General features: G+C 35.4%; 31 protein-coding genes and 1 CRISPR repeat array. Of the genes, 22 read left to right on the top strand and 9 right to left on the bottom strand.

Going from position 1 to position 54279, the window contains the following annotated elements; translation table 11 throughout:
* The first annotated feature begins 1016 nt into the window (after positions 1–1016).
* The 5 genes from rpoB (at position 1017) to D1003_RS08200 (ending at position 12908) form a co-directional block, all read left to right on the top strand.
* The gene (rpoB, locus tag D1003_RS08220; protein ID WP_153936422.1) at positions 1017–4844 is read left to right on the top strand and encodes a DNA-directed RNA polymerase subunit beta; all 3828 of its coding nucleotides are present in this window, start codon (positions 1017–1019) and stop codon (positions 4842–4844) included.
* Between the two features lie 82 nt (positions 4845–4926).
* The gene (rpoC, locus tag D1003_RS08215) at positions 4927–9195 is read left to right on the top strand and encodes a DNA-directed RNA polymerase subunit beta' (RefSeq protein ID WP_153936421.1); all 4269 of its coding nucleotides are present in this window, start codon (positions 4927–4929) and stop codon (positions 9193–9195) included.
* Between the two features lie 84 nt (positions 9196–9279).
* Entirely contained in the window at positions 9280–9588 is a 309-nt protein-coding gene (locus tag D1003_RS08210) for a DUF3467 domain-containing protein (protein ID WP_004916801.1), read from the top strand.
* An 86-nt stretch (positions 9589–9674) separates the two neighbouring features.
* Positions 9675–12458: a T9SS type A sorting domain-containing protein gene (locus D1003_RS08205; RefSeq protein ID WP_153936420.1), complete on the top strand. Its 2784-nt coding sequence runs from the start codon at positions 9675–9677 to the stop codon at positions 12456–12458.
* Positions 12459–12461: 3 nt separating this feature from the next.
* Complete coding sequence (locus D1003_RS08200) at positions 12462–12908, top strand: hypothetical protein (RefSeq protein ID WP_152908193.1); 447 nt, start codon at positions 12462–12464, stop codon at positions 12906–12908.
* A 90-nt stretch (positions 12909–12998) separates the two neighbouring features.
* On the opposite strand, the gene D1003_RS11105 is transcribed toward D1003_RS08200, so the two are convergent.
* Positions 12999–13139, bottom strand: a complete 141-nt coding sequence (locus tag D1003_RS11105; protein ID WP_221410925.1) for a transposase — start codon at positions 13137–13139, stop codon at positions 12999–13001.
* Between the two features lie 735 nt (positions 13140–13874).
* Between D1003_RS11105 and D1003_RS08190 the strand changes: the two genes are divergently transcribed.
* On the top strand, positions 13875–14249 hold the full coding sequence (locus D1003_RS08190; protein ID WP_153936419.1) for a hypothetical protein: 375 nt from the start codon (positions 13875–13877) through the stop codon (positions 14247–14249).
* A 262-nt stretch (positions 14250–14511) separates the two neighbouring features.
* Entirely contained in the window at positions 14512–15537 is a 1026-nt protein-coding gene (locus D1003_RS08185; protein WP_153936418.1) for a hypothetical protein, read from the top strand.
* A gap of 228 nt (positions 15538–15765) precedes the next feature.
* On the opposite strand, the gene D1003_RS08180 is transcribed toward D1003_RS08185, so the two are convergent.
* From D1003_RS08180 to cas9, 4 genes are all read right to left on the bottom strand, one after another.
* Positions 15766–16632 carry a glycoside hydrolase family 25 protein gene (locus D1003_RS08180; RefSeq protein ID WP_153936417.1) on the bottom strand — a complete coding sequence of 289 codons (867 nt, stop codon included), beginning with the start codon at positions 16630–16632 and terminating at the stop codon, positions 15766–15768.
* Between the two features lie 498 nt (positions 16633–17130).
* Positions 17131–18772: a CRISPR direct-repeat array (repeat unit 46 nt; unit sequence GTTGTGAATTGCTTTCAAAATTACTATCTTTGTGATAGTTCGCAAC).
* A 108-nt stretch (positions 18773–18880) separates the two neighbouring features.
* Positions 18881–19219 (bottom strand): CRISPR-associated endonuclease Cas2, encoded by a 339-nt coding sequence (gene cas2, locus D1003_RS08175; protein ID WP_004918211.1) that lies wholly within the window; start codon positions 19217–19219, stop codon positions 18881–18883.
* Positions 19209–20108, bottom strand: a complete 900-nt coding sequence (cas1, locus tag D1003_RS08170; protein ID WP_153936416.1) for a type II CRISPR-associated endonuclease Cas1 — start codon at positions 20106–20108, stop codon at positions 19209–19211. Before cas1 ends, cas2 begins: the two co-directional genes overlap by 11 nt.
* Positions 20109–20120: 12 nt before the next feature.
* Complete coding sequence (gene cas9 / locus D1003_RS08165; RefSeq protein WP_153936415.1) at positions 20121–24323, bottom strand: type II CRISPR RNA-guided endonuclease Cas9; 4203 nt, start codon at positions 24321–24323, stop codon at positions 20121–20123.
* Positions 24324–24575: 252 nt separating this feature from the next.
* On the opposite strand from cas9, the gene D1003_RS08160 reads away from it, so the two are divergent.
* On the top strand, positions 24576–25511 hold the full coding sequence (locus tag D1003_RS08160; RefSeq protein WP_153936414.1) for a nitronate monooxygenase family protein: 936 nt from the start codon (positions 24576–24578) through the stop codon (positions 25509–25511).
* 226 nt (positions 25512–25737) lie between these two features.
* On the opposite strand, the gene D1003_RS08155 is transcribed toward D1003_RS08160, so the two are convergent.
* On the bottom strand, positions 25738–27147 hold the full coding sequence (locus D1003_RS08155) for a DUF5689 domain-containing protein (RefSeq protein ID WP_153936413.1): 1410 nt from the start codon (positions 27145–27147) through the stop codon (positions 25738–25740).
* 31 nt (positions 27148–27178) lie between these two features.
* Positions 27179–29986, bottom strand: a complete 2808-nt coding sequence (locus D1003_RS08150) for a carboxypeptidase-like regulatory domain-containing protein (RefSeq protein WP_153936412.1) — start codon at positions 29984–29986, stop codon at positions 27179–27181.
* 247 nt (positions 29987–30233) lie between these two features.
* Here D1003_RS08150 and D1003_RS08145 point away from each other — a divergent pair, with 247 nt between their 5' ends.
* From D1003_RS08145 to yidC, 11 genes are all read left to right on the top strand, one after another.
* Positions 30234–31427, top strand: a complete 1194-nt coding sequence (locus D1003_RS08145) for an endonuclease/exonuclease/phosphatase family protein (protein ID WP_153936411.1) — start codon at positions 30234–30236, stop codon at positions 31425–31427.
* A 106-nt stretch (positions 31428–31533) separates the two neighbouring features.
* Positions 31534–33162, top strand: coding sequence for an acyl-CoA carboxylase subunit beta (locus D1003_RS08140; protein WP_153936410.1), 1629 nt, complete (start codon positions 31534–31536; stop codon positions 33160–33162).
* Entirely contained in the window at positions 33162–33599 is a 438-nt protein-coding gene (locus D1003_RS08135) for a hypothetical protein (RefSeq protein ID WP_153936409.1), read from the top strand. Before D1003_RS08140 ends, D1003_RS08135 begins: the two co-directional genes overlap by 1 nt.
* Before the next feature lie 96 nt (positions 33600–33695).
* Positions 33696–35426 carry a ComEC/Rec2 family competence protein gene (locus D1003_RS08130; RefSeq protein ID WP_311709983.1) on the top strand — a complete coding sequence of 577 codons (1731 nt, stop codon included), beginning with the start codon at positions 33696–33698 and terminating at the stop codon, positions 35424–35426.
* Positions 35427–35586: 160 nt separating this feature from the next.
* On the top strand, positions 35587–36255 hold the full coding sequence (locus D1003_RS08125) for a succinate dehydrogenase cytochrome b subunit (RefSeq protein WP_013446918.1): 669 nt from the start codon (positions 35587–35589) through the stop codon (positions 36253–36255).
* Between the two features lie 62 nt (positions 36256–36317).
* Positions 36318–38330 (top strand): fumarate reductase/succinate dehydrogenase flavoprotein subunit, encoded by a 2013-nt coding sequence (locus D1003_RS08120; RefSeq protein ID WP_014938048.1) that lies wholly within the window; start codon positions 36318–36320, stop codon positions 38328–38330.
* Positions 38331–38353: 23 nt separating this feature from the next.
* A complete protein-coding gene (locus D1003_RS08115) occupies positions 38354–39124 on the top strand; it encodes a succinate dehydrogenase/fumarate reductase iron-sulfur subunit (RefSeq protein WP_004918231.1) in 771 nt (256 codons plus the stop codon).
* A gap of 84 nt (positions 39125–39208) precedes the next feature.
* Positions 39209–40291 (top strand): DNA polymerase IV, encoded by a 1083-nt coding sequence (gene dinB / locus D1003_RS08110; protein WP_079208501.1) that lies wholly within the window; start codon positions 39209–39211, stop codon positions 40289–40291.
* Between the two features lie 96 nt (positions 40292–40387).
* The gene (recA, locus tag D1003_RS08105) at positions 40388–41419 is read left to right on the top strand and encodes a recombinase RecA (RefSeq protein ID WP_052911811.1); all 1032 of its coding nucleotides are present in this window, start codon (positions 40388–40390) and stop codon (positions 41417–41419) included.
* A 141-nt stretch (positions 41420–41560) separates the two neighbouring features.
* Entirely contained in the window at positions 41561–43177 is a 1617-nt protein-coding gene (locus D1003_RS08100; protein WP_153936408.1) for a CTP synthase, read from the top strand.
* Positions 43178–43260: 83 nt separating this feature from the next.
* Entirely contained in the window at positions 43261–45051 is a 1791-nt protein-coding gene (yidC, locus tag D1003_RS08095) for a membrane protein insertase YidC (RefSeq protein WP_153936407.1), read from the top strand.
* A 103-nt stretch (positions 45052–45154) separates the two neighbouring features.
* Here yidC and D1003_RS08090 read toward each other — a convergent pair whose 3' ends face one another.
* Positions 45155–45739 carry a ribonuclease HII gene (locus tag D1003_RS08090; RefSeq protein ID WP_153936406.1) on the bottom strand — a complete coding sequence of 195 codons (585 nt, stop codon included), beginning with the start codon at positions 45737–45739 and terminating at the stop codon, positions 45155–45157.
* Between the two features lie 131 nt (positions 45740–45870).
* Between D1003_RS08090 and D1003_RS08085 the strand changes: the two genes are divergently transcribed.
* The 3 genes from D1003_RS08085 (at position 45871) to argS (ending at position 52192) form a co-directional block, all read left to right on the top strand.
* Positions 45871–48831: a SusC/RagA family TonB-linked outer membrane protein gene (locus D1003_RS08085; protein WP_153936405.1), complete on the top strand. Its 2961-nt coding sequence runs from the start codon at positions 45871–45873 to the stop codon at positions 48829–48831.
* A 13-nt stretch (positions 48832–48844) separates the two neighbouring features.
* On the top strand, positions 48845–50359 hold the full coding sequence (locus tag D1003_RS08080; RefSeq protein WP_153936404.1) for a SusD/RagB family nutrient-binding outer membrane lipoprotein: 1515 nt from the start codon (positions 48845–48847) through the stop codon (positions 50357–50359).
* A gap of 69 nt (positions 50360–50428) precedes the next feature.
* Complete coding sequence (gene argS, locus D1003_RS08075; protein ID WP_153936403.1) at positions 50429–52192, top strand: arginine--tRNA ligase; 1764 nt, start codon at positions 50429–50431, stop codon at positions 52190–52192.
* A gap of 53 nt (positions 52193–52245) precedes the next feature.
* Here argS and mtaB read toward each other — a convergent pair whose 3' ends face one another.
* Positions 52246–53592 carry a tRNA (N(6)-L-threonylcarbamoyladenosine(37)-C(2))-methylthiotransferase MtaB gene (gene mtaB / locus D1003_RS08070; RefSeq protein ID WP_153936402.1) on the bottom strand — a complete coding sequence of 449 codons (1347 nt, stop codon included), beginning with the start codon at positions 53590–53592 and terminating at the stop codon, positions 52246–52248.
* Positions 53593–54279 lie beyond the last annotated feature (687 nt).

Raw genomic sequence — 54279 nt, 5'->3', positions numbered from 1 at the left:
CTCCACCGGCAACTCCTGGTTGCCCTTTCTGAATCACTTTGTACTTGATTGGCATAAAGATTTAGTTTTTAGATGTTAGATATTAGATGTTAGTTGTTAAATTGTTCAGTCGTTAGATTGTTAATTGTTAAATGGTTGGTGGCTATTAGAGGTTGGAGGTTCAGCGGTTCAAAGTTCAAGGATTCAAAGTTTAAAGTTCTGGGAGCGTAGTTCAATAGCTCCGATGATTCCTTGAATATTTGAACTTTAAACCTTAAACTAAAGCTCTTTGAACTCATAAGAAAACGCCTTTCCCCTCTAAACACACACAAAACGAGAGGAAAGGCTAAGGCAGAAAGAAAGTGAAAACTCTCTTTCTGAACGCTAAAAGCACCCAACAAGAACAACCAAGTTGTAAGACAAAACAATGGTGCTTTTAGCAAATATTGATGAAAACTAAATTTAAAATGATATAAACGAAAAAAGCCCCCAACAGAAATTGGAGGAACATTATTTATAATTAACGATAAAAATCTAGATAAAAAGTAGTATAATACGCGTACGCACGCAACTATTCTTCTGTGTGTTTACAAAATTATTTGGAACAGCCAAATAATTTTGCAACTTTTTTACATTTTTTTGTATGTGGTTGATAGTGTATTGCATAAAGATGGGACAAATGTATAAGCTATTTTTTAGATATGCAAATTTTATAAGGTGATAATTTAGTGGGTAGAAGGTTTGTGAGGTTTAATAAAAAAATATATCTTTGCAGTTCATTTTGAGTGATATACACTTCTGAAATATAAAATAAGAATACAAAACTCTTATCCTTAGGGATTTAGGGTTTTGTTCTGTTGTGTTTCAAAGGGTTATCTATCTAATGAGAAAATTGAAAATATTTTGCACTACGCCGTGAAAAGATATACCGGAGTTGCAGTTAGAAAGTTTTTTAGGAAATAATGCCTAAATAGCTTTCTGATATTTTTAAAAAGAGTAACAAAATATTTTTAAACCAACAATCTTCTAAAAGTTTTATGAGTAAATCAAAGACGACACAAAAAGCTCAGGGAAATCAAAGAATTAATTTCTCGTCGGCTAAAGGAAGAGTGGAGACGCCAGACTTTTTGGATATCCAAATTCAATCCTTTAAGGAGTTCTTTCAGCTAGACACACTTCCGGAGCAGAGAGTGAACGAAGGACTTTACAAAACCTTCCAAGAAAATTTCCCAATTACAGATTCTAGAAACCAGTTTGTACTAGAGTTTTTAGATTACTTAGTAGATTCTCCTCGCTATTCTATAGATGAGTGTGTAGAGAGAGGGCTTACTTATTCTGTGCCATTAAAGGCAAGACTAAAATTATACTGTACAGACCCAGAGTACGATGATTTCCAAACGGTAATCCAAGATGTATATCTAGGTACAGTACCTTATATGACGCCTAGTGGTTCATTTATCATCAATGGTGCAGAGCGTGTGGTAGTAACACAGTTACATAGATCTCCAGGGGTATTCTTCGGGCAGACTTACCACGCTAATGGTACTAAATTATACTATTCTAGAATTATCCCATTTAAAGGGTCTTGGATGGAATTTACTACGGATATCAACAGCGTAATGTACGCTTATATAGACCGTAAGAAAAAATTACCATTAACCACTTTACTTAGAGCTATCGGTTACGAATCTGATAAAGAAATTCTTCAGATATTTGACTTGGCGGAAGAGGTTAAAGTGTCTAAAGCGGCTCTTAAAAAAGTAGAAGGTAGAACTTTAGCTGCTAGAGTTCTTAATACTTGGTTTGAAGATTTCGTAGATGAAGATACAGGTGAGGTAGTTTCTGTAGAAAGAAACGAGATTATCCTAGATAGAGAAACTGTTCTTGAAAAAGAACATTTAGATTTGATTTTGGAGGCTGGTGTTAAAACCATTCTAATCCATAATGAAAACACTAAGGAGTTCTCTATCATTCAAAATACATTACAAAAAGACCCTACCAACTCAGAAAAAGAAGCGGTAGAGTACATCTATCGTCAGTTGAGAAATGCAGATCCACCTGATGAAGAAACTGCAAGAGGAATTATAGAAAAGCTATTCTTCTCGGAGCAGAGATATTCTTTAGGAGAGGTAGGTCGTTATAGATTGAACAAAAAACTAGGTCTTAGCGTAGACGAAAGTGTAGAAGTACTTACTAAAGAGGACATCATTAGTATTGTAAAACACTTAATAGAGTTGGCTAACTCTAAAGCAGAGGTAGATGATATAGACCACCTTTCTAACAGAAGAATTAGAACCGTAGGGGAGCAGTTGGCAGGTCAGTTTGGAGTAGGTCTTTCTAGAATTGCAAGAACAATTCGTGAGAGAATGAATGTTCGTGATAACGAATTGTTTAGCCCAACAGATTTAGTTAACGCTAAAACATTAACATCGGTAATCAACTCGTTCTTTGGAACTAACCAGCTTTCTCAGTTTATGGATCAAACTAATCCACTTTCTGAGATTACACATAAGAGAAGATTATCAGCTTTAGGACCTGGTGGTCTTTCTAGAGAAAGAGCAGGTTTTGAGGTTCGAGATGTTCACCATACACACTACGGAAGAATTTGTCCAATCGAGACGCCAGAAGGACCGAACATTGGTTTGATTTCTTCGTTAGGTATTTATGCTAAAATCAATAATTTAGGTTTCATAGAAACGCCTTATCGTAAGGTAGAAAATGGTAAAGTAGATTTAGATGCGGCACCTATTTATCTTAATGCAGAAGATGAGGAGGCTAAAATTATTGCTCAAGCGAATGTGGAGCTTGCTGATGATGGTAAGTTTGAAACAGAGAGAATTATTGCTCGTTTAGATGGAGATTACCCAGTGGTAGAACCAGAGCAAGTAGATTTAATAGATGTAGCTCCTAACCAGATTTCTGGTATTTCGGCATCGCTTATTCCTTTCCTAGAGCACGATGATGCTAACCGTGCCTTGATGGGATCTAACATGATGCGTCAGGCAGTACCATTATTAAAACCTCAAGCACCTATCGTAGGTACAGGTCTAGAGAAGCAAGTGGCTAGAGACTCTAGAATTTTAATCAATGCTGAAGGAACAGGTGTTGTAGAATATGTAGATGCGGAGAGAATTGTTATAAAATACGATAGAACTGAAGATGAAGATATTGTAAGCTTCGAATCAGCTACTAAAACTTATCATTTAACTAAGTTCAGAAAAACTAACCAATCTACTACTATTACTCTTAAACCTATTGTAAGAGTAGGAGATACAGTAGAAAAAGGACAAGTACTTTGTGATGGTTACGCAACAGAAAACGGAGAGTTAGCATTAGGTAGAAACTTAGTGGTGGCGTTTATGCCTTGGAAAGGGTATAACTTTGAGGATGCGATTGTAATCAACGAAAAAGTAGTTCGTGAGGACTGGTTTACTTCTATCCACGTAGATGAGTATTCATTAGAGGTAAGAGATACCAAACTAGGTATGGAGGAGCTTACATCAGATATTCCGAATATCTCTGAAGATGCTACAAAAGACCTAGATGAAAACGGTATGATAAGAATCGGAGCAGAGGTAAAACCTGGTGATATTCTTATCGGTAAAATCACGCCTAAAGGAGAGTCTGATCCTACTCCAGAAGAGAAGTTATTAAGAGCTATCTTCGGTGATAAAGCAGGAGATGTAAAAGATGCTTCTTTAAAGGCAGATTCTTCATTAAGAGGGGTAGTGATAGACAAAAAGCTATTCTCTAGAAACATCAAGGATAAGAAGAAGAGAACAGAAGAGAAAATCAAGCTAGAAGAAATAGAAAACCAATATAAGACTAAGTTCAACGAGCTTAGAGCGGTTCTTTTAGATAAATTAAACACTATTGTTAATGGTAAAACATCTCAAGGAGTTAAAAACGACTTAGGAGAAGAAATCATTGGTAAAGGTGCTAAGTTCTCTATGAAACTACTTCAGTCAGTAGAAGATTATGTAAATGTAAGCGGTTCTGACTGGACAGTAGATGCAGATAAAAACGAGTTAATTAAGCAATTAATTCACAACTATAAGATTAAGTACAACGATTTACAAGGAGTTAAAAACCGTGAGAAGTACGCTATTTCAATCGGAGACGAGCTTCCTTCAGGAATCATTAAGTTGGCTAAAGTTTACATCGCTAAGAAGAGAAAGCTAAATGTAGGAGATAAGATGGCAGGGCGTCACGGTAACAAAGGTATCGTATCTAGAATCGTTCGTGAGGAAGATATGCCTTTCTTAGAAGACGGTACGCCGGTTGACATCGTTCTTAACCCACTAGGGGTACCTTCTCGTATGAACATTGGTCAGATTTACGAAACGGTACTTGGTTGGGCAGGTAAGCAATTAGGCTTGAAGTTCGCAACGCCTATCTTTGATGGTGCTAAACTAGACCAAATTACAGAGTACACCGAAAAAGCAGGGCTACCTATCTACGGAAACACTTATCTGTATGATGGTGGTACAGGGGAGAGATTTACTCAACCAGCAACTGTGGGTGTGATTTATATGTTGAAACTTGGTCACATGGTAGATGATAAGATGCATGCTCGTTCTATTGGTCCTTACTCTCTCATCACGCAGCAGCCATTAGGAGGTAAAGCTCAGTTTGGTGGTCAGCGTTTCGGAGAGATGGAGGTTTGGGCACTAGAAGCATTCGGTGCGTCTAACATCTTGAGAGAAATCCTAACAGTGAAGTCAGATGATGTGATTGGTAGAGCTAAAACTTACGAAGCTATTGCGAAAGGAGAGGCAATGCCAGAGCCTGGTATTCCAGAATCCTTCAATGTATTGCTTCACGAGTTACAAGGTTTAGGATTAGATGTAAGGTTAGAGGAATAATAGACACGAGATATGAGATACAAGATAAAAGAATACCATCTTCTCTTGGTTCTCGGTTCTCTTAATCTTTAAAAGAAACAAAATGTCAAATAAAAATAAAACAAGTAGATTTAATAAAATCTCGATAGGTTTAGCTTCACCAGAGTCTATTTTACAAGATTCAAGAGGGGAAGTATTAAAACCAGAAACCATTAACTATAGAACGCACAAACCTGAAAGAGACGGGCTTTTCTGTGAGAAAATATTCGGTCCTGTAAAGGATTACGAGTGTGCTTGTGGAAAATATAAGCGTATCCGTTATAAAGGGATTGTCTGCGACCGATGCGGTGTAGAAGTAACGGAGAAAAAAGTGCGTAGAGAGCGTATAGGGCACATCAACTTGGTAGTTCCTGTGGCTCATATTTGGTACTTCCGTTCGTTACCAAACAAGATAGGTTATCTTTTAGGATTACCATCTAAGAAGTTAGATATGATTATCTACTACGAAAGATATGTGGTAATTCAGCAAGGTATCGCTAAAAAATTAGACGGTTCTGATTTCGAGGAAATGGAATTCTTAACCGAGGAAGAATATCTAGATATTTTAGATACACTTCCTGCGGAAAATCAATACTTAGATGACTCTGACCCTAATAAGTTTATCGCTAAAATGGGAGCAGAGGCTGTGGAAGAATTATTAAAGAGAATAGATTTAGATGCTCTTTCTTATGATTTAAGACACAAAGCTCACAACGAAACATCTAAGCAAAGAAGAACAGAAGCACTTAAAAGATTATCAGTAGTAGAAGCTCTTAGAGATGCTAATACGAGAATGATTAACCGCCCAGAGTGGATGGTAATGCGTGTGCTTCCTGTAATACCACCAGAGTTAAGACCATTAGTACCACTAGATGGTGGACGTTTTGCGACATCAGACCTTAACGACCTTTACAGAAGAGTAATTATCAGAAACAACCGTCTTAAGAGACTTCTAGAAATTAAAGCTCCTGAAGTTATCTTAAGAAATGAGAAGCGTATGCTTCAAGAAGCGGTAGATTCTTTATTTGATAATACAAGAAAATCTTCTGCGGTTAAATCTGAGTCTAACAGACCATTGAAATCTCTTTCTGATTCATTAAAAGGTAAGCAAGGGCGTTTCCGTCAGAACCTACTTGGTAAAAGGGTAGACTACTCTGCTCGTTCGGTAATTGTGGTAGGTCCTACTTTACAACTACACGAGTGTGGTATCCCTAAAGATATGGCGGCAGAGCTTTATAAGCCATTCATTATTAGAAAACTAATTGAAAGAGGTATCGTAAAAACGGTAAAATCTGCGAAGAGAATTATAGATAGAAAAGAACCTGTGGTGTATGATATTCTAGAAAATGTAATGAAAGGTCACCCAGTACTTCTTAACCGTGCCCCTACGCTTCACCGTTTAGGTATTCAGGCGTTCCAGCCTAAAATGATTGAAGGTAAAGCGATACAACTACACCCATTGGTAACTACGGCATTCAACGCCGACTTTGATGGTGACCAGATGGCGGTGCACTTACCTTTAGGTCCAGAAGCTATTTTAGAGGCTCAACTTTTAATGTTAGGTTCTCAGAATATCTTGAACCCTGCTAATGGTTCTCCAATTACGGTACCTTCTCAGGACATGGTACTTGGGCTTTACTTTATGACTAAAGAAGCTCACTCTACGGAGGATTATAAAGTGAAGGGAGAAGGTTTAACTTTCTACTCTCCAGAGGAAGCAGAAATTGCATACAACGAAGGACAAGTAACGCTTAATGCTAAAGTTAAATGTAAACTCCCTGTAAAAAATGAAAACGGAGAGTTGGTAACTAAACTGATTGAAACTACTGTTGGTAGAATTTTATTCAATCAGATAGTACCTGAGCAGATAGGATTCATCAATGAACTTTTAACGAAAAAATCGTTAAGAAATGTAATTGGTAGAATCTTAGCAGAAACTGATTTCCCAACTACAGTTCAGTTCTTGGATAGAATGAAAGACCTAGGATACTCTAATGCATTCAAAGGAGGTCTATCGTTCAGCTTAGCTGATATTGTGGTGCCAGAAGAGAAGAAACAAATGATAGCTTCGGCGGTAGAAAGTGTAGATGATATTAAGGCTAACTATAATATGGGGCTTATCACTGATACTGAGCGTTATAACCAAGTAATTGATGTTTGGACAAATACGAACGCTAACCTTACCGAAATGATTATGCAGAGAATGAAGACCGACCAAGGTGGTTTCAACTCTGTATATATGATGCTAGATTCTGGTGCGAGGGGTTCTAAAGAGCAGATTCGTCAGTTATCAGGTATGCGTGGTCTAATGGCAAAACCTCAAAAAGCAGGTTCAGTAGGTGCAGAGATTATCGAAAACCCTATTGTAGCTAACTTTAAAGAGGGACTTTCTATCCTTGAATACTTTATCTCTACTCACGGTGCTCGTAAAGGTCTTGCGGATACGGCTCTTAAAACGGCGGATGCTGGTTACTTAACAAGAAGGTTGGTAGATGTGGCTCAAGACGTTATCATTACTGAAGACGATTGTGGTACATTAAGAGGTGTAGAAGTAACGCCACTTAAAAAGAATGACGAGATAGTAGAGAGATTATCTGAAAGAATTTTAGGTAGAATTTCTTTACATGATATATATGACCCAGAAACAGACGAGTTAATCGTAGAAGCTGATGTTCTTATAGATGAAGAATTAGCTAAGAAGATAGAAGAGGCTGGTATAGAGTCTGTGGAGGTTCGTTCACCTTTAACTTGTGAATCTAAGAGAGGTATCTGTGCTAAATGTTACGGTAGAAACTTAGCAACAGGTAAGATGATTCATATGGGAGAAGCTGTGGGTGTTATTGCAGCACAGTCTATTGGGGAACCTGGTACGCAGCTTACCTTGAGAACCTTCCACCAAGGGGGAACGGCAGGTAACGTTTCCGAAAATCCGTCTATCGTAGCTAAGAGAGATGGTATCGTAGAAATGGACGAAATCAGAACGGTAACTTCTGAAGATGAAGAAGGTAACCAAGCTGAAATCGTGGTGTCTCGTTCTACCGAATTCCGTTTGGTAGCAGATAATGCTAGCAGAACGCCTATTATGGTGGCGAACTTACCTTACGGTTCAATACTTTCTGTAAAGCCAGGGGATAAAGTGAAGAAAGGAGACCTTATCGCAAGATGGGATCCGTATAACGCGGTAATCATTGCCGAAACTTCTGGTAAGGTAGAGTATGAAGATATTATCAAAGGAGTGTCTTTCCAATTAGAAATTGACGAACAGACAGGCTTTGAAGAAAAGGTAATCTCTGAATCTAGAAACAAAAAGGCGGTACCTACCCTTAGAGTGGTAGATTCTAAAGGAGTAGAGCAAAAATCTTACAACTTACCTGTGGGAGCTCACTTGATGGTAAATGATGGAGAGAAGATTAAAGCTGGTAAGATTTTAATTAAAATCCCAAGAAAATCTGCAAAAGCAGGGGATATTACGGGAGGTCTTCCTAGAGTAACGGAACTTTTCGAAGCTAGAAATCCTTCTAATCCTGCGGTAGTAACCGAAATTGACGGGGTAGTATCTTACGGAAAAATAAAGAGAGGTAACCGTGAGCTTATCGTAGAGTCTAAATCTGGAGAAATTAAGAAATACTTGGTGAAGTTATCTAACCAAATCTTAGTTCAAGAAAATGACTTCGTAAGAGCAGGGTCTCCGTTGTCAGATGGTTCTGTAACGCCTAATGATATTTTAGCAATTAAAGGTCCTACAGCGGTACAAGAATATCTGGTAAACGAAATCCAAGAGGTATACCGTCTACAAGGGGTAAAAATTGATGATAAGCACTTTGAAATCATCGTTCGCCAAATGATGACGAAAGTAGAAATTGTAGATGGTGGAGATACTCAGTTCTTAGAAGGTAGTCTAGAACATAAGCAAGACTTTATCGAAGAGAACGAGAGAGTATTTGGTATGAAGGTAGTTACCGACCCGGGAGACTCTCAAGTGCTTAAAGCAGGTCAAATGATTACAGCGAGAGAATTAAGAGATGAAAACTCTAAGCTTAAGAGAGAAGACTTAAAACTGGTAGAAGTTCGTGAAGCACTTACAGCTACAGCGCACCCAGTTTTACAGGGTATCACAAGAGCGGCTCTACAAACTAAGTCATTTATGTCTGCGGCATCTTTCCAAGAAACTACTAAGGTGCTTAACGAAGCAGCGGTATCAGGTAAAGTAGATGAATTGAATGGTCTTAAAGAAAATGTAATTGTAGGACACAGAATTCCTGCAGGAACAGGTCTTAAAGATTATCAGAACTTTATTGTAGGTTCTAATAAAGAATTTGAAGATTTAAATTAATTTGAAGAAAAAATTGTTTGAAAGGTAGAAGATATTTGTTATCTTTATACCTTTCAAACTAAATAATAACTAAATAATAATTTTATGGACAACAATCAAAACCAAGATCCAAACAACATTAACATTGAACTTAACGAAATGGTAGCAGCTGGTGTATATGCTAACTTAGCTTTGGTAAACCACTCTCCATCTGAGTTTGTTTTAGACTTCATTCAGTTAATGCCAGGTGTTCAACAAGCTAAAGTAAGATCTAGAGTGATTTTAGCACCATTACACGCTAAGAGAGTTCTAAATGCTTTACAGCAAAATATTGCTAACTATGAGCAGCAGTTTGGAGAAATCAAAGAGGTTGAACCTTTTGTATTAGGTGGGAACAATACGCCTCAAGCGTAATATGCTAAATTAATTTGTATGAAAAAGTCTCACCTTCTTAAGAGGTGAGACTTTTTTGTATAAAATAATATAAAAAAATAAATTTTATGAAAAAATATCTACTCGTAATAGGTTCTTTTGTGGTTTTGATGACCAACGCACAAGAGTTAAGTGTGATAAAGAAAAGGAAAGCACTACAGGAGAATCTGAATAAGTTTAATAAGGAAACTCAAAAATTTCATAGTTTGTTGAATTCTTATGGGCAAGTTCCGCCCAATAAATATTTTGAGCAAGACCATAAGCTTACTATGAATCCGCTATCTGGAGAAGTAAATAGAGAACAGCTTAAAAAAGTATGGCAAGAACTGAAAAAAGGAAAGTTTAGAGCTAAACAAGAGATAGGATTGCTTAGTTCGTCTAGGAATTTGGAAACACTGTCCTCTTCTGTTAATAATAAACTTTGGACAGAAAGGGGACCTTATGAAGTGGGAGGGAGAACGAGAGCTATAATGTTTGATCCCAACGATGCTACGGGTAAGAAAGTTTTTGCTGGAGGAGTATCGGGAGGTTTATGGGTAAATAATGATATTACTGATCCAAATTCTGAGTGGACGCCTGTAAATGATTTTTGGGAAAATACTTCGGTGGTATGTATGGCCTTTGACCCTAATGATACCCATACTTTTTATGTAGGTACAGGAGAATCTTGTACTTATGATAATGTAGGTTCTGGAATTTGGAAAACAACAGATGGAGGGCAAACTTGGACTAATATATTTACTAAACCTGTATCCTATTTAGAAGATGTTAGAAGAGGTAATTTTTATATCAATGATATTAAAGTGAGAAATAATAATGGCATTTCAGAGGTTTATGTAGGCGTGAGTGGAGGATATAATGAAGGCTTTCAGGGGCTTTATGATGCTGGTTTATACAAGTCTGTAGATGGAGGACAAAATTTCTCAAAAGTAAGTAGTTTGATTGCGGGAAATAATGTAGGGTATTCTATTCAGCAAATTGAGATTGCTGTGGATAACTCCGTATGGGTTTCTACTAGACAGTCTATGTTTGGTAATATTTTATCTGGGGGAAAAGTTTTCAAGTCTGGAGATGGTATCAATTTTACTAATATTTATGATGCTTCTTTGCCTAACTCTAGGGTAAACTTTGCTTTATCAAGACAAGATGCCAATAAAGCGTATGTTTTAATGCAAGGAGGTGGAGACACAGAGCCTGTAAGAATACTTAAAACAATAGACGGAGGTACAACATGGGTTTCTACTAATGATACTAATGCTACTGTAACTTTACCTGTCGACCCTGATACTGGGATAGCCGCGAATGATTTTACGGGAGGTCAATCTTTTTATGATTTGATAATAGCAACAGATCCAGATAATGATGAGGTGGTTTATACGGGAGGAATTAACATTCATAAATCTACCGATGGAGCTGCAACATGGAATACACTCACGAAGTGGCATTCTTCTATTGCATTAGATAAAGTTACGATGCATGCAGATCAACATGCTATAGTATTTAATCCTGCTAATAGTTCACAAATTCTATTTGGTAATGATGGAGGTATTTACTTTGCTTCAGATAAAAATGCGATTGGGGCTAGCACAGGGATAGAAACGAGAAATAAAAGGTATAATGTAACTCAGTTTTATGATGCGGCTATAAATCCAGTTGCTAATCCAGCTAATGAAGAGATTATAGCAGGAGCGCAAGATAATGGGACACAATTATTAGATGGAGCTCCATTAGCTAATAATTTTTACGATGCTCACGAATATACTGGTGGTGATGGAGGTCAGGTGGCTTATGATGACGAAAATCAGTATATCATTAATGGATATATTAACAACAACCATTATCTTCGTTCTTACCCAACTAATAAGTTTGTTTATTTACTATCAACAGAAACAAAAAGAGAAACAACGGGACACTTTATAAATGAAATAGGATTGGATAAAAACCTAGATATATTTTATTCTTACAATACAGGGCTTAAACTTCATAGGGTGAGTGGTCTTAAATCTAATCCTCTTAAACTGGTAGAAGGGGGCGTAACAGTAGGAACTCCTGCTTCTGGAGAAGAGGTAAGTAAAATAGCAGTATCTCCGTATACTACAACATCTACCAAGTTGTTTGTGGGGTCAAATATTGGTAATTTGTATAAGGTAGTAAATGCAAATACAACTAAGCCTACTTCAACCAAATTGGTAACCCCTTTTGTGGGAAGTATATCAGATATAGAATTTGGTACTTCTGAGGATAATATAATTGTAACTATACCTAATTATGGTTCAGATGTAAGTAAAGTTTACTATACTACCGACGGAGGTAAAACATGGCTCAATAAACATGGCAATCTACCAGATATGCCTGTTAGATGTGCGTTTATGAACCCAGAAAACATCAATGAAGTTCTATTGGGTACAGAGTTAGGTATTTGGGGAACAACTAATTTCCAATCAGCTACACCTACTTGGGTACAATATTCTAATGGACTAGGAAATGTAAGAGTTACTAATATAGATTATCGTCCTTCTACCAAAACGTTACTAGCTTCTACTTATGGTAGGGGAGTATTTACATCTGTTAATGAAGATGTTGGGTTGAGTGCAAAGGAAACAAATACATTAAAAAATAATACAAGAGTTTATCCAAATCCATCTCGTGGAGAGCTTCATTTGCAATTTAATGAGCAGGAATATCATAATGTTAAAGTTTTAATATATGATGGCTCCGGTAGATTAGTATATACTCAAAACGGTGTGAAAAATGGAGAAGCGTTTTATGTAAATCTTCCGAAGGGCGTTTATGTACTTAGTGCAGAAAATCAAGGGAAGGTATTCTACACTTCAACACTAATCATTAAGTAAGATATGAAATATTTATTAAGATTTTCTTTATTACTGATGCTTTATTTTTGTAAATCACAGGAGAATAAATCTGTTAATATGAAGATAATATCTGCGGAAAAATCTTTGTGGTTTGGAGGAGTAAAAGGCGTGAGAGGCGAGCGTTATAAAGTTGTTTTATCTAGTTCACAAAAGCTAAATGTAGATTATTTTTGGTTTGAAATAGGAGGTGTTTTAATACCAACTAGAGTTAAATATTTAGAAAAAGGAGATGCTAATAGGTATTTGTTGGAAGCCAGCCATACCTATCCTAGAACCGAAATGATTTATCCTAATAAGGAAATTAGTGAAACTAATAAGGAAAATTTTAATAAATATTATATTGTATATAAAGATAGAAGATTAGACAGAGAAATTTATAAGATGGAAATAAAATCATTTGTAAATACTTCTTCTAATTTCTACCCCTAAAAATAGTATTTAAACTAATCTTAATTTCGGGTTAAGAAAAGTTAAAATAATCGACCGTCATTTACTTTTTGTAAGTAATTGACGGTTTTTTTAGGGGAAGAAATAATATGTTACAATCCCTGCAATAAGATTAGTTATGAAGTTTGTCCCAGAACAATGTCTTGAATGTTCAGATTGGCAGATGTTTTTCAGTTCGTTGTTTACTATTTCTATTACGGACCTTTTGTGCAAAATAATTTTGTCGGACAACTCATCAAAGAATTCTTCATGTTATTTCTTATGCTTGTAATGAGCTGAATTTCGTCTACAAAAAGAATTTCTGGGAGATGTATCCTTTGTCGCCGAAGATTTTACCAAATATTTGCTTGAGGAAGTTCTCATTTTTTAAGAGGCTCTCTGTTATCTACATTGGCTTGGGTAGTGCAGAAGTTTAGGATATCGCTATAGCAAAGGTTTTAGCAAACATCGTAAAAGTGGTTTTCCTGATTTGTATATTTTTTTTAACGAACGAATAAAAATTGCTCAGGTATCAAAGTTAGCATTGCTTAGTCCCTATTCACTGCGTCGGCCTCGCGTAAAATTTCCATCGGGCAGGAAATTTTACGCGAGGCTGACGGAAAAATCACGCGAGGCCGACGGAAAAAATTTGGGAGAAAAATAAAAAACTGTTATTTTCGGACAAGTGTAATTATAAAAGGTACTAATGGTATATTTTATATTTATTTAGATGGAAACGCAGGAGAAGAACAACTTGTTAAGAAATTATTAGATAAAAAATCAAGCGAAGGTGGTGTAGGAACTTTTGATAACTTTGAGGCTATATATTTTAAGAAAGATAATACAAAATAAAGATATGAAAACACCAACTTTACTACTTATCCCAATTTTATTTTTGTTCAGTAGCCTTTATGGGCAAAACGATGACGAAAAAATAAATACGATGGAAGAAACACAAATGCTATAAGAATGAAAATAAATAATACTCAAAAAGGTTTATACTTTTTTCTGACATTGTTACTCGTTGTAATCATATATTTTATTTATAACTTTACTCGTCCCATTATTATATTTCATACCTCTAATAAAGAAATAGGTTATTTAGGGAAAATAGTAACTTTAGATGGAAATATTCATAAATTGTATGTACAAAATCATATTTCACAATACAAGTTACCCCATATTTGGGATTGGGATAATGAAGATGAAGTTGCAATATTTACATATAATTATAACGATTTATTGACTAAAAAAGATATTGATTTTTGGAAATTAGAAATTTACTTAGATGAAAAAGGAAAATATAAAAAACATACCAAAATAAGATATTTTTGGTTAAAGTAAAGCTATTATAGTTATTCAGTATAGAGAATTATTAAAATAACAAATGGTAAACCTAACGAAGGTCCTATAAGTGGTAGAGGAGAACCACCTGCCTATTTACCTATTTATTTCTATATAGATGGAGATACTGGAGAAGTTATGCCTGATGGTGAGTTTGATAGGCGAGAAAATTCTGCCTACAAAACTTACAATGGTAAGAAATATAGCTATTAAGAATGGAAAATATTTGAAAAGAAATAATACCGAGAATATATAAAAAACGATGATGAAAAACCTAATCGTATATTTTTGTTTGTGTTGCTTTTGTTTAGGATGTGGACAGAATACTAAATCGCCCTCGTCTTACGAGTATTCTATGAACTTACCCCACCCAGAAATCAACAGTAACAACTTTGTAGAGGAATTAAACAAAGCGGTAAAACGCTATGATAAGGAACCACTTTATTATTTGCGTTTTAGCAAGAGCCATTGTTTTATAGAAATACTTATAAATGATGAATATGTTTATTTAGGCTATTCTATAAGTAATTTGGTAACTCCTCTTAAAGTTAGCCGAGCAATATTAAAGAGTGGTAAGCAAAAGCTTACTTATCGTTTATACCCAGTGGGTGATGCATACAAAAGAGAATATGAAGGTTTTGATGAGGAATTTACGACACTTACCGATCAGACAGCATTTTCTGTATCGGTAATAGAGATAGACAATAGGAGTGCTAAGGATTTTGACGATGAGATATTGATAGCTAAACATCATACTCCTACTGATGAAAAGGGCAATTTTATTGCATCTGGCAAACCTTATTACGAAGGGAGTTTTACCTTTACGGCAAATGTTCCTTATGAAATCAATACTTTGGATACAGCCAAAGATCTTAGTAAATTAGATAAAGAAGAACTGGAGAAAAAAGCCTTAGAGTGGAATAAAATGGTACAAAAGATTTATGAAACTAAGGATAAAGATGCGTTGGCAAGAATTTATTTTGAGGAAGAAAAAAGGAATAGTATAGCATACTATGCCACTTCTGAAGATAATCAAGAGCTTTGGGATGAGTATTTAGATGTTTTAGAAAGAAAAAATAGAATGTATAAGGAGATGAAAGATTATAAAATGTCCTATTTTTCTAATAATAGATTAGTTAGTTTGCTACATAATACGCCAGATATAAGATATGTAAATGGAGGTATATTAACTTACTTTTATACGGATGAAGATGGAGATGAACGATATGATATGGATAAACTTTATCTGTATATGCCCAAAGATTCAGAAGATTTATTTCCCTTTTAAAAAATGCTGATGAAAAACCTAATCGTATATTTTTGTTTGTGTTGCTTTTGTTTAGGATGTGGACAGAATACTAAATCGCCCTCGTCTTACAAAAAGTAAACAACACGACGGTCAATTATTTTTGAATATTGCTTAATCCGAGTTCAGGTTATTTATTATTGGCTAAAGGTTCAGATTTCTATAAATCCAAGTCTAGTTTTTTTAACTTGTACACTTTATGGGAAAGAGTCAATCTAATTGCAATTTATTAAATTCCCAAGAATTTCCATTAAAAATATTGAGGTCTACTTTTACATTAATGCCTTTTACAATACCTTTTTCTGTAAACTGCCAAAACAACCAACTATCCTCTTCCGAAGGCACTAAAACATGGTTGTAATTAGCTAACCATAGGGGATAACCTTCAAAATCACCTCTTAAATAATCTTTATAAAAATGGTAGTAAGTATAGATAATAGGTTTAGTTCCGTAGGTATCTTCCACTATTTTTAGCCAAGTCTTTATATCTTCTTTGTACTGTTTTATAGATTTTTTTCTAGGTATTTTTTCTATATCTAGCACGGGACGAAGGTCGCCTTTTTCCAACTTCACTTGGTTTAAAAAATTATTAGCTTGTAAAACAGGATCTTCATCTGGACGATAAAAATGATAAGCTCCTCTTGTATAATTGTATTTTTTTGTTTGAGTCCAAAAGTAATCAAAATGTTTGTCTTTAGAACGATTTCCCATAGTTGCCCTTAGAACAATGAAATCAATATTTATGGCATCATTTGCAATACTTAGGCTATCCCATTCTATATCTTCTTTTTTTTGATAATGAGATATATCTATACCAAATATTTTATCCTGATATTCGGTAATAATGGTATTTATTCTTCTAGTTTCTGAAATGGAATTTTCTAGTTTTTTATGCTGGTGTTTTTTGAAGTACATGGCATAGTAAAAGAAAATTTTATTTTTAATATAAATACCTGTACCAACTAAAGCTATAGATATTACAAATAGTAACAACCATTTGTAAATCTTTTTTTTATTTCTTTTTTTGCTTATGTTGTTTTTTTTTCTAACTCTAGAGTTGTATCTTCGTTTCGACATAACACTTACAAAGCTAAGTATAAATTTATTATAATTTACTGTTGTACATTTTAATTTTAGAAATACTAACTTTAAATTATTGATATTGCGATTGAAATATTCTTTATTGATGAATAGCACAATAGTTAAAAAGTGGTTATTTTAGCCTTTGAAATTCTCAAATGTCTTAGTATAATTTCTTCTAATTAAACTGGTCATAGAGTTGCGAGATGAAGGGAAACTTCTTCTACTGTTCCTTAGATAAATGAAATTGAGGCTTGTAATGCTTTGGGTTTAGTCTTTCAGGTGCTTCTAGTGCTATCCTTGTGTAATTGAACAAATCTATTTGGATTTCTGGGGATAAACCTTTGTCGCCAAGAGTGGTGCAATCGGATAACTGCCTCTAGATATCTTTTAACTTCGGATAAACTTATTGCTTTTAGTTGTGAATTGCTTTCAATTTTTACTATCTTTGTGATAGTTCGCAACGAATATGGGTGTAGGATTAACGAGCTTTTTGTTGTGAATTGCTTTCAAAATTACTATCTTTGTGATAGTTCGCAACAGGTATTTATATCTGTCTTTTTTTTGTTTAGTTGTGAATTGCTTTCAAAATTACTATCTTTGTGATAGTTCGCAACGTTACCAATATTCCCTGTAAGATTCATTTTGTTGTGAATTGCTTTCAAAATTACTATCTTTGTGATAGTTCGCAACAATTTACACACTGATTTTCCATAATATTGTGTTGTGAATTGCTTTCAAAATTACTATCTTTGTGATAGTTCGCAACAAGCTATAAAAACAATTCACTCTCTTTGTTGTTGTGAATTGCTTTCAAAATTACTATCTTTGTGATAGTTCGCAACCCTTGCCTATACCTTCGCACCTTGTGGGCTGTTGTGAATTGCTTTCAAAATTACTATCTTTGTGATAGTTCGCAACGATAAAACAATTTGAAAAAATAGAAAATAAGTTGTGAATTGCTTTCAAAATTACTATCTTTGTGATAGTTCGCAACCTCCAGATAAATTGCTTCTTTCTCTTTGGTGTTGTGAATTGCTTTCAAAATTACTATCTTTGTGATAGTTCGCAACTCCATAAATCAAGTTCTGGAAAATGAACGGGTTGTGAATTGCTTTCAAAATTACTATCTTTGTGATAGTTCGCAACCGAAATGTTATAGTTATGAAAAATCTTAAAGTTGTGAATTGCTTTCAAAATTACTATCTTTGTGATAGTTCGCAACAAAGATACTTTGTCATTGAAAAATCGTGTGGTTGTGAATTGCTTTCAAAATTACTATCTTTGTGATAGTTCGCAACTCTTTTTGATTACTCTTCCTCATTTTATAAGTTGTGAATTGCTTTCAAAATTACTATCTTTGTGATAGTTCGCAACTTTGAATCCCATCTTTTCAGTTGGGCGAAAGTTGTGAATTGCTTTCAAAATTACTATCTTTGTGATAGTTCGCAACAGGAACAATAGCGTTAGAAATCGCTTTGATGTTGTGAATTGCTTTCAAAATTACTATCTTTGTGATAGTTCGCAACTAGTGATGATTTGTTAAAAAATGACGGTTCGTTGTGAATTGCTTTCAAAATTACTATCTTTGTGATAGTTCGCAACCCGATTTAGCGAAATAACTCCGAAGCAACTGTTGTGAATTGCTTTCAAAATTACTATCTTTGTGATAGTTCGCAACTTAACGCCTGAACTTCGGAAGCGGAACACTGTTGTGAATTGCTTTCAAAATTACTATCTTTGTGATAGTTCGCAACAATTACAATCTTTTCCTTCAAAATTTTTAAGTTGTGAATTGCTTTCAAAATTACTATCTTTGTGATAGTTCGCAACAGAAGACATTTTGTCCTCCGTAGGGCTTTCGTTGTGAATTGCTTTCAAAATTACTATCTTTGTGATAGTTCGCAACTTTCTTAGAAAAATGGTCTGATGTTTTCCAGTTGTGAATTGCTTTCAAAATTACTATCTTTGTGATAGTTCGCAACGTTGGCTGGAATGAGATATAAACAATGAATGTTGTGAATTGCTTTCAAAATTACTATCTTTGTGATAGTTCGCAACAATAGTAAGGTTTACCATTAAAATCACTTTGTTGTGAATTGCTTTCAAAATTACTATCTTTGTGATAGTTCGCAACCTCAAAAAATAAACCCGTTGTTTTTCAATGGGTTTTGCTTTTTATTAGGATTAGATTTTTCACTATTTCTTGTCTATTTTTACTTTAGTAAATCCTTTTTTTCTGTTTCTAAAAAAGTTCTAATTGCTGATAGGTTGGTTTGGGTTCTTCTTTAGCTCTCGCAAAGAAAATTTCTATATCTCCAAACTGTTTATCTGTAATACTCATGATAGCCACCTTACCGTGTTTGGGAAGTATTGATTTTACTCTTTTGATGTGTACTTCTGCATTTTCACGACTTGGACAATGCCTTATGTAAATGGAAAATTGGAAAAGGCTAAAGCCATCGTCCTCCAAGCGTTTTCTAAAAAGTTGAGCTGCTTTCCGCATCGCTTTAGTTTCTGTTGGTAAATCATATAGCACCATAACCCACATAACTCTATAAGCATTAAAACGATTAAACTTCATAAAACTCAGGTACAGCTATTTGTCTTTTTTCTCCGGTATAACATTTATAAACAGAAACTACACTCATTTTTACAGCTACGATTAAAGGTCTTAGCTTATTTTCAATTCTCACATCTAAAGTCGCTATATTTAGCATAAATGCTTTAAAATCTTTGGTTAACTCTTCACTTTCAGGGTGATTTTCTAACCATTCCATTACCAAAAAATCTACAAACGGACGGTAAGGTTCCATTAAATCGTCTGCCAAGCAGTAAGGATTATATTTATTCTTATGAAAAATCCCCAATACAGGCAACAGCCCCGTTTCTACTATCGCTCTTGCCACAATGCTTCTCAGCACCGCATAACCAAAGTTAAAAAATTGATTAGGCGATTCGCCAAATCGTTCTCTTAAAAAATCAGGGGCAATCAAATATTTCCAATAATGTTGTGCCGCGATCCCCTCCATATTAGTAGTATCTCCACTTTTCACTTGTTCTTTGTACTCCAGCATAGGTTCGTAGTAGTTCCCTAAACGCTTTAAAACTTCTGATTGGTTATTGATTTTACTCTCAACAACTTGTTTCCAAAGGTTTTTCTTTAAAGGTTCGCTGGCTTCAAGCTGATATTTCACCCGTTCAGAATATTCGGAGTGCCCATACAAAGGTAACATTATGCCGTGAGGTAAATGATGAGCATCACAACTGATAACCACCACATTATTTCCCATCAACCATTGAATGAGCTGATGAGAAATCGTGATTTGAAAATGGTCGAGCATCAATAGTCCCAAATCTTCAACAGGAATACTCCCTTTTTCTACCTTTGTCTCCGGACAAATGATTTTCATTTGCTGGTCTTTTAACTTGAGGTAGGCAGGATTGCCAATATAGATAGAACGGTAAAGCATAATCCATTATTTTTAATATTCTCCCACTTGAACTATTTTTCCTATATGGTTAATACGAACTTTTTTGATGTTTTTCAGAGGTTCTGTACTTCTAATAGATTTATATGCTATATCATTTAATTCTTTTACCTCTTGAACATTGGTCTCTAAATGATGTCGAAACATATAATTTTTTGTCGCTAATTTCTGAACTCTAAACAAATATTGACTAATTTTTTTAACATTATTCTCATCTAATAAATCAATCTCATTTATATCAAAATCATCATTAGGAAAAACAAACATTTCATTTTGTTTCATGGTAAATAAAAACTTCCATCCTAAATCTTCATTTAATCCTTTATCAACAACAGGTAAGCCTTGATTTGCTCTTGCTACTGCTTCATAAAGCGACACTACTTTTTCTTGCAGTTTACCTTTTTCATCCTCATAAATAGCGACATGATGATTATTCCCCGTACTCACAAAATCCGCAGGTATAGGGTTTCCGTTATCGTCCAAAATTTCCCTGCCTAAATGGTCTTTTTGATGGTGTAGAGCTTCGGCGTTACTTACTCCTGTAATGGTTACTCGCTTGATGCAAATTCCTTTTTCCTTGTTGAGCCATATCGGATTTTTATCCAAATCTGAAAAGGCTTCTTTTGCATTACCTCCAAAATCTTTTTTGCGTTGCTCTAAAATAGCTTTTATTTTTTCATCCACCACCTTTTCAATCTTTAAATCAGGAGTAATGTCTTTTCTAATCGTAAAAATTTCCTCAAAACACAACACTTCTTTCAAAGGTTCACCATTTTTAAGTAATGGCATTTTTTTGAGTGTTTTTGTATCAAAAGCAACTGCTGGGTTGTTGTCAAATTGAGCTAAATGACGAAGCACCAATTCTTTTTCCTGTACATTGATAATAAGTTGAGCCTGTTCTAAACTAAAATTTTTATTGATTTTAGTAGACTTATTCATCGGTCTTTTGGACTTTCCATAAACTGTTTCTTTATGTAATTGTCCTCGTGGCGTTAGTTGTTCTTTGGTATTGTGGCCTGACTTTTTCTTGGTTTTATTGATGTTTTTGGTGTAAACCTTATTTTTATTTTTAATCGAAACCAAAATGGTTTCTATATGCTTTTTGGCTTCCTCTCTAAAGTTAGGCATTGGTGGAATAAATTTTCGGTTTTTATTCACCACTTCCGTAATGGTATTTTTAAGTCCGTATAACTTACTCAATTCCAAATCTACCTCATCGCCCTTTAATGAATGTATCGTGTTTAGATTATTAAGATACTGCACATGACTTTTTGTGGTAAAAGCCACCGTTAGTGCATCCATTGCGTGGTGTCTATGGTCGTTTCGTTTTGTCCAATCGGTAATTACTTCTACTTTTTTTGTTTTTTCTTGCCCAATATCATAACGCTCCTCTATCTCTGTCAGTCCTAAAGCCTTATATTTAGGAAAATTCAATTCTTTCATCACATTGATTAAATCCCAATCTTCACGCAGTCTATCGGTAATACTTCCAGAGGTAACATTCACATCCTTAAACACTTGATATAACATCGCCTTTGCTTTTTTAGCAATGTATTGGCTATTACGCAAATCTCTTTCAATAAATCCATCGGGCAGATTTTTTTGAGCCATCAAGAGTTTATTTCTTTTGCCTTTGGAAATAGTTCCTTTGGCGTTATTATAAAGCGTTTCTACCCGCTGGATATAATCGTCAAGTGTTGCATTATAATCACTTTCTATAAAATCATAAGCCGTTCGGTCTGCTTTTTTAAGATTGGTTTCCCTAAAAGCTAAAGTTTTATTAGAGAAAGAATCATCAAATAATAATGCCTTCGGAATAATGTGTTCTATATCTATTTTTGATGAAAATAAATCTTCCTTTTTAATTTGTTTACCAGTAAAAACATCTTTATAGGCTAAAGGTGCTAACTCTTCCCATAAACGATAACGAACCACATCGCTTTTAGTAGGGTTAGAAATACCAAATTCTTTAGTAATGCGTTTTTTAATATCTTCATTTCTTCGTGTGGCTTCGTTGATGCCTTTGGTCATTTCAGCTCGTTCCTCTGCACTTTTTTTCAGTTCTCTGGCTAATTCAATACGCACTTCATCGGGTTTGCCATAGGTTTCAATCACTTGATTAACTACATTAATCATTTGGTTAAGTATTTTTTCCACCACAGGATTGCGTAAGCTGTTTTTAGGTAAAAGTTCTAATTTATCCAACAATTCTCTATTATCATTTTCTTCTTTAGTCAAACTATTAGAATGATTATACCCTGCTAATGCACAGGCTTCTGAATAATCGTTTCCGTCTATAAGATACGGAATGATTTTACGCATCGCTTTGGTTGATAAATTTCCGTAATCATCTTGCAAGGACACATTCGCTATCCATTTGGCATATTCGGGAGTAAAACCAAATTTTTCACAAAGTTTCTTTTTTAAACTGACTGCAGAGTTCCCGTAAATGATTTGGTCTTCTTCGTTGATTTTATCATCTTCCTCGGCAGAATACAACAAATGCCACAATTGATAAGAGGCTTGATTTTCAAATTCTTTTCCGTCTAACTCTGCATTAAAATCTAAAATATTAGCCTGAATACCTATTTGTGGAAATACTGCTTTTAATTCCTCCTTAATCTCTTGAGCTGATTTTTTAGTCCAATCACCATAGCCCTCATTCTCTGCAATTTGCTGATAGATATTGAATAAAGCGGCATTGGTTCGGTTGCCTTCCAAACCTTCTGAAAAATTCGTTTTGTATTCTTTATCTTTTAAACCTAAAATTTGTAACATCTCTTTTTGTGAGAGATTTCCTCTTAAGTTTAATTCTTCAAACAATAATTTTCGCTCATCATCACTTAAAGTCTCTGTTTCCTTTTTATTCTTTGAAGCTCCCTCACTAATTTTTGTTACCTCTAAATTATTGATATTCTGCCATATTTTAAATTCTTGAAATAGCGGAGAAGATTTAGGAGCAACACGCCTACCTACCGTTTGCCTTTTGGGTAGTTGGGTGGTTTTATTGAGAATAACATTGCCATTTTCGTCTTTTCGTTCTATTTCCCAACTTTCAAACTGGCAGAAACTCAATAAACCTTTTTGAGATTTTAATTTTCGTTGATAAAAAATGACCACATCACGAATTTGCTCCTTTAAGGCAAGTGTTAATTGTGGGTGAAATTGAGCTTGTATTTCCCAAATTTGCTCAAATTCATCTAAATAATCTTGACGATAGAAAACTTGGTTCTTTAGTGAAGTATGCGGATTTTTCTGTATTTGTTTCCAAAGGTTTTCGCCTACGGTTTCTTTATTAAAATACAATTCCTTGCTTCTATCTGAAATCGCCCCTAAATACCCACTGGATTTATTTAAGTCGCTATTGATTTCCTGTAAAACAATCGCTAACAACTCCAAATCTAATTTTCGAGCTAAACCTTCTGCACGCAGTTGGTATTTTTTTAGTTTCAAATCAGCACCTTTTTCAGAAAGCTTAATTCCTTCAATAGCAAAAGGTTCTTTACAAATAGCCCAGGTTTGACTTTTATTTTTTCCTTTCAACTCTTTATACAATTCATCTAAAAGAACCTGAGAGTAAAACTGCTTTTGATATTTCCAAATGCTGTCAAATTCCGCTTGCAAATCCGAGCGATAGAAATCAGGCACATATTTTTTACCTTTTGATAGCAATTCATAGGCGTACTGCCCTGGCGTTAAGTTTTCGTCATACAACTTTTTAGCTACTGCCATACCATCAACCGCTTGTCCTTCTTCTTCATTATTTACTTTTCTACTGCTTCTGTAGCCTCTCTTTTTGTTAATCGCTAAAAATACACGGGCTAAATCTTCTAATTCTATTCGTTCTCTCGCTGCCTTGGCTCTTAACTCTAAAGTTTGATGGGTGGTATTTTTACCAATTTCGGTTAGTGGTGTATCTTTATCAATCAACTGATTTTTAATCAACAAGTCTATTAAATTTTTTCTTCTGAGTTTATAGCGTTGTAAATTTCTTCTTGCACTTCTTTTAGCTGTTCTATCGGCATTGGTGGATAAGGGTCTCCCTGCTTCAAAATTTGTTTTTTCATCTACCGTTAGAGGATTTACACGAACGCCTAACTTAATAATTTCAGATTTCTCACCCTCTTTTTGCGCTTCTCTAACCAACGCCCAACCGATAGAGTTGGTTCCTAAGTCTAATCCAAGTATGATTTTCATTTTTAGTATATTAATTTTTAAACAATAATAATCTTTATTTTCGTGTATAAATTTAATAAATATTTTGTCATTATGATATTTATATCTAAATTTGTACCTGAAAGCAATTCACAATAAGGAAGATTCCGTTGTGAGAACATTTATTACGGGGGCTAATAACAGTACCTCGTTTTTTATTATATATTCTTCTCTAAAAAAACAATTTAATATAGATAGCCTCAATTTTTGTAACTTTATTCAACTAAAAAAAATATGAAAAATAGAATTGTAGAACTTTTCAACATACAATACCCTATCATACAAGGTGGTATGGTATGGCATAGCGGTTGGCGGTTAGCCTCTGCTGTTTCTAACGCTGGTGGACTAGGACTGATAGGTGCCGGAAGTATGTACCCTGATGTTTTAAGAGAACACCTCCAAAAATGCAAAAAAGCTACCAATAAGCCTTTTGGTGTTAATATTCCTATGCTTTATCCTAACTTAGATGAAATTATTAACATTATTATGGAGGAGCAAATTAAAATCGTATTTACCTCAGCAGGAAATCCGAAAACCTACACCGAAACTTTACAAAAAGAAGGTATAAAAGTAGCTCATGTGGTTTCTTCTCTGAAATTTGCAATAAAATGCGAGGAAGCTGGTGTAGATGCTATTGTTGCTGAAGGGTTTGAAGCTGGCGGGCATAACGGAAGAGACGAGACTACCACTTTCTGCCTTATTCCTAATGTAAGCAAACATATTAGCACTCCCCTTATTGCTGCAGGAGGTATCGCTACAGGACAACAGATAAAAGCGGCAATGATACTTGGAGCAGACGGTGTACAAATAGGCTCTAGGTTTGCAGCTACAAAAGAAGCCAGTTCCCACGAAGCCTTTAAACAAAAAATAGTGGAGGCTAAAGAAGGTGATACTCAACTTACTTTGAAAGAACTTGCTCCCGTTAGACTATTAAAAAACAAATTCTTCTACGACCTAGAAAAACTTTATGAAAATGGAAGAGATATAGAAACTCTGAAACAAGCCTTAGGTAGAGCAAGAGCCAAGAAAGGAATGTTTGAAGGCGATTTAGACGAAGGCGAACTAGAAATAGGACAAGTTTCAGCACTCATAGATGACATTATCTCGGTAGATGAAGTATTTAAAAGACTCATAAAAGAGTTCAAAGAATGTAAAGAACCTTTTTTATAGTAAACTAAATAAAATGTCCCACGAGAGTACAAGTTAAAAAAGTTGGTATAATCTGAGCTTTTCGTTAAGGTAAGAAATAAATTTGATAGAAACCATATTCCCAATTTATAATAAACTTTGATTATTTTTTTATAAAGGGTGGCTTTTGAAATACTATTATTTTAATGCTAATATAAAAAAGCTACTCCTAATTAAGAAGTAGCTTTAGTTTTTTTTAATATTTACTTTATTTTAAAGTAATGTTGTCTAGTTGTACAGTAGTAGTTATTGTCGCATTTCCTGCATATTCAAAAATTATGTAACCTTTTCCTGTAATAGGAATAGTAAATTCACCACTATCTACCCAACTTGCAGCATAGCCAGTAGAATTCTCTTTTGAAAAAGCAAATTTAGAAGTAATATCTACTAAGTCAGTTTTATTTACAACTCCGCCAGGGGTATATTTTGTGGTATAATATACTTTAAGTGCATCTCCTGTATAGTAGCCATCTTTTGTTTGGAAAGAGAGTTTTGAAGTCCCTGTGAAATCAGCAGGAACTATAAAGTAAGTGTTTACAGCAGTGCTAGCTTTAAAAGCACTCATTTGGATATAGTTGTTGCCTCCAAAAGATTTCTGTTCCCAGAAACGATTTCCAACCGCAGAATAATTAATATATTTAGAATCTGCTATTCTTTTGGAGCTCGTTACAGTAGATACATTATCAAAGGTTTCTGCTATAGTTCTATTATATTCTGGAGTATCACCGCCTAAAACATTTTTGGAACTTACAAATCTTTCTTGTTCAAAATTAACATCGTTCAAATCACGAATGTAGAGTTGCCATGTTACATTTTTTCCAGAGACATATTTGTTTACTACTACAGTGACATCTCCACTTTTAGTAGGCAAAGTTTTTCCTGCAAAACGAGCGAAACCACTATTTCTCACTACTGCAGTATTGTCTTCACGGTCAACCAAAGTTCTATCAACAGTTTGGTTGTTAATAGCATCAGCATAAGTGATTTTACCATCTGCTTCTGCAAATTGTACTCCTTTGATAGTAACTAAGGTATTGATATATTCATCTTTAGTAGCTTCTGCAATGGAATTTACCACTCTAGGAGTAATGGTTTTAATGTCCATAGTATTGCCACCGCAAACCCCAGTGATAAAATTTCTCATATTACCTTCGGGTATTTGCCCAGTCGGGTTTACATAGCCTAGTTTAACTACTTCTCTGTCTAAGCCAACAGAAAGACCGTTAGCTCTAACCCTTACACGAGAGCCTACAGGATAGTCTGTGTATAGAAAAGTTTTGTTTATGGCTACTTGGATACCAGCGGTAGGATTTTCGGTTTTGTCTTGTATAGTGAGCTGCTTGTAAAAATTACCACCTTCGTCTGAAGATATTACATATCCTTCAAAAATAACAGGGGCATCTGTTTCTCCGTTAGGTATGGCATAATTACTAACAAAATTCGCATTAGGTGTTGGGGCTAATGCTTTGAAATCTTTAATGGTGATAGTAGGCTCCGAGAATTGGTTGCCACATTGGATTGCAGGAGTATCAAATTTGTCATCTTGCACGCAAGAAGTTAATGCTCCGAATCCAGATAGAGCTATCAATGAAATCTTTAAGTATGTTGTTGTTTTCATCTTCTTTGTATTAAATTGTTAAAAATAAAATTTAGAATCTTACCTGTAGATTGATAAAGTAGTTTCTTCCTTGTGTAAAGAAATATTTAGGTGCAAAGTTAGGGTACTCTCTATCGTAGTCTCTTCTAAAGTCTGCATAGTTTACATTTCTAGCCTGTTCAAAGCCTCCTGTAGCATATTTAGTGTTATCAAGTACATTATTGACGGTAGCACTAAGCATTACATAATATTTTCCTAACAGCCACGACTTACCAGCATTGATATTAAAGAAATAAGCTACAGGAAGTTTGACTTGGGCAGTAACTCTTCTGTACTCTTCCTCTGAAATACCTGCATAGGGATTGCCAGTCGTTTTGTTATTAACAAAAAAATCAGAACGGATGAGAGGAGATGGGTCTAGAAAATTATTGCCGAGATAATTCCAATTAGCACCTACCCACCAGTATTTAGGAGAGCTATATTTTACTCCTAGAGAGTAGGCCTCTTGTGGAGTACCTCCTTGTTTGAAGTTTTTGATGTAAGATGTTCCATAGCTAGTGTAAAGTTTTCCGTTCGGGAACATTCCCATAGCATCTGATGCGAAGTACACTTCTGGGTTGTTAGTATAGATATACTTCCCATAATTTGCCACTCCATTAACCGTAATAGTAGGTGTAATTTTTACTTCAACTCCCAATTCCGCTCCCATATTTCTACGGTTTACATTAGACATTACTTGTGTTACAAATGCACTCCTTGTATTGGTAGCGTTACCCTCGCTGTCTATGCCGTCTAATCTAATACCATCGGCAAAGAAACGCTGTACATTAGTATCATTTTGCGTGTCTATAAGGAATGCAGTAGCCCTCACTTTAATAAATGGAGAAGAAACCATATAGCTAATATCATTAGCAGAAACTATAGTACTTTTGAGATTAGGAGCGATGGCATTGTTTACCCTTTCATTTATAAACATATTTCTAAGATATGGTGCTTGGGAGTAGTAGGCACCATTGTAAACTAAGAAATTTCTACCATCTAGCTTATAGATTACTTGACCTTTCAAACCAAAATTCCAATAGTCTTGATTTCCTGATGATTTCGATATGTTTTTGTAGAGGTAATGGTTAAAGTGCCCTTCTCTGTTATTGGTAGTGTAGGACGCAAGAGCAGATACAAAAACATCAAAGTTGCTTATGCCAAATTTCAAGGCAGGATTTACTTTGAATTCTTGTCTTTGGAAAGTATAATCGTAACCAATTTTATCACCTACTTTTTTATGAGTGTTTTCTTCCCCTTCGTTAAATAGTCCCGAAAGCTTAGGCTGATTAGCTGCAGCGAAAGGGTCTCCGTTAAGAGCATACTGTCCGCCTAATAAGTCTTTTATTTCTCTATATTGGTCTGATGAATAATTTCTATAAGAAGCGTTGATGAATAGCTGCGTCTTGTCAGAAAAATTATGAACAAAATGAGTTCCTACATTCCAAACTTTGTCATCATTAACATCATTAACTAGAAAATAAACCGCTTGTTCTCTATTTCTATTAGCGAGGTAAAGCTTGTCCCAATTTATTTGAGTGTAATTTTGGTCATTACTTTCCCATCTGTTTTTGGTTATTTCTAGTTGAGCTATATCAGAGTTGCTAGGGTTAGCTAGTCCTGCGAAGTAGCTCGGTAGATTCCTGTAATATAGAGGAGATGGGTTTTGTGCATTATACCAGTCTAATCTAGAGGCTTTATCCTTACCAAATTGGTAAGAAATGGTAGTCCAAAGTTGAGACTTATTACTTATCTTCCAATAATCAGTAAGTTGCAATATTGGTTGAAATCCTTGTCTTACTCTTTCACTTCTTTTTTCGCCATCTTGCCAGCCCCAGTAAGCGTTGTAGTGTACGCCATTATAATCTATTACCTCTTGGGTATTAGGGCTAGCGGTACTTCTACGATACGGAGAACCTATTAAGTTTAAAGTAAGGGTATGTTTATCATTTACTTTTTTCTCAATTCCTAGGTAAGCTCCATAAGCATCATAAAAAGTACCTTCTTGTATACCTTCCTGTGCCCATCTTCTAGCTCCCATTATGGTAAAAGCCCAACCTTTTTTATTCATTCCAGAAGAATATCTTAAAGAAGTTCTGTTACGATAGTTTCTGTTGGTAAGGGATTGGGTAAATTGGAAACCTTTGCGGTATTCACTTGCTTTCATATTTTTGTAGACCACAGAGCCAATACCTCCGAAAGCGTATTCAGAAGGGGAGTGGTTTACTGCAATTTCAGGGTATCTTGTAATTTCATTAAGACCGCCCCAGTTGCCATAATCTACATTACCATTATCAGCATTTTCCATAGAGATACCATTCATCATAACCTCACTTCTTCTACCGTCTATACCCCTAGGTCTGAACCAATAGAAACCTAAATCAAAAGCAGCAATATTACTAAATACATCTCTAGAAGATTGTAATAGTCCTAATGTCGCTTGTGAGGAAGATTCGTCCATATTGCTATTGTCGTCCAGTAAAACTACTCCTAATTCTGAGTTTTTAAGGTTGGAAAATAGAGTAATAACTCCCAAATCTTTCCTTTTTTCGTTTTCAAAGACATCAAACTCTAGAACTTTTGTTTCATAATTAGGTTGGGTTACCACCATTTGGTAATGTCCTGGTTTTAAGTCCACAAATTGGAAATATCCAATTTTGTCTGCCTTTACATCGTCATTGGCTTCCCTTAGGTCAGCTACTGCGTTTTCGATGGGTTTTCCATCAGCATCTTTTACGTATGCATAGACTGTAGTCTGTGCATAGTAGTAAGATGCGGGTAATAGGCAGAACATAGAGACTAATGATAATTTCTTAATCATAACATTCTTATTTTTAGTTTTTGAATAAGTTGATTATTCAATCCACAAAATTAACCCATTTTTTTGGTAAATTTTAACAGAATTAAGAATTTTTAATATGTGATTTTTATCACGATTGAATAAATAAGCCATTGGATAAGGGGTTTATCGATGTTGGTGTCTTATGCGATGTTAATTAAAATTAATTTTAATCTACTGTTCGCCTCAAAATCACTAACTTTGCTTTGATATTAAAACTTAAAAATAAATGAAGATGAAAAAGATATTCTCTTTATTAGTATTGGGACTTTTTTTTACTGGTTTTTCTCAAACTGGAAAGTTGAAAAGAATGGCAACTGTGGGGTTCTATAATGTAGAAAACCTTTGGGACACCATTCAGTCTGCAGATTATATAGACGGAACGCTAGCTCCTAATCACCCTCGTTTCCATAGAAGTATACCACTAGATTCGGTAAAGTATTTGGAGCGTGAGGATTATCGAGGTGAGTGGTCGGATTCTAAGCTTATAGGTAAAAAAGTGGTACGTTTTCAAGGTTCTTCGGACGAATTTACGCCGAAGAGTGCTAAAAACTATAACTCAAGTATTTACAATCAAAAATTAGCTAATGCTGCTAGAGTTATTTCTGAGCTAGGAGCTTCGGTTACCAAGACCGCTCCAGTAGTGGTGGGGCTTCTTGAGGTGGAGAATCGCCAAGTAGTGGAAGATTTGGTAAAACAACCAGCGTTAAAGAAATTTGATTATGGAGTAATTCATTATAATTCCTATGATTACAGGGGGATAGATGTAGCACTTATTTATCAGAAAAGAAGATTCAGCCCTACTTATAGCACTAAAAAAGAACTCAAAATATACAATGAGGAAGGAAAGAGAGAATATACTCGTGATTTGTTGGTGGTTTCCGGATATTTAGACGGAGAGAAAGTTGCTTTTTTTGTCAATCACTGGCCGTCTAGAAGAGGAGGTGAAGCCGTTTCTCTTCCTAAAAGAAATGCTGCGGCTCAGTTGCTAAGAGTACAGATGGATAGTGTAAGGGCTTTAGATGCTAATACCAAATTGATAGCTATGGGAGATTTTAATGATGATCCCATTAGTAGTAGTTTGAAGAATTACTTAAAAGCAGTAGGAAGTACCAAAGAACTAAGCCCAGAATATCCTTATCTAAACTTAATGTATCCTTTGTATAAGAAGGGGGTGGCGTCTTTAGCATATCGCGATGCTCCTAACTTGTTCGACCAAATTATAGTTTCTGAAAATTTGGTTAGTCCAAAAGATGCTTCTTATTCTATTTTTAGAACGGAAGTTTATGCACCTGCTTATCTTATCAACAAGGAAGGTAGTTTTAAAGGGTATCCGTTCCGTTCTTGGGACGGGGATAAATTTACAGGAGGATATAGCGATCACTTTCCTGTGTTTACAATACTTTACAAGGAAGTTAATTAGAGTGCTTATCTTATAAATAAATAAGAGGTTGTCTTAGTTTAGGGCAACCTCTTTTTTGTTTTCATAAAAACTATTATCTTTAAGGACTAAAAAAAATAGGAAACCTATGGATTTGCAATTCAATAAAAATGAAGATTTAAACCGATTGAAACTTTCAGAAATCAATCAGTTATTAGCTAAAATAAAGAAAGGAGGGGGAGAAAAACGCTTAGAAAAACTCAGAAGCGAAGGTAAAATGACGGCTAGAGAGCGTATAGATTACCTCTTAGATGATAATAAAGATAGCATAGAGATAGGGGCTTTCGCAGGGTTTGAAATGTATGAAGAACACGGGGGGTGTCCTAGTGCTGGTGTAGTGGTTAAGATAGGGTACATTTCTGGTAAGCAGTGTATTGTAGTGGCTAATGATGCTTCGGTAAAGGCTGGAGCGTGGTTTCCAATTACGGGTAAGAAAAATCTTAGAGCTCAAGAAATTGCGATGGAAAACCGTTTGCCTATTATCTATTTGGTAGATTCGGCAGGAGTTTATCTGCCTATGCAAGACGAAATTTTTCCTGATAAAGAGCATTTCGGAAGGATATTTAGAAATAATGCCAAAATGAGTGCTATGGGGATTATTCAAATCTCTGCAGTGATGGGAAGCTGTGTTGCAGGAGGGGCGTATTTACCTATTATGAGTGATGAAGCGATGATTGTAGATAAAACAGGGTCTATATTTTTAGCAGGAAGCTATCTAGTAAAAGCAGCGATAGGAGAAAGTATAGACAACGAGACTTTGGGCGGAGCTACTACGCATTGTTCTATTTCTGGAGTTACTGACTATAAAGCTAAAGATGATAAAGATGCTTTGGATAGAATTAAAAACATAATGAAATCTATCGGAGATTTTGAAAAGGCAGGGTTTGACCGAACGGAAAGTTTTTTACCAAAAGAAAATTCTGAAAATATATTTGGTATTATACCTGCAGCTAGATCAGAACAATACGATACTTATGAAATTATAAAATGTCTAGTAGATAAATCGGAGTATGAGGAGTATAAGCCAGATTATGGTAAATCTATTATATGTGCTACGGCAAGGATAGACGGTTGGAGTGTGGGGATTGTAGCTAACCAAAGGAAATTGGTAAAAAGTGGTAAGGGAGAAATGCAGTTCGGAGGTGTTATCTATTCTGATTCTGCGGACAAAGCAACCCGATTTATTGCCAATTGTAACCAAAGGAAAATTCCATTGGTATTTTTACAAGATGTAACAGGTTTTATGGTAGGGTCTAAATCAGAGCACGGTGGTATTATAAAAGATGGTGCTAAAATGGTAAATGCGGTATCTAATTCTGTGGTACCTAAGTTTACCATTATTACAGGTAATTCGTATGGAGCAGGTAACTATGCTATGTGCGGTAAGGCTTACGACCCTCGCCTTATTGTAGCTTGGCCTTGGGCAGACCTTGCGGTAATGGGTGGGGCTCAAGCGGCTAAAGTATTGGCACAGATACAAGAGGCTACACTTAGAAAGAAAGGTAAAGAAATTACCGAAGAAGACCGAAACGAAATTTTACAAGAAATATCAAAAAAATATCAAAAACAAACTGAAGCCACCTATGCGGCAGCAAGGTTGTGGACAGATGCTATCATTAGTCCGTTAGATACTCGAAAATGGATTTCTATGGGGATAGAGGCAGCTAATCATTCGCCTATTACAGAGAAATTTAATTTAGGGGTTATTCAAGTGTAATGAATAAGGAAAAGAAAAAGCTATTTAGAAAAGTAAATACAACTACCTATGGTGTTCGGCATCACTTCGGGCAAGATTATAATAGAAGAGATAAAAATCAACAAGGTGGTAAAGGAAAAATGAAGAGGGGAGTGGAAAGAGGCTTAGACTATACTCCGCTCTTTAGATTTTTGCTATCAAAAGTAGGTTCAGATTGGGACAGTGTTTTTAATGAGGCTAAATCACGACTTGATAGAACTGAGCCTATCTTTTGGATGGTAGCATTAACGGAAGATGAAAAGCAAGATTTTGTGAGAATAGGAGAGTCTAGTTATTTTTCAGGGCTATTCGTTGATGAAAACAATATTTTACAAAAATGTACTCCTGAATTAAATAAATTCAATATGCAAAAATTTTGCAGTTGTTGTACATATACTTTTAATGGTGAGGTATACTAAATTTGCTGTTAGATAGTTAATAATTAAATGAAATTTTGTTTGGCTGAATTGATTTTTTAGATTAATTTGGTATCTTGTGTCAGTTTGTTTATCAAAGTGAAAAAGCAAATTCTCTTTAGCCTTTTTATAAGTTTTTCATTAGGTGTATTTTTGCAAGACCTTAGTGAACTTTCGTGGCAACAGTCTAATATTATAACCACATTAGGAGCTATTAGCCTTGGATTGATTTGGGTAAAAGCGGATTGGTTAGTTCGAGGCAGAATTTGGTTACTTAATATCTTTTTTCTCTGTTTTGGAGTATTTACTCATTACCTTAATTCGGAAAAATCTGTTTTGCCGAGTGTTTCTAAAAAGGAAGACCTCGTTTTTAAAATTGACCAAAAGCTGAATTCAACGGCTAAAAATAAACGCTACGAAATAACAGTTTTTCATCAAAAACAACTTTTCAAAGCAGTTTTGTCTGTTCCAAAGGATTTGGAAGATTTGGATTATAAGCACTACTATCAGTCTCAACTAAGTCTATATCCGTTGGAGTCTTCCAAGAATAATTACCAGTTTGATTATGCCAAATTTCAAGCAAGGAAAGGCGTATATTATAGAGCCTATGCCAAAGATTTACGTAAAGCTCCAAAATCAGAGCTCACTTTCTCCGAAAAAATGAAACAATGGCGACTGGAATTCCTTAGTAATATAGATAAAAACGAAAAACTTTCACAGCAAACTAGAGCTTTCCTAAAAGGAATTGTATTAGCCGATAGAACAGAGGTAGATGCAGGCACTAATTCCAATTTTAGGCGAAGTGGCTTGGCACATATTTTGGCTATTTCGGGGACGCACATAGCAATTATATTCGGAGTGGTCTATATGCTGTTGAGGTTAGTGTTGCCTGTTAGATTTCGGATTGGTGTAATGTTACTTAGTTTGTCATTAATTTGGGCTTTTGCTTGGTTTATTGGTTGGGGAAATTCTGTTGTTAGAGCCTGTATTATGCTTACGGTTTATTTTGGTTTTGTCCTTCTGCAAAGGAAACCGCAAGTTTTGGATTCTTTAGCCTTGGCAGGATTAGGGATTTTGATGGTGGATACACAAGAGTTGTTTTCGGTGGGATTTCAATTGAGTTTTTCGGCAGTATTGGGAATTTATTGGTTTAATAGACCTATGATTCGTCTTTTTCCAAATCCTAGAAACAAAATTCAAAAACTATTGCTTTATACCTTCACGATGTCCACGGCGGCACAGCTTGGGACTATGCCTATTGTGATTTATTATTTCCACCAGTATTCAGCGTGGTCTATTTTGGCTAATCTTTTAGTCCTTCCTTTAATGGAAATTGTGATTATACTATCGTTTTTAATGACGATTGTTTTTGGCTTAGGGATTTATTGGAGTTGGCTATCTTTTACTTATGATTGGTTAATTAAAGCGTTGCTATGGCTGATAGGTTTCTTTGGTAAAATAGAGGTAGGGTCTTTTCAAGACATACCGTTGAGTATTTGGGAGATGGGTGTTTGGGCGGTAGGGCTTTATTTCCTAAGAGAAATATTGATTCGTTTTACATGGAGAGGTTTTATGAGGTTGATGTTTTCTGTACTTTTATTTTTCGGGATTAAAATGTGGCTAGATATTAGAGCTTATCATGATAAAGAAGCAAGGTGGCATTACCATTATCGTACTAAAGTGTTCTCTGTTTTGGATAAAGGAGAGGTGTATTTTTGGGTGGTGGATAAAGATAATTTAGAAACGTTAGAAAGTAATCTCATAAAACCTTATGTAATTTCTAAAAGAGCTAAAAGTTATAAAATAAAAATGATGTCTAGAAGTAAATGAGGTTATTTTTAATGGGAAAAAGTATCCGTCTCAATAGCCTTTATGGTGTATTAAATATTTTATTTAGAAAGATTATAAACTATGTATTTCTGATGTTTCTCATTTTTAAGAAACTTAACATTTTTTTAACTTTGTGAAAATTTAAAATAATAAACTCAATATGGCAGGTTTAACAAGTTCTACGATTGGTAGAAAGTATGCAATGGCACTATCAGCAATATTTTTGTTAGTGTTTTTAGTGATGCACCTTTCGGTTAATATGCTTTCTGTTTTTAGCGAAAGTGCGTTTAACCAAGCGTCTTATTTTATGGGATACAATCCTTTTGTACAATTTTTAATGCAGCCGATTTTGATTTTTGCTGTGTTTTTTCATTTTGTGATGGGGTTTGTATTAGAAGCTAAAAATAACAAAGCTAGACCTGTGAAATACGCAGTGAATGGGGCTAAGGCTAACTCTTCGTGGATGTCTAGAAATATGATTATTTCTGGAGCAGTTATTTTAGCATTTTTAGCACTTCATATGTATGATTTTTGGGTGCATGAGATGACTTACAAGTATATTCCTGGAGAAGGAGATCCTAGCGATGTTGCTCGTTTTTGGGAAGAATTACATGAGAAGTTTTCTAACCCTGTTAGAGTGGCTTTTTATGTGGTTTCTTTTGTGCTTTTAGGGTTACACTTAGCACACGGTTTCCAATCTTCGTTCCAATCTATAGGCGCTAGACACCCTAAATATACACCTTGTATTATGGCTTTAGGGAAGTGGTATTCTATCCTTATTCCACTAGGTTTTATATTTGTGGCAGTATTTCATTTCGTAACTCAATAAAATTTAGATTTTAAGTTTTTGTCAATTTAAAATTTAAATCATTTAATTTAAAATATCTAAAAATGAGTATATTAGATTCTAAAATTCCAGCAGGTCCATTAGCGGACAAGTGGAAAAATCATAAAAATCACATGAACCTAGTAGCCCCTAACAACCGTGATAAGATAGATGTTATCGTGGTAGGAACAGGGTTAGCAGGTGGTTCTGCCGCTGCTACTTTAGCAGAGCAGGGATATAATGTGAAGGCATTTTGTTATCAAGATTCTCCTAGAAGAGCTCACTCTATTGCGGCTCAAGGAGGGATTAACGCTGCTAAAAATTATCAAGGTGATGGAGATTCTATCTATCGATTGTTCTACGATACTATCAAAGGGGGAGACTATCGTGCTAGAGAGGCTAATGTTTATCGTCTAGCGGAAGTTTCTGCTAATATTATAGACCAATGTGTTTCTCAAGGGGTTCCTTTTGGAAGAGATTATGGAGGTCAATTGGACAACCGTTCTTTCGGCGGGGTTCAAGTAAAGAGAACATTCTACGCTAAGGGACAAACAGGTCAGCAGCTTCTACTAGGAGCTTATTCTGCAATGAGCCGTCAGATAGGTAAGGGTAGAATTAAAATGTACAACCGTCATGAAATGATGGAACTGGTAATTGTTGACGGAAAAGCAAGAGGGATTATTGCAAGAAACTTAGTAACTGGAGAGATAGAAAGACACTCTGCACACGCGGTGGTTATTGCTTCTGGAGGTTATGGTAATGTTTATTTCCTTTCTACAAATGCTATGGGGTCTAACTGTTCTGCAGCTTGGAAAATCCATAAGAAAGGAGCTTATTTTGCAAACCCTTGTTTCGTTCAGATACACCCTACTTGTATTCCTGTTCACGGGACACAGCAATCTAAACTGACTTTGATGTCTGAGTCTTTAAGAAACTCTGGTAGAATATGGGTTCCTAAAAAGATAGAAGATGCGGTGGCTATTAGAGAAGGTAAGTTAAGACCTGAAAATATCAAAGAAGAAGATAGAGACTATTATTTAGAGAGAAGATATCCAGCGTTTGGTAACTTAGTGCCTCGTGATGTGGCTTCTAGAGCTGCTAAAGAGCGTTGTGATGCTGGTTTTGGTATCGAAAATAACGAAACTAAGGAAGGGGTTTACCTAGACTTCTCTACCGAAATAATGAAGAAAGGTAAGGAAGCGGCTTTAGAAAGAAACCTACATAATCCTACTGAGCAACAAATTTACGATTTAGGTAAAGCTTGGGTAGAAGAGAAGTATGGGAACTTATTCCAAATGTACGAAAAGATTACAGCGGATAATCCGTATAAAACGCCAATGAAGATTTATCCAGCGGTACACTATTCTATGGGTGGTGTTTGGGTAGATTATAACTTGATGTCTACAATACCAGGTTGTTTCGTGATTGGTGAGGCTAACTTCTCAGACCACGGTGCTAACAGACTTGGAGCTTCTGCTCTAATGCAAGGCTTAGCTGATGGGTACTTCGTACTGCCTTATACAATCGCAGATTATCTTTCTGCGGATATTAGAACAGGGCAAATTCCTACAGATACACCAGCTTTTGAGCAAGCAGAGAAAGAGATACAAGAGAAAGTTAATTTCTTCATCAATAATAACGGAACTCACTCTGTAGATTATTTCCACAAGAAACTAGGAAATGTAATGTGGAACAAGGTGGGTATGGCTAGAAACGAGCAAGGCTTGAAAGAAGCTATCCAAGAAATTGAAGAAATTAGAAAAGATTTCTGGCAAAATGTAAGAGTTCCAGGGGAAGCTAATGGTATGAATCCTGAACTAGAAAAAGCATTCCGTGTAGCGGATTTCTTGGAGCTAGGTCAGCTTATGGCGATGGACGCACTTAACAGAAACGAATCTTGCGGAGGACACTTCCGTGAAGAATACTCTACTCCAGACGGAGAAGCACAGAGAGATGATGAGAACTATAAGTATGCTGCAGTTTGGGAATATAAAGGAGAGGACATCAATCAGGAAGTCTTGCATAAAGAAGAACTGGTTTACGAGAATATAGAAGTGAAAACAAGAAGTTATAAATAATCTCCAATAAAAACGATAATAAAATGAGTGCAAAAAAAGGATTAAACCTGACTCTAAAAATTTGGAGACAGAAAAATAATAAATCAAAAGGGCAATTTGAAACTTATAAGATTTCTGATGTTTCTCCTGATTCGTCATTCTTGGAGATGTTAGATATGCTCAATGAAAATTTAGTAAACGAAGGTAAAGAGCCTGTTGCTTTTGACCACGACTGCCGTGAGGGTATTTGCGGTATGTGTTCGTTATACATCAATGGTAGAGCTCATGGTCCTGATACAGGGATTACAACTTGCCAGCTACATATGAGAATGTTTAAAGACGGTGAAACTATTCATATAGAGCCATGGAGAAGTGCTGCTTTCCCGGTAATTAAAGACTTGGTGGTAGATAGAAGTGCCTTTGATAGAATTATGGCTGCAGGAGGATTTATTTCTGTAAATACTTCTGGTAATACTACCGATGCTAACAGTATCCCGGTACCTAAAGAAGATGCAGATAAAGCAATGGATGCTGCGGCTTGTATAGGATGTGGTGCTTGTGTGGCAACGTGTAAAAACGGTTCTGCAATGCTATTTGTGGGGGCTAAAGTATCTCAGTATGCACTATTACCACAAGGTAGAGTAGAGGCTAAGAGAAGAGTTCTTAAAATGGTAGCAGCTATGGACGAGGAAGGCTTTGGTAACTGTTCTAACACTGGAGCTTGTGAAGTAGAATGTCCTAAAGGAATTTCTCTTGAAAACATTGCAAGAATGAACAGGGAGTTCCTATGTGCAACGCTTTCTAGTGCAGAATAAGACTACGCTTTTTAAAATAAAAGAAAAATCGCTTTTTATAACAAAAAGCGATTTTTTTATGTGGTTATCCATTATATTTGTTCTGTGGAGCAGTTTTACAGAAAAATCATACACATAGATATGGACGCTTTCTATGCCTCTGTGGAGCAACGAGATTTTCCTGAACTCAAAGGGAAACCTGTGGCGGTAGGAGGAGAGCATAGAGGAGTTGTGGCTGCTGCAAGTTACGAAGCGAGAAAGTACGGCGTAAGGTCGGCGATGTCTAGTGTTGTAGCAAAGAAAAAATGCCCACAGATAATTTTTGTTAAACCTAGATTTCATAGGTATAAAGAAGTTTCCGAACAGATAAGAGCTATCTTTTTTGAATATACCGACTTGGTAGAGCCTCTTTCGCTAGACGAAGCATATTTAGATGTTACCCATAACAAAAAGGGTATAGTTTCGGCTAATTTAATAGCTAAAGAAATAAGACAAAAGATATTTGAAACTACTGGACTTACAGCCTCGGCGGGGATTTCGGTAAATAAATTTTTGGCTAAGGTAGCTTCTGATATCAATAAACCTAACGGACAGAAAACAATTCATCCAACTAAAGTGCTTTCCTTTTTAGAAAACCTTCCCATAGAGCGGTTTTATGGGATAGGAAATGTAACGGCAAACAAAATGTATCAATTGGGAATTTACAAAGGCAAAGATTTAAAAGAAAAGACTTTGGAGTATTTGGTAACTCATTTTGGAAAAATGGGAGGGCATTATTATGATATTGTGAGGGGCATACATAGAAGTGAGGTTAAACCTCATAGGATTGCCAAAAGTGTAGGGGTAGAGCATACTTATGCAGATGATATTGATACCGAGCAAGATATAGATAAGCAATTGATGAGATTAACCCAAGAATTATACGAAAGAATAGAGAAAAAGCAAGTCAAAGGTAAATCACTAACACTTAAAATAAAGTACAAAGATTTTTCACTTTTTACGCGCTCCAAAACTCAAGATTTGTATTTTGAAACAGAGGAAAAAATGTATCAAACTGCTCGATTTTTGTGGAGTCTTCGTCCTTATGATAAAGCTATTCGGCTTTTAGGATTATCTTTGTCTAGTTTGAATACGCCATCACATAAAAAAGTTTATGTGCAGCTTAAAATTCCATTTAAAGATTTGTAAATCAAATATTTGGTTATATTTGTAAAACAAGATGATGAATATGATGTTATTGTAGTCTAATTCTTTTTTGTATTTTTGGGGTAAATTATATTAACAATGGCAAAGACTGAAACAACAAGTCCTAACGATGATAAAAAAAAGGCATTAGCAGCCGTATTAGAAAAACTAGATAAAACCTACGGTAAAGGTACCGTTATGAAACTAGGTGATGGTACGGTAGACCATAATATAGAGGTGATTCCGTCAGGTTCTTTAGGGCTAGATTTAGCTTTAGGGGTAGGCGGTTATCCTAAGGGGAGAATTGTAGAAATCTACGGTCCAGAATCTTCTGGTAAAACTACATTAACGCTTCACGCAATTGCGGAAGCTCAAAAAGCAGGAGGAACTGCAGCATTTATAGATGCAGAACACGCTTTTGATATGCACTATGCCGAAAAATTAGGTATCAATCTAGAAGAGCTTATCGTGTCTCAACCAGATAATGGAGAGCAGGCATTAGAAATTGCAGATAGCCTTATCCGTTCTGGAGGAGTGGATATTGTAGTGGTGGACTCTGTGGCGGCACTTACGCCTAAAGCAGAGATTGATGGAGATATGGGGGATTCTAAAATGGGGCTTCACGCAAGGCTGATGTCTCAAGCACTTAGAAAGTTAACCTCTTCTATTTCTAAAACAAAATGTACTGTAATTTTCATCAACCAGTTGAGAGATAAAATTGGAGTAATGTTTGGGAGTCCTGAAACAACAACGGGAGGAAACGCTCTTAAATTCTATGCTTCGGTAAGGATAGATATCAGACGCTCGTTGAGTGATACAGGTAAGATTAAAGATAAATCTGGCGAAGTTATAGGTAACCGAACTAAAGTAAAAGTGGTTAAAAATAAAGTAGCTCCACCATTTAAGAGTGCTGAATTTGATGTTATGTACGGAGAAGGTGTGTCTAAAGTTGGTGAAATTTTAGATGTGGCTACAGATTTGGATATTATCCAAAAGAGTGGTTCTTGGTTCAGTTATCAGGATACAAAACTGGGACAAGGGCGCGATACGGTGAAAGAACTCATCAAAGATAATCCTGAACTTGCAGAAGAGCTAGAAGCAAAAATCAGAGAGAAATTACAAGCTAAATAGCATTATTAAAATACAACTAAAAACTCCGATGGTAGAATCATCGGAGTTTTTTATATTTGATGAGGACTTTATTTAGGATAAATTTTTCATTAAGATTGTCCACATCATTCATTTATTATAACTTTGCACAAACCTAAACTAATGAGTAAAAAAAATACTAAATACATCTTTGTTACAGGAGGTGTTACCTCTTCACTAGGAAAGGGCATTATATCTGCATCACTAGGCTTATTACTAAAATCCAGAGGCTTTAAAGTAACTATTCAAAAGTTAGACCCTTACATCAATATAGATCCAGGAACTCTTAATCCGTATGAACACGGCGAGTGTTATGTAACCGAAGATGGTGCAGAAACTGATTTAGATTTAGGGCATTATGAGAGATTTCTAGACGCCCCAACTTCTCAAAATAACAATGTAACTACTGGACGGATTTATCAGACCGTTATAGAGAAGGAAAGAAAGGGAGATTTCTTGGGCAAAACGGTGCAGGTAATTCCGCATATTACCAATGAAATTAAGAGAAGAATTAAAATTCTTGCTCAAAAGAACTATGATATTATTATTACCGAAATAGGTGGTACTGTGGGAGATATAGAGTCTCTACCTTATATAGAGTCTGTAAGGCAACTTAAGTGGGAGTTAGGAGAACGCAACTCAATGGTAATTCATTTAACTCTTTTGCCTTATTTGGCGGCAAGTGGCGAACTTAAAACTAAACCCTCTCAACATTCTGTGAGACAACTTATGGAAAGTGGCATTCAAGCAGATGTATTGGTATGTCGTTCGGAGCATAAAATCCCGAAAGATGTTCGTGCTAAGTTAGCTCAATTCTGTAATGTACCTAGCGACAATGTGATAGAGTGTATGGATGCTGAAACCATCTATCAAGTTCCAATAGAACTACAGAAGCAAAAATTTGATGAGGTGGTTCTAAAAGCTCTAGACCTTAAGAATGATACTGAAGCTGATTTAAAAAGCTGGAAAACATTTTTAAAGAAATATAAAAATCCTAAAAAATCGGTAGAGATAGCATTAGTAGGTAAGTATGTGTCTTTACAAGATTCTTATAAATCTATAGCAGAAGCATTTATACACGCTGGGGCAGACTTGGAAACGGAGGTCAATATCCGTTGGGTATATAGTGGAGATTTAGAGGAAGGTGAAGTTTCGGAAATCCTTAAAGGAGTAGATGCTATGCTGATAGCTCCTGGGTTTGGAGATAGAGGTATAGAAGGAAAAATTCTTGCGGCTCAATATGCGAGAGAACATAAAATTCCTCTTCTAGGAATTTGTTTAGGAATGCAGATTATGACGATTGAATTTGCTAGAAATCTACTAGGCTACGAAAAGGCTAACTCTATGGAGTTTGATACTACTACGGCTTACCCTGTGATTTCTCTAATGGAAGAACAAAAGAATGTAGTGGAAAAAGGAGGTACTATGAGACTTGGAGCTTGGAAATGCACCCTTAAATCAGGTTCTAAATTGGCGGAGATTTACGATAGCAAAAACATTTCGGAGCGTCATCGTCATCGTTATGAGTTCAATAGTGAATTCAAAAAAGACTATGAAGACAGAGGTCTAGTTCCTACAGGATTCAATCCAGATACAGGTTTAGTGGAAGCGTTAGAACTTAACGAGCATCCATTCTATATTGGAGTGCAGTATCACCCAGAGTATAAGAGTACTGTAGCAACACCGCATCCATTGTTTAAAGCCTTGGTAAAAGCAGCGGTTGAACATAAAGGGAAGTAATTAAATTAAAAAACTTAAATTCGCAGTCTGAAAAAAAGGAAATTTCCTTTAATAAAATTTCTAACTGAAAAATATATTTATTGATGATGCAACAGAATAATGGATTAGACAAAAATCAGTTAATTGGTTTTGTGGTATTTACTCTATTTTTATTAGGAGTAATGTTATACTTTCAAAAGCAACAGACTGGGCAAGAGCAACAACAAGTTGCCACAGAGCAGAAGGTAGGAGCTACTAACAATATTGTAAAAGCCACCAATCTGCCTGTTAAAGCTAACGAAATACAAAAAGTAAGCCTTAAAAATGATAAAATATCGGTGGAGTTTAGTGGACTTGGAGGTCAGATTTCTTCTCTATTGATGAATAATTATAAAGCTTATAATAAGAAAACCAACCAAAATGACTTACCATTATATCTTATAGAGCGTAATAATTCTTCGTATGGTTTTAAATTTAAAGATAAATCAGGCAAAGAGATTAACACCAAAGATTTGGTGTTTACGTCTCAAGTTAATGGGAATACGGTAACTATGACGAGTGCCTTAAACGGTGGAGCTATTGTACAGTTTATTTATACTTTAAAAGATTATCAGGTTGATTTTCAAGTAGCGACTAAAGGGTTGTCGTCTATTGTTTCTGGAGATAAAGCAAGTTTCGTTTGGAACTATACACCTAAAGAGCAGGAAAAAGGTAGAGCTCAGGAGCAACAACATACAGAGTTTGTTTACGCTTTTAATAATTATAAAAGCACCGACTATGATGCCAGAACTTCTATGGACGAAACTAAAGAAGTTTTAAATTGGTTAGCGGTTAAACAGCAGTTTTTTACACCTATTATAGAAGCCAAGAATGGGTTTAAAAACTCCACAGGTTATCAGGATATGATTGAGGAAGGGGAATATCTTAAGAAATTTGATTTCAACGGAGAGTTGGAAATTACAGGAGGAGAATTTAATCAAAGTTTTTCGTGGTACTTTTTGCCGTTGGATTTAAAATTATTAAAGACTTTTGATAAGAACTTTGATGAAATTATTCCGCTGGGGTGGTCTTTTATAGGAACGATGAACCGTTGGATATTTATCCCGATGTATAATATGATTTCATCTTGGGGGATAGCTGCAGGTTGGGTTATTTTCCTAATGACGATTTTAGTTAAAGTAGTACTTTCTCCAATTATGTACAAACAGCATAAGTTGAGTGCAATGATGAAAGTGATTCGTCCCGAAATAGAAGAAGTAAATGCTAAGCTCAAAGACGCCGACCCAATGAAGAAGCAACAAGCAGTGATGGAGGTGTATAGAAAGGCTGGTGTTAATCAGTTAGCGGGGTGTTTGCCAGCATTGTTACAAATTCCTATATTCTATGCATTATTCCGTTTCTTCCCTAATATGTTAGATTTAAGAGGGAAAGGCTTTTGGTTTGCTACCGATTTAACGGCTTATGATGATTTAATAAAGCTACCGTTCCATATTCCATTTTTAGGAGAGCATATCAGTATTCTTGCTTTAGCTTGTACGGCGGTATTATTGGTATATACAGTGATGACAGCAGGTAATATGCAACAACCAACGCAGGAAGGCATGCCTAATATGAAGCCTCTGATGTATATTTTTCCAATAATGTTCTTATTCTTCTTGAACTCCGCGGCATCTGGATTGTCTTGGTATTATTTTGTGTCTAACGGTATCAATATTATCATTATTCTAGTAATTAAATACTGGATTTTGGACGAAAAAACCATTCATGCACAGATTCAGGCTAACAAAGCGAAGCCTAAAAAGGAAGGTAAGTTCCAAAAAAGGATGCGTGAAATGATGGAAAAAGCTCAAGAACAACAAAGATTACAGGAGCAACAGAGAGCTAAACGCAAGTAAAAAAAAATTTAGAACCATTATAAATAACCTCAAAACCGATAATTTTGAGGTTATTTTTTTATTAACAATTTGTTAAACTAAAGAAATGATTTTTATCATATTTTTAATTATAGTCTAATCTGAAGGATTTTCGGTGATGTATGGTAGGACCTAGTTTATTAAGAGCCTCTCGGTGCTGTTTAGTAGCATAACCAAAGTTTTTGTTCCAGCCATATTCTGGATATTCTTCGTGGAGTTTAATCATAATATGATCTCTGTAGTTTTTGGCTAAAATAGAAGCTGCAGCAATAGATAAAACCTTAGAATCTCCTTTTATAATACACTCGTGTGGCGTGAAAGGATAGGGCTTAAACCTATTACCATCTACTAAAATAAGTTCTGGACGAATGGTTAGTTTATCTAAAGCAAGATGCATAGCGTGTATACTTGCATTTAGAATATTATGTTCATCAATAAAAGCAGGAGAGAGTTCTGCTATAGCATAATCTAAAGCATTATTTTTAATATATAAATCAAGTTCATTTCTTGTTTTAAAATTAAGTTTTTTGGAGTCATTGATGAGGTTTTGTTCAAAATTTTCATCTAAAATAACCGCTGCTGCAACCACGGGACCACATAGACATCCTCTCCCTGCCTCATCACAACCTGCTTCTATATAATTTTCAGACCATTTTTTTATCAATTTCATAAAGATCAATTAAAAATAAAATATGTGATTATTACTTTCGCAAAAGTAAACTTTTTTAAGAAAATTTAACTTACTTATTGCATATGTTAAGATAATGTTATAAAATTGTTCAGTGAAAAATTTATTTTGATATGAAGAAATTAACAACAAGCGTTTTAGCTGTAGTTCTTACTTCATCTTTTGTAACAATAGATGCACAGAAGGTAAAGAAGGATACAGTAAAAACAAAAGACATTGAAGGAGTGGTGATTACTGGTGCTTTAGGTATAAAGAAAAAAGCAGATGCAGTGACATCTACTCAGCAAGTCGTGAATGCAGAGCAACTTAATCAAGCTGGTAACTCAAATGCTATTCAGGCATTAGCGGGTAAAGTATCAGGTTTACAAATTGACCAAACTAATAGTGGGGTGCAGGATTCCAATAGTATTGTACTAAGGGGGAGACGTTCTATTACTGGTAATAATCAAGCCCTAGTGGTAATAGATAATGTGATTTCTAGTGCTTCAGTTTTTCAGCAGTTGCCACCAGAGGTTATTGAGTCGGTTAACGTGATTAAAGGAGCGCAAGGGGCGGCTCTTTATGGTGCTCAGGGGGTGAATGGGGTTATTATTGTTAATACGAAGAATGGAACTAAGAATGGGAAAATAAATGTTTCGTATAGTGGGACTGTTGATTTTCAGACGGTTGCTTACCTTCCAAAACGCCAAAGGAATTACGGTCAAGGTTGGGATGGACTTAAAATTAATGTTGAAAATGGTGCATGGGGACCAGCATTTTCAGATTCTAAATGGAAGGATAGGGTGGTTCCTTATGGGTTACCACTATATGACTATGATGGGAATGGAGAAATAACTTTTGATGCTTCAGATTATACAGAAGGAGGAGATTCGCCAGCATCTATATTTAGTAAGTATGCTCCTTTTGGAAGGGATAATGTTAAGGATTTCTTCAATGTAGGTTCTATTTTTTCAAATGATATTACTTTGAATGCTGGGGAAAACGGGAAGTATGCCTTGTTATCTTTAGGGCATATGAGAAGAGATTTTGTGGTACAAGATGATAGATTGGATAGAACATCAGCTTTGTTTAAAGGAGGTGTTAAGATGGGTAAGTGGACTGTTGAAGGAAGCTTTAATTACATCAAAAAGAAAATGTCTGAGACAGATTCTGGTTTGTATCATGATTTGTTGCAGTCTTCAGCAGATGCGCCTATTACAATGTATAAAAATTATCCAGATGTAGCGTTTGCTTGGAATGTATATTATAGAAATCCCTATTGGGTTATAAAGCATATAAGATACAATAATCAAAGTAATTTCTTTAATGCTACGGCAGGGATTGGTTATGAGCTCAATAAAAATATTTCGGTAAAATATACTGCCAACTTACAGAATACAACAACAACAGGACTTAGATATGGAGATGATTGGGATAATTATATGTCCCCAAGTGTCAAGGGGCAAGCATCTTGGCTTTATAAAAGTGGTAGTTTTACATCAAACTATTATGGTGATTTGATTGTTAATTTTGATTATGATATTAACGACAATATTAATCTAAAGGCTAATGTTGGTCATAATTATCAGGATAGAACATATAATGTAAATACCGCTGGAGGAGATTTATTAGATGTACCAGGATTATATACTGTGTATAATATTAAAAAACCAGCTATTCCAAGTTCTCTTAGTAATGGAGAGTATCATATGAATAGTTATGCATTCTTTGCTAATGTTGATTTAGCATATAGAGATTTCTTATTCTTGAACGCAACAGCAAGAAATGAGTGGTCTTCTGTTCTTCCGAAGAATAACAATTCTTATTTTTACCCGTCAGTAGGTTTATCATTTGTGCCTACTAAGGCATTTAAAGGGTTCGGCGGAAATGTTCTAAATTATATGAAACTATCGGCAAACTGGACAAAAGTAGGTAACTCAAGCTCTATTGGTTGGTATGATGTTAATCCTTATGCAGTAGTGGGTTCAGGGTATCCTTATTCAAGAGGAGGTCTAAGTTTTGTTAACCAGACGGGACCAACTAGTGAAAATATTAGACCAGAGTTTGTGATTAGTAAAGAAGTCTCTGTTAATTTAGGTTTCTTTAAAGATAGAATAACATTAAGTGGGTCAGTTTATCAACAGGATACAAAAGACTTGATTACTTATCAATCAACATCTAATACTTCAGGTATTACTAGGAGTTTGATAAATGTTGGAGAGATGAGAACTAAGGGCTTTGAAGTTGATTTAGGTTTAACACCAGTTAGGAGTCGTGATTTTAAATGGGAACTAAATTTTTCATACGCTAGAGCAGAGTCTGAAATCCTAAAAGTGACAGATGATTCTGATGAAGTAAATCTAGGTTCCAATTCAATGGTTGGTATTTATGCTAAAAAGGGATGGTTATTTCCTCTAATTAAAGCCAATGCTTATCAAAGGGATGAAAACGGTAGGGTAATAGTTAATTATAATACAGGTAATCCTTTATATACTCAGGATTTAAGAGAATTTGGCACAACAGCGCCAAAACACATTTTAGGCTTTACTACATCACTGGAATTTAAAGGACTTAGGTTAGGGGCTGTATTAGATTATAGAACAGGACATTATTTCTTCGCAGGTGTTGCGGCAGATATGGCGTTCAATGGAGGTTTGTATGAATCAGGGCAATTTGATCGAAATCAAGGAGGTTTTGTAATGCCGAACTCATCATACAAAGATCCAGTATCTGGGGCTTATACTCCTAACACTACTGTAAAAACAGGAGGGAACAGCTATGCTGATGTTAGTACCTATTATTCTAGTATATACAATAGAATTGGAGAAAATTTTATTATAGACGCTACGGCATTGAAAGTAAGAGAACTCTCATTAAGCTATACTTTACCAAAGGAATTAGTTAAAAATTCTGGTTTGAGAGAAGTAACGTTTGGGTTACATGCAAGAAATCCATTTATAAAATTAGCTAAGGATAATTTGAATTATAACGATCCTGAGACTTCAAATACTACGGGTAATGCACAAGGCTACGCTTCAGGAAGTCAGTATCCGTCTGTAAAGACTTATGGTATGTCACTAAATGTTAAATTTTAAAAAATAAAGTAAGATGAGAAAATATATCTTAACCTCGTTGGTTGGTTTGTCGTTGATATCGTGTAGATTAGATGATAATATTAGCCCTAATCATCCTTCGTTGGATCAAGTTTCGGCAAGGCAAAGGCTTTCTGCAGCAGAGACATCAACCTACGCTGTGCAGGCATCGTCTATGAATTTGTTAGGGAATGTATTTATGAATTCATGGTCAGGTAATGTTTATTATTTTGGGAATCCTTTAACTAAGGAAACAAACTTGAATATTGACGCAAGTTTTTATCAAAGTATATGGAATAATACTTATATTTCTGTAGCAAGATTACAAAGTATTATAGATTCTGAATCCTCAAAATCTTTGCCATATCATAGAGCTATAGCTAAAATTCTTAAAGCTCATTATATGCAGTACATTGTTGATTTATACAATGATGTTCCTTATTCAGAAGCATTTAAAGGTCAATCTAATGTTGCTGCTAAATATGATAAAGCTCAAGATGTATATAAGGCTTTGGTTTTAGAAATTAACGAAGCTCTGAATCTTATTGACTCTACTTCCCCTACAGATGCTAATAAAGTAAACCCAGATGAAGATGTGATTATGGGGGGAGATATGGGGAAATGGAAAAAGTTTGCTAATACTGTAAAACTTAGATACTTAGTGAGGCAGTCTAAGACTACCGATGCTGCTGCTAGGGCATTTGTTATGAGTCAGCTTCCGACACTAGTAGGGGCATCATTTATAGATTTTGATGTAACGATTAATCCAGGATATAGTGCAGCAACTTCTAGTAACCAAAATCCGTTGTATAGTGCAATTGGTATTAGACAAGTAGATGGAACAGTGAATACATATGGATGGAGATTATATAAGGCATCTGCGCATATAGCAAACAAACTGAATGGTACTGATTCTGGAGTGGAGGATCCTCGTGCTTCTTCCCTATTCAGTCTTAGGAGTGGGAAAGTTGTTGGTGTAGTACAAGGTTCTCCCAAAGATGCTACTAAAAAGGAATCAACTTTCTCGTGGATAGGAGGGAATTTTATGAAAGATGCGAATGAGGGCTCTTCCATGGATGGATATTTAATGCTAAATAGTGAAAGTGAATTTTTACAGGCTGATGCTGCAATAGCATATCCTTCCTATTTTTCTAATGCTCAACAGCATTTTTATAAGGGTATTGAGGCATCTTTTCAATTTCATGGTGTTGGTGATAGAGCTGCTGGATATATAGTTGCTATTGATAGTAAATCTGGTATGGGGTGGGCTGGCTCAAGCGATAAGTTAGAGGCAATTCAATATCAAAGATGGATTGCATTAACTAATTATCATGGCATAGAAACATATATTAATTATATTAAAACAGGCTATCCTAGGACACCTTTAGCAGAAAATGCTCAAAGAGCAAATAAACCGTATAGACTGGTGTATCCAGCTTCTGAATACACATCTAACTCTGCCAATGTACCCAAAATGACTGTTGAAGATGCATTTACAATTAATCAGTTTTCACCATTTTGGTTAAAATAAAGTAATCAAACCACCTTTCGGGGTGGTTTTTTATTTGCGTATATTTGCAGAGTTAAAACAAAATGGTTAATGGATATTAAAGAATATATAAGAGAAAGTATTGCTCAAGTTGTGGAGTCTGTATATGGGCTTCAAAATATAACTTTGGAGGTACAAGAAAATAAAACAGATTTTGAAGGAGATTTTACGGTGGTAATATTTCCTTTGGTGAAACAACTTAAGAAGAGCCCAGATGCGTTGGGGCAAGAGATAGGCGAGGCTTTAATAAATTCTAGTGATTTTGTAGAAGGCTTTAATGTAGTTAAAGGTTTTCTCAATCTTAAAGTTAAAAATAAATATTTCATAGAAAGTTTTAAAGCAGAAGAGCGAAATTTTGGAACAGTTACACCTAAGAACCAAACCGTAATGGTAGAGTATTCTTCTCCTAATACTAATAAACCACTCCATTTAGGGCATATTAGAAATATTCTTTTGGGTTATTCAGTTGCTCAAATACTGAAAGAAGCAGGGTACGATGTTATCAAAACTCAAATTGTTAATGATAGAGGAATCCATATTTGTAAGTCTATGTTGGCGTGGGAAAAGTTTGGTAATGGTGAAACCCCTGCTGATTCAGGGCTGAAGGGAGATAAACTAGTAGGAAATTACTATGTTAAATTTGACCAAGAATACAAGAAAGAAATCCAACATCTTGTAGAAAATGGCTTAGGAGAGGACGAAGCTAAAAAGCAAGCTCCAATTTTTGTGGAAGCACAAAAGATGCTTCTAGATTGGGAGCAAGAAAATCCTCAGGTGCGTGAATTGTGGCAGAAGATGAATCAATGGGTTTACGATGGCTTTGGAGAAACTTATAAAAGATTAGGTGTTGATTTTGACCAAATCCAATACGAGAGTAATACCTATATATTAGGGAAAGATTTAATACAAGAAGGGCTTTCTAAAGGAGTATTATATCAGAAAGAGGACGGCTCAGTGTGGTGTGATTTATCCGATGAGGGCTTAGATCAAAAGTTGTTATTGCGTAGTGATGGTACTTCCGTTTATATGACACAGGATTTAGGAACAGCGGTGGAACGCTTCAAACAAAACGATATACAAAAACTGATTTACACCGTAGGAAACGAACAAGATTATCACTTCCAAGTGCTATTTAAAATCTTGAAAAAACTAGGCTACGATTGGGCAGAGCATCTGTATCACCTTTCTTATGGAATGGTGGAGTTGCCGCACGGAAAGATGAAATCAAGAGAGGGAACAGTGGTAGATGCAGACGATTTGATGCAGGAAATGTACCTCACGGCTAAAGAAAAAGCTCAAGAGCTAGGGAAACTAGAACATTTGCCAGAAGAAGATAAGGAGCGTTCTTACGAGATTGTTGGGCAGGGAGCACTTAAATACTATATGCTTAAAGTAGATCCTAAGAAAAAGATGTTGTTTAATCCGGAGGAGAGTATAGACTTTAATGGTAACACAGGACCATTTATCCAATATACTTATGCGAGAATCCAATCGTTGTTAGAGAAAGCTGGTTATGAACCACAGGATTTAGCCGAGGATATAGAAATCAATGCTTATGAAAAAGAGCTTATAACACATTTGGGCAACTTTAAAACGGTAGTTTCTAAGGCGGCAGAGACGCTTAGTCCAGCACAATTGGCTAATTATATTTATGATTTAGTAAAGTCGTACAATTCTTTTTATCAGAACAATCCTATCCTTAATCAGGAAGATGCAGCGGTTAAAAACTTGCGTCTGAAATTGTCTGCTCTTACAGCAAAAACCATTAAGAGAGGCCTAGAATTACTAGGCATTGGTGTGGTAAACAGAATGTAAATTAGAATTAAAACCAACAATAAAGCCTCACAAATTTGTGAGGCTTTTGTTTTTTAGGCATTTTCTAAAAATTGTTCAAAAGAAGAACTGACCGATACTGTGCCGTCTGCTTCTATTTTGTTGAGTTTTAATGTTTCTATTTGATTAACGGAACTTTGGTCAAAAGGCTTCTTTACCCTTACATAATTTTCCGTAAAGCCGAACATCATACCGTCTTTATTTTCGTGTTCCCAAAGGATAGGCAATGTTTTCCCAAGTTGAGACTGATAAAAAGCCATCTTTTTCTTCTCGGACAGAATCCTAAGCATTTTGTTCCTCTTTTTTCTTTCGGAGATAGGTACTACGCCGTCCATTGCCACGGCTTCGGTATTCTCCCTTTCAGAATAAGTAAAGATATGGAGGTAAGAGATAGGCAATTCATTTAGGAAATGGTAGGTTTCTAAAAAACGCTCTTCCGTTTCTCCAGGGAAGCCCACAATTACATCTACCCCAATGGCAGCGTTAGGCATTACAGATTTTATGGTGTCTACTCTATCTCTATACAGCTTAGTGAGGTAGCGGCGTTTCATTCTTTTGAGGAGTTCATCACTACCAGATTGCAACGGGATATGAAAGTGAGGTACAAACCTTTTGCTTTGGGCAACCAGTTCTATACTTTCATTTTTCAATAAGTTAGGCTCTATAGACGAAATTCTAATGCGTTCAATCCCCTCTACTTTGTCCAACTCTGTGATGAGGTCTAGAAAAGTATGTTCGTGTTTCTTATTACCAAATTCCCCTTTGCCATAATCACCGATATTCACTCCTGTTAAAACAATTTCCTTGATGTCTTTAGCAGCGATTTCTTGAGCGTTTTTAATCACATTCTCTATAGTGTCAGACCTAGAAATACCTCGTGCTAGAGGTATGGTGCAGTAAGTACACTTATAGTCGCAGCCGTCTTGCACCTTTAAAAAGGCTCTCGTGCGGTCTCCTATGGAATAAGAACCAATGAAAAAATCAGCTTCCTCTATTTCGCAAGAATGAACGATACCCTCGTTGTGAGCTTTTTCTAAATCTTCTAAGTAGCTTAGTATATTAAATTTCTCTTTAGCTCCCAATACCAAATCCACGCCCTCTATTTTAGAAATTTCTTCGGGTTTTAGCTGAGCATAACAACCGACAATCACTACCAATCCTTCGGGGTTGGCTTTCATAGCTCTTTTTACATGTATTTTGCACTCACGGTCGGCATTTTCTGTTACCGAACAGGTATTGATTACATAGACATCGGCTCTGTCATCAAAGCTTACTTTCTGATAACCCGCATCAGACAGTTGTCTGGCGATGGTGGAAGTTTCAGCGAAATTAAGTTTACAGCCTAAAGTATGGTAAGCCGCTGTTTTAGAATTAGCACTCATGACAAAAATTAAGTCTGCAAATTTAGTGATTTTTATATAGATAAAAACTATCCGTAGCTGGGATACTTTAGGGGAGTAGTGAGGCTTTAACTTGAGATGTGGTAAATTTTTAGAGAATAAAATCTCTCTAAAAACTTGTGTACTTTAACAAAAGGTTATAAGTTTGCCCCAGTTTATGCAGTACACTATCAACCACATACAAGAAACTGAAAAAAACTTACACAAAAATTTGGTAGTTCCAAATAATTGTGCAAACACACACACAGAATAGTTACGTGCGTACGCGTATTATACTACTTTTTATCTAGATTTTTATCGTTAATTATAAATGTTCCGCCAATTTTTGTTGGGGGCTTTTCGTGTTTATCCTATTCTAATTTTAGTTTTCATCAATATTTGCTAAAAGCACCATTGTTTTGTCTTACAACTTGGTCGTTCTTGTTGGGTGCTTTTAGCGTTCAGAAAGGGAGTTTTTGCTGTCTTTCTGCCTTAGCCTTTCCTCTCGTTTTGTGTGTGTTTAGAGGGGAAAGGCGTTTTCTTATGAGTTCAAAGAGCTTTAGTTTAAGGTTTAAAGTTCAAATATTCAAGGAATCATCGGAGCTATTGAACTACACCCCCAGAACTTTAAACTTTGAACCGCTGAACCTCCAAGCTCTAATAGCCACCAACCATTTAACAATTAACAAC

Origin of the sequence: Riemerella anatipestifer, assembly GCF_009663465.1 — a bacterium.
Taxonomy (GTDB): domain Bacteria; phylum Bacteroidota; class Bacteroidia; order Flavobacteriales; family Weeksellaceae; genus Riemerella; species Riemerella anatipestifer_C.
This window is presented reverse-complemented; position numbering and strand designations above follow the sequence as displayed.

What these genes read in the sequence shown, in the direction of transcription:
- D1003_RS08180 (WP_153936417.1), bottom strand. Translation starts at nt 16,632, where the DNA reads ATGTCGAAACGAAGATACAACTCTAGAGTTAGAAAAAAAAACAACATA.
- D1003_RS08155 (WP_153936413.1), bottom strand. Translation starts at nt 27,147, where the DNA reads ATGAAAACAACAACATACTTAAAGATTTCATTGATAGCTCTATCTGGA.
- mtaB (WP_153936402.1), bottom strand. Translation starts at nt 53,592, where the DNA reads ATGAGTGCTAATTCTAAAACAGCGGCTTACCATACTTTAGGCTGTAAA.
- D1003_RS08085 (WP_153936405.1), top strand. Translation starts at nt 45,871, where the DNA reads ATGAAGAAATTAACAACAAGCGTTTTAGCTGTAGTTCTTACTTCATCT.
- D1003_RS08145 (WP_153936411.1), top strand. Translation starts at nt 30,234, where the DNA reads ATGAAGATGAAAAAGATATTCTCTTTATTAGTATTGGGACTTTTTTTT.
- cas1 (WP_153936416.1), bottom strand. Translation starts at nt 20,108, where the DNA reads ATGCTTTACCGTTCTATCTATATTGGCAATCCTGCCTACCTCAAGTTA.
- D1003_RS08160 (WP_153936414.1), top strand. Translation starts at nt 24,576, where the DNA reads ATGAAAAATAGAATTGTAGAACTTTTCAACATACAATACCCTATCATA.
- D1003_RS08210 (WP_004916801.1), top strand. Translation starts at nt 9,280, where the DNA reads ATGGACAACAATCAAAACCAAGATCCAAACAACATTAACATTGAACTT.
- D1003_RS08200 (WP_152908193.1), top strand. Translation starts at nt 12,462, where the DNA reads ATGAAATATTTATTAAGATTTTCTTTATTACTGATGCTTTATTTTTGT.
- argS (WP_153936403.1), top strand. Translation starts at nt 50,429, where the DNA reads ATGGATATTAAAGAATATATAAGAGAAAGTATTGCTCAAGTTGTGGAG.
- rpoB (WP_153936422.1), top strand. Translation starts at nt 1,017, where the DNA reads ATGAGTAAATCAAAGACGACACAAAAAGCTCAGGGAAATCAAAGAATT.
- cas9 (WP_153936415.1), bottom strand. Translation starts at nt 24,323, where the DNA reads ATGAAAATCATACTTGGATTAGACTTAGGAACCAACTCTATCGGTTGG.
- D1003_RS08090 (WP_153936406.1), bottom strand. Translation starts at nt 45,739, where the DNA reads ATGAAATTGATAAAAAAATGGTCTGAAAATTATATAGAAGCAGGTTGT.
- cas2 (WP_004918211.1), bottom strand. Translation starts at nt 19,219, where the DNA reads ATGAAGTTTAATCGTTTTAATGCTTATAGAGTTATGTGGGTTATGGTG.
- D1003_RS08185 (WP_153936418.1), top strand. Translation starts at nt 14,512, where the DNA reads ATGATGAAAAACCTAATCGTATATTTTTGTTTGTGTTGCTTTTGTTTA.
- D1003_RS08150 (WP_153936412.1), bottom strand. Translation starts at nt 29,986, where the DNA reads ATGATTAAGAAATTATCATTAGTCTCTATGTTCTGCCTATTACCCGCA.
- D1003_RS08100 (WP_153936408.1), top strand. Translation starts at nt 41,561, where the DNA reads ATGAGTAAAAAAAATACTAAATACATCTTTGTTACAGGAGGTGTTACC.
- D1003_RS08080 (WP_153936404.1), top strand. Translation starts at nt 48,845, where the DNA reads ATGAGAAAATATATCTTAACCTCGTTGGTTGGTTTGTCGTTGATATCG.
- D1003_RS08140 (WP_153936410.1), top strand. Translation starts at nt 31,534, where the DNA reads ATGGATTTGCAATTCAATAAAAATGAAGATTTAAACCGATTGAAACTT.
- yidC (WP_153936407.1), top strand. Translation starts at nt 43,261, where the DNA reads ATGATGCAACAGAATAATGGATTAGACAAAAATCAGTTAATTGGTTTT.
- D1003_RS08115 (WP_004918231.1), top strand. Translation starts at nt 38,354, where the DNA reads ATGAGTGCAAAAAAAGGATTAAACCTGACTCTAAAAATTTGGAGACAG.
- D1003_RS08205 (WP_153936420.1), top strand. Translation starts at nt 9,675, where the DNA reads ATGAAAAAATATCTACTCGTAATAGGTTCTTTTGTGGTTTTGATGACC.
- D1003_RS08135 (WP_153936409.1), top strand. Translation starts at nt 33,162, where the DNA reads ATGAATAAGGAAAAGAAAAAGCTATTTAGAAAAGTAAATACAACTACC.
- D1003_RS08125 (WP_013446918.1), top strand. Translation starts at nt 35,587, where the DNA reads ATGGCAGGTTTAACAAGTTCTACGATTGGTAGAAAGTATGCAATGGCA.
- D1003_RS08190 (WP_153936419.1), top strand. Translation starts at nt 13,875, where the DNA reads ATGAAAATAAATAATACTCAAAAAGGTTTATACTTTTTTCTGACATTG.
- rpoC (WP_153936421.1), top strand. Translation starts at nt 4,927, where the DNA reads ATGTCAAATAAAAATAAAACAAGTAGATTTAATAAAATCTCGATAGGT.
- recA (WP_052911811.1), top strand. Translation starts at nt 40,388, where the DNA reads ATGGCAAAGACTGAAACAACAAGTCCTAACGATGATAAAAAAAAGGCA.
- D1003_RS08120 (WP_014938048.1), top strand. Translation starts at nt 36,318, where the DNA reads ATGAGTATATTAGATTCTAAAATTCCAGCAGGTCCATTAGCGGACAAG.